This is a genomic window from Caldimonas sp. KR1-144 (assembly GCF_049446155.1).
Taxonomy (GTDB): domain Bacteria; phylum Pseudomonadota; class Gammaproteobacteria; order Burkholderiales; family Burkholderiaceae_C; genus Rivibacter.
In genome coordinates, this window is sequence record NZ_JBMSEE010000007.1 from 1 (window position 1) to 53,988 (window position 53,988).

Genomic DNA, 53,988 nt, shown 5'->3' on the forward strand with positions numbered 1-53,988 from the left:
GGCCCCCGCGTGCGTCTTGCATCAGGGTCCGCAGCGATGAAGCTGCATCGATGACCGCTTGTAGTTGCGCCAGTCCGCACCTTGCTCAAACGCAGCGCGACCGAGACACCGGCGAGTGGATCAGTGCCCCGAAATGCAAACGAGCCGCTCGCGCGGCTCGTTGAGGTCAGTCGTTGCTTGACTGCGGGGGAAGCCCTTGTAGTTCGACATGAGCGGCAACCCAAGGCTTGCCTTGGGTTGTCCGCTCGATGGAGGGGTTAGCCGTCACTGCGCCGCTCTTTCAAGGGTCCGTCTGAGGCGCCCCGCCAGTTCTATGTAGTTGAGCGCAGCATCAGTTGTTGGAGCGAAGTCTTGCGCGTGCGCGGCTTGATTGCGCAGCGCACGAAGATCGTGGTACAGCGCAATTTCTTCAGGGGTAATAACACCCGCCTTGTTGAGTGCCCGGATCACAGCAAGCGGCGAGCTTGCTTCTCGCTCCGGCACATAAAGTGCCTTGTTCTGAATCACTCGGATCGAGGAGTCTTCCACCCCGCGCCATGCTTCGAGTACCGCCGAGCGTGGGTTGATCTGAACCAGTTGTAGAAGCATCTGCTTCTCTGGCGTTGCGCCCTCAGGCGGCGGTAGCAGTTGGGGCTCCGCTTCGGCTGCGGCCTTCAACTCTTTGACTTCACGTTCAAACTCTGCCTCGACTGGGCCAGCTTTCACCTTCTTGACGTAACGAAGTAAACCCTTGATCTCGCCGCGAAGAAGAAAGACGAGGACAACTGTCGCGATCGGCCATGCGAGGAACTCAGCGAGCTTGGCGATGAAGGTCAAAGTGTCCATGACGGCTAACGTTGGCGTTCAGCCGCCGCCGAAGGCGGTCGGCTGGAACAACAGGTTAGCGCTGACGCCACTGGAGAGCACCCGCAACGGTAAACCCAAGGCCGAATAGTGCCCATAGCAATACCTCGGCTGATGTGACAGAGGCGCCAATGATCTGCGCAAGCACGCGCACCAGCACGCAGAAAAAGCGACCCGAGAACTGACACCCGGCCCCCGTAGCCCAATAGGTGCTTAACGCCATGCCGAAGCTGACCACACCGATTCCCAACCCAGCAAGCGCACGATCCCTGCGGCTTAGCAACGCCCTCCAGTGATTGTGTTCAGGTTGCCCGCGCCAAAGTTTCATGTAGGACGCTAACGCCTTGAGTTAAGCCGCGCCGAAGGCGTCGGCTTGAATGAATTGTTAGGTGCCATGCCGGTAGCCGTCCAACGGGATTGGCACGACATTGCGCTCACCCTCATCGTATCGGACGAAGGTCGCTCGGATAGCGTGCCGCTTGGCGAGTAGGGTTACCACACAGCGAGCAGCCGCGTGGGTGGATGGCTGTGGGCAATCTCTCCGGTACTTGGCGAGAACGCTCCGAACACTGGGTGAAGATGAGTTGGATTGAAAGGCCTTTAGATAGACGTAATCCGAAACCCCGTACAGATAAGCAAGAACGAAATCTTGGAGGGGAAGTGAAGCCGAACGACCGGAAAGGGTGAACACCTCACATGTATTGTCCGGGCAGTACTCCACGGTGGTCGTTTCGCCCTTGGTATAGACCTGAACTGTGTCGGGAAAGACTGAAGTCAGTTCATGGCCATAAACTGCCGTAGAGGCAATCGAAATTGCCAGGGCGGCGATGATCTTTCTCATGGCACCTAACTAGACTTAGACGGAACGACAACCCGCTCGCCGTTCCGTCCAATGTGAATTGTCCGCATCCCTCGTCCCCATCGATTCCCCAATGCAGATGAGCCTTTGGCACACGTTTCAGCGCTATCGCTTTGCCACTTAGGCCGCCTAAATTTTTCGGGACGAGGCGCATCGCTCGCTAACCCTGCCCGCGCCATCCTTGTCGCGGCCTTCCGATGTCTATCGGCTTCGTCCACGCGTCGGCAACGCGCCGGGCCGCTCACACATACCGCCGCGTCACCGACTCCGCCACACACACCGGCCTGCTCGCCCCTTCGCGCTCGATCGTCGCCTCCACCGTCAGCTGCGCCCCGCCTTCGATCTCGTCAAAAGCCAACAGCTTGAACTGCGCCCTCAGCCGGCTGCCTGCCGGCACCGGCGCCGTGAAGCGCACGCGGTTGAGGCCGTAGTTCACGCCCATCTTCGCGTCGGCGACCGAGAAGCCGCTTTCAAAGAACGCCGGCAGCAAAGACAGCGTCAGAAATCCGTGCGCGATCGTGCCGCCGAAGGGGCCTTGGGCGGCGCGTGCTTCGTCGAGGTGGATCCATTGGAAATCCAGCGTCGCGTCGGCGAACTTGCGGATGCGGTCCTGGTCGACGGTGATCCATTCGCTCGTGCCGAGCGGCTGGCCGACCATGTGCCTCAGGTCGGCCAGGTGGGCAAAGACTTTCATGCGGGCAAGGGCAGAGGGAAAAGAAGAAGAGAAGAGAGGTGATGCGAAAGGCGCTGTCAGGCGTCCGACCACCGCACGACCGGCTGCCACTGCTCGAGGTCGCGCTCCACGCGCCCGGGCGCCACGTCCCACAGCGTCAGGCCGCGCGCGGCGAGATGCACGTAGTTCTGCGTGTCGCGCAGCGCGCCGAGCACGGGGATCTTCAGCGGCCCGAGGTGCTCGGCGAGGAAGTGGCGCAATTGGTCGGCGGCGATGGTGTGGTCGCGCACGCGGTTGCCGATCACGGCGATGTCCACCTTGTCGTGCTTGCGGCGCTCGATGAGCGTGGCGAGGAAATCGCGGGTCGCGTAGATGTCGAAGATGCTGGCCTGCAGCGGCACGAGCACCTTGTCGGCCAGCTTCATGATCTCTTCGAGGCGCTTGCCGTGCAGGCCGGCCGGCGTGTCGAGCACGACGTGCGTCGTGCCCTTGGGCGGCTTGACCACGTGGTCGTGCGAGACGTCCCAGGTGCCGATCGCCGGTGCCGCCTCGGGCCGCAGCTTCAGCCAGGTCAGCGCGGACTGCTGGCGGTCGGTGTCGCCGAGCATCGTCGCGTGCCCGCGCCGGGCCAGGTAGCCCGCGAGGTTGGTCGACAGCGTGGACTTGCCCACGCCGCCTTTCGGATTGGCCACCACGTACACCGGCATCGCTGGCTCCTCGTTTGGGGACGGCAATCGGATCGCCGGTTATGGTAGCCGCAGCCTTGCGCGAGACCTGTCGCGCCGGTTCCACGCACACTTGCGCCCGTTGTCTCGCCGAAAGCCGCCGCCATGCCGCACATCCTGGTGCTTTGCGCCCACCCCGACCTGCGCCTGTCGCGCGTCAACCACCGCCTGCTCGACGCCGCGCGCGCGCTGCAGCGCGACCCGCCGGTGGGCGTGACGCTGGAGGTGCGCGACCTCTACGCCCTCTACCCCGACTACGTGCTCGACGTGCCCGAGGAGCAGGCCGCCGCCGAGCGGGCCGACCTCATCGTCTGGCAGCACCCGATCTACTGGTACTCGATGCCGCCCTTGATGAAGCTGTGGCTCGACGAGGTGCTGGCCCACGGCTGGGCCTACGGCCGCAGCGGCACCGCGCTGCGCGGCAAGGACCTGTGGCTGGTGGCCTCGACCGGCGGCTCGCAGGAGGCCTACCACCCGAGCGGCTACAACCGTTACTTCTTCGACGCCTTCTTGCACCCCTACGAGCAGACCGCGATGCTGTGCGGCCTGCGCTTCCTGCCGCCGATGGTGCTGCACGGCTCGCACAAGGTTGCCCAGGAGTTGCTGATCGAGCACGTGCAGCGTTTTCGCGACCGGCTGGCGAGTTATCCGCGTTGGCCGGAGTTGGAGGACATGGAGGCTTGCCCTGACTGCGAGGTGCCGGATGTGGACCGGCCGGCGGATGTGCGGGAGGTGGCGGAGGCGAGGGCGGTGGCATGAGTGGGTTCGTGCTTGGCTGCTGCATTGATGCCACCCTGCGGGTGGCTGCGCGCCTGCGGCGCTGTGCTGCCCCTGCGGGGCAGGGCCGGGATTTCGCCCCGGCGGGCGACCTACTTTTCTTTGCTTCGCCAAAGAAAAGTAGGCAAAAGAAAGGCGACCCCCGCTCAGGCGCCCGGCTGCGCCGGGTGCCCTGCGGTGCTCGCGAAGCGGGCGCGCCGCATAACTCGCTGCGTTCGCTGCGCTCACTGCGCTCGGACAAAGCGGCGAGTCAGAGGTTGAAGCGCGCTGGCGCGCGCCGCCCACTTCGCTGTGCTCCTCGGCGCCTTCGAGGGGGCCCCAGCCAGACGGTCGCAACCCCGCTCAGGGGTGTGTTGCAGTTGAGGGGCCCCCTCGATGGCGCCGAGGAGCGCAGGGGGCGGGAGGTTGCCCCGCGCGCAGCGCGGGGATGGCGAGGACTGTTTGAGCTCCGTTGCCCGCGCAGCGGGCATAAGGGCGAGTTCCGCAGCCACCTCCCGCTCCCGAGCACCGCAGGGCACCCACGGCGCAGCCGTGGGCGCCTGAGCGGGGGTCGCCTTTTCTTTGCCTACTTTCTTTTGGCGAAGCAAAAGAAAGTAGGTGCGCCGCCGGGCGCACATCCCGGCCCTGCCCCGCAGGGGCAGCTTCAGCCGCAATCGCCCGCAGGGCGGCCTCCCAACCCGCGAGTCATCGCGCACAAAGGACCCCAGCGATGACCACCGGCATCACCCCCTGGCTCTCCACCAGCCTCGTCTTCTTCGGCGCCGCCGTCGTCGCTGTGCCGCTCGCCCGCGCGCTCGGCATGGGCGCCATCCTCGGCTACCTGGCGGCCGGCCTGCTGATCGGGCCGCATGGCCTCAAGCTGGTCAGCGACCCCGAGACCATCCTGCACTTCGCGGAGTTCGGCGTGGTGCTGATGCTGTTCCTCGTCGGCCTCGAGCTCGAGCCGCGGCGGCTGTGGCAGCTGCGCCGGCCGATCTTCGGCTGGGGCTCGGCGCAGGTGGTCGGCTGCGCGCTGGCGATGGGGCTGGCCGCGCTCGCGCTGGGCGTGCCGTGGCGCATTGCGCTGGTCGCGGCGCTGGGCCTCGCGCTGTCGTCGACCGCGATCGCGCTCCAGGTGATGGAAGAGCGCAACCTCATGCGCACCGGCACCGGCGAGGCCGGCTTCGCGATCCTGCTGTTCCAGGACGTCGCCGCGATCCCGATCCTCGCGCTGATCCCGCTGCTGGGCCTGGTGCAGGACGACGGCGGCAATGCCTGGCTCGAGGCGGCGCGCGCGCTCGGCGTGATCGCGGCCATCGTACTGGGCGGTCGGCTGCTGCTGCGCCACGGCCTGCGCTGGATCGCGCGCAGTCGCACGCCGGAGCTCTTCACCGCCGCGTCGCTGGGCCTGGTGGTCGGCATCGCGGCGCTGATGCAGCTGGTCGGCCTGTCGATGGCCCTCGGCGCCTTTCTCGCCGGCGTGCTGCTGGCCGAGAGCGAATACAAGCGCGAACTCGAGACCGACGTCGAGCCCTTCAAGGGCCTGCTGCTGGGGCTGTTCTTCATCGCGGTCGGCATGTCGGTCGACTTCGACGCGCTGGCCGCCAACCCTGGCCTGGTGCTGGCCATCCTGGCCGGCTTCATGCTGCTGAAGGCGGTGGTGCTGTGGGGCATTGCGCGCGGCATGGACGTGCCCTACCAGGAGCGCCCGGTGCTGACGCTGCTGCTGGCGCAAGGCGGCGAGTTCGCCTTCGTGGTGTTCCAGCAGGCGGCGAGCGCGCGCGTGTTCGCGCCCGAGACGGGCAGCGTGCTGATCGGCGCGGTGGCGCTGTCGATGCTCGCGACGCCGTTCCTGCTGGTGGCGATCGACCGCTTCGTGCTGCCGCGCTACGCGAACTGCACCTTGCCCGAGGTCAAGGAGATCGACGAGCCGCAGGACGCGCCGATCATCCTGGCCGGCTTCGGCCGCTATGGCCAGATCATCGGCCGCCTGCTCTACGCCAACGGCCTGAAGGCGACCGTGCTCGACCACGACGCCGATCAGATCGAGACCATGCGCCGCTTCGGCTGGAACGTGTTCTACGGCGACGCGACGCGGCTGGACCTGCTGCGCACCGCCGGCGCCGGGCAGGCCAAGGTGATCGTGATCGCGATCGACGACATCGAGCAAAGCCTCAAGCTCGCCGACCTCGCGCGCGAGCACTTTCCGCAGGCCACGCTGGTCGCGCGGGCGCGCAACGTGCAGCACTACTACCAGATGCGCGAGCGCGGCGTGACGATGGTCGAACGCGAGGTGCTCGACTCGGCGCTGATGAGCGGGCGCAGCGTGCTCGAGGTGATGGGCTTCGAGCCGCACCGCGCGCGTCAGCTCGCGATGCGCTTTCGCCGCCACAACCTGGAGCAGGTGGAAAAGCTCTGGCCGCACTACCGCGACCAGAACATGCTGGTGTCGATGCTCAAGCAGGGCCGCGTGCAGCTGGAGGAGCAGTTCGCGCAGGAGCGGGCGCAGAGGAAGGAGCGCAGGGAAGAGGGCTGGGGGCAGTAGTTGTCGCCTCTTTTCCTGGGCGCAAGCGCGCGGGGCCAGGCTGTGCGCGGCGGGCCGTCGCGGCTTCACGGAGGCGGTCGGCTTCGCCGACTGCTCTGCGCTGCTCGCTTCGAGGGGCGCGCCTCATAACTCGCTGCGCTCACTGCGTTCGCTTCGCTCAAACAAATCGGCGAGCCAGATCACGAGGCGCGCTGCGCGCGCCGCCCCTCGAAGCTGTGCTGCTCGACGCCTCCGAGGCGCCCGCGCCGGCCCGCCGCGCACAGCCTGGCCAGGACGTCGGGTCTCCTTTGCGGAGAAGCACTGCCTCGCCTGAGGGGCCCGAGGGGATTACGGCCGATCCTCGCGCTTGAACCCCAGCGCCGCGAACACCCGCTCGGAAGGCACGTTCCCTTCGGTGATGAACGCATGCACCCGCCCGCGCTTCAGCGCCGCCAAGCGATGCAACGCGGCACTCGCGATGCCGCGACCGAGCCCCTGGCCCTTGCAGGTCGGAGCCACCAGGATGAAGGCGACCAGCGGCCCCGCGACCTCGGCGCGCGCCTCGTTCCAGTCGCACAGCAGGCAGGCGGCGACCAGTTCGCCGTCGCGCTCGTGGCCGACGCAGGCTTCGGGAATCGGCGGTCCCCAGGTGCCGGAGAAGAACTGCGCGACGTCGAGCCGGGCATCCTCGATCACGCTGCCCTCGTCGTCGATCGTGCCGGCGTAGGCGCGCAGCATCAGGTGCGCGATGTCGTCGGCATCGGTCTCGCCGAGCGTGCGCACCGCGAGCGTGTCGGGCGGCAGGCGCTCGGCCCAGCGGCCGTCGAAGCCGGTCAGCGAGTAGAGGTGGCGGCGAGGCATGCCTGAACGGACAGCGCACGAGGCAGCGTGATCTGATACAGGCCACGCCGGGCCTCGGCCTGCAAAGGCGAGGCCACCCGACGGACATTCGACAGGCGCCATGCCCAGTAGCCAGGCGCCCAGGATGTCGCGCAAGCGTGTTCAACCTCGGACGAGGTCCAAGGCGCAATCGAAACGACGTCGACCACCGCGACCACGAAGCCATCCGGATCGAAATCGCCCTCGATATCAAGGCGTCGCCGGTTCTCGATGATCAGCAGGTCCTTCAGCGGCAATGAATGCGGCTGCCAGCTTCGAACCTCGATCGTCTTGCGACCGGAGGCAATCGCCGAGCCACCGGGCGTGACGACGGACAGCGCCAGGTACTCGGCTGCCCGATCGTCGCTCACAGCTCGAGGTTGTCGATCAGCCGCGTCGCGCCCAGCTTGGCGGCGGCCAGCACGACCAGCGGTTCGCCCGCGGCGAGCTGCTCGGCCGTCGGCACCTGCAGGTCGGCGCGACGGCGGATCGCGACGTAATCCGGCTTCCAGCCGCGCGCCGTGAGCGCGTCGAGCGCGCCTTGCTCGATCTTTGCCAGATCGCGGTCGCCGCCGTCGAGCTGCGAGCGCACCGCGCGCAGCACCCGGCTGAGCGTCACCGCCTCGGCACGCTCGTCGGCGCTCAGGTAGCCGTTGCGCGACGACAGCGCGAGGCCGTCGTCGGCGCGCCGCGTCTGTCCGCCCACCACCTCGATCGGCAGCGCGAACTGCTGCGCCATGCGGCGCAAGACCATCAGCTGCTGGTAATCCTTCTGGCCGAACACGGCCACGCGCGGCTGCACGATCTGAAAGAGCTTCATCACCACCGTGCACACGCCGGTGAAGAAGCCGGGGCGGAAGTGGCCTTCGAGGATATCGGCCAGCTCGGCGGGCGGGTTGACCTTGTAGCCCTGCGGCTCGGGATAGAGCTCGCGCTCGTCGGGCGCGAAGACGATGTCGCAGCCGGCGGGCTCGAGCAGCTCGCAGTCGCGCGCCAGCGTGCGCGGGTAGCGGTCAAAGTCCTCGTGCGGCGCGAACTGCAGCCGGTTGACGAAGATGCTCACGACCACCGGCTCGCCTGCGCGGGCCAGGCTCTTGGCCTGGCGCACCAGCGCGAGGTGGCCCTCGTGCAGGTTGCCCATCGTCGGAACGAAGGCGGCTCGCTGCGGCCCGCCGATCGCGGCGCGCAGCTCGGCGATGGTGTGGACGACCTTCATCGCACACCTCCGGTCGAGCGGCCGGCCGCCGGGCCGCCCCAAGGCCGGCCAGCCCCCTCGGGGGGCAGCGCAGCGGCATCGCCGCAAGCGTAGGGGTTCATGTCAGTACGAATGGAGCGTCTCGTCGGGGAAGGAGCCGTCCTTCACCGCGAGCACGTAGCGATGCACCGCGTCCTCGATCGACGCTGCGCCTTCCATGAAGTTGCGCACGAAGCGCGGCAGCTTGCCGCGCGTGACGTGCAGCATGTCGTGCATCACCAGCACCTGGCCGGCGGTGCCGGGGCCGGCGCCGATGCCGATGGTCATCAGCTGCGGGTTGTCGGCCTGGACCTGGCGCGCCAGTTTGGCGGGCATCAGCTCGAGCACCATCATCGAGGCGCCGGCGTCGGCCAGTTCCTTGGCGTGCTGGCGCAGCGTGGCCGCGCTGGCCTCGTCCTTGCCCTGGATGCGGTAGCCGCCCAGCGCATGAACGCTTTGCGGCGTGAGGCCGAGGTGGGCGCACACCGGCACGCCGCGCTCGACGAGAAACCGCACCGTCTCCGGCGTCCAGCCGCCGCCTTCGATCTTGACCATTTGCGCACCCGCGGCCATCAGCACGCCGGCATTGCGCAGCGCCTGGACCGGGTTCTCCTGGTAGCTGCCGAACGGCATGTCGGCGATCAGGAAGGCGGTCTTGTTGCCGCGCGCGACGCTCTTGGTGTGATAGACGATGTCGTCGAGCGTGACCGGCAGCGTGCTCGGGTGGCCCTGCAGCACCATGCCCAGCGAGTCGCCGACCAGGATGCAATCGACGCCGGCCGCGTCGACCAGCGCGCCGAAGCTCGCGTCGTAGGCGGTGATCATCGCGATCTTCTCGCCGTGGGCGTGCATGTCGCGCAGGCGGTGCAGCGTGACGGGCTTGCGCGCGGTGGGCGCGTCGGACGCGCCGGGGGAGGTGTGACTGCTCATCCGTGGGCTTTCGGCAGCGTGGGCGCGGATTCTATGCAGCACCGCGAAGGTGCGTGCGCGACGTGGACGTGGGGGCTCAAGCCGGTTGGTAGGCCAGACGCACGTAGATGGGCGCGAAGGCTTCCGCCTGGGTCAGCTCGATCAGCCGCTCGCGCGCCAGCTCCAGCATCGCGATGAAGGTGACCACCAGCACCTGCTGGCCGCGGGCAGGATCGAACAGGTGCTCGAACTCGACGAAGCGCCGGCCCTGCAGCGTGCGCAGCACGATGCTCATGTGCTCGCGCACCGAGAGTTCCTCGCGCGTGATCTTGTGGTGCTGCACCAGCTTGGCGCGCTTGAGGATGTCTTGCCAGGCCTCGCGCAGGTCGACGACGTTGACGTCCGGAAAGCGCGGCACGAGCGACTGCTCGATCGTCACCTGCGCGCGCAGGAAGTCGCGGCCCAGCACCGGCAACTGGTCGAGGCGCGCCGCGGCGAGCTTCATCTGTTCGTACTCCAGCAGGCGGCGCACCAGCTCGGCACGCGGATCCTCGGGCTCGGCGCCGTCCTCGCTCTTCTTGGGCGGCAGCAGCATGCGCGACTTGATCTCGATCAGCATCGCGGCCATCAGCAGGTACTCGCTGGCCAGCTCGAGATTGGTCTTGCGGATCTGCTCGACATACGCCAGGTACTGGCGCGTCACATCGGCCAGCGGGATGTCGAGGATGTTGAAGTTCTGCTTGCGGATGAGATACAGCAGCAGGTCCAGCGGGCCTTCGAAGGCCTCGAGGAAGACCTCCAGCGCGTCCGGCGGGATGTAGAGATCCTGCGGCAGCGCGAACAGCGGCTCGCCGTACAGCCGCGCGACCGCGGCAACCTGGTCGACGACCTCCGGCAGCGCCTGCACGGCGGCCTCGGCGGGCGGCGGCAGCACCGTGTCGTCAGGCGCCAGGCCTTGGGTCTCGTCGCTCACGATGGCATGCCGGGCAGGGGGCCTGGAGGAGGCCTCAGCCCTTGTTCTGATAAACGTAGGGCTGCTGCGGCACGCGCGCCTCGCGGTACTCGGTCAGCGCCTGGCGGTCGATCGCGCGGTCCCACAGCAGGCCGCGGCCCTCGCGCTGGCGCCGTTCGAGCGTGGCGTCCTTCTGCTTGAGCGATTCGATGAACTGCGTCGCGTCGGACTTGTAGGGCTTCCAGAAGAACGGCATGGCGATGGGCTTTCGGTCGAGCCCGGCATTTTACCGGGCGGCCCGATCGTCCCCGCCGGCCCTACAGCGGTTCCTGCCGGCGCACGGCCAGCGCGCCGTCGAGGAAGCGGTGCGGCTCGCCGACCCACCACTTGGCGAGCTCGTCCAGCCGCGCCGAGGTCACCTCGGCGGCCGCGAAGCTCGCGCTCACGGTCGACAGGCCGTCGAGGTTCTGCACCTCGAAGCGCAGCTGGCCTTCGTCGTGCAGCGGCAGCACCCGCACGGCGAGCACGATGTCCGGGCTGAAGCGGTAGTGCATCGCGCGGAAGTGGCCGCTCTCGGCGTCGCGCTCGCGCTCGCCCAGGCACTGGATGCCTGCCTGGGCCAGGCGGCCCTCGAGTTTTTCGATCTCGGGCGGGAAGTCTTTGGACAGCTCGACCTCGCGGCCCGAGCGCAGCGTCGCGCGCAGCACCACGTGGTGCACCAGGTCGCGCTCGGCCAGCGGCCCGAGCTGCACGCGCTGCTTGCGGATGTCGCCGACGAAGTCGACCATCGGCAGTCCTTCGACCACGCAGCGCGCGTCGATCATGTAGCGCTGGCGCGAGACGGGCTGCAGCACGTCGAGCTGGCGGCCGAGGTCGTTGAGGTAGCGCCAGGCGCCCGCGCAGGCGGCTTCGGTCATGCCCATGCGCCGCTCGATCTCGGCGTGGTCCTGGCGGTCCTGCGCCTGCCGGGCCTGGGCCTGCTGCTTGAGCTGGTCGAGAAAGCTCATGGTCGGTGGTTCATCGGATCGGTGGAAGCCGCATGCGATTATCGGCACGAGCTGTCCCGGAAGTCGCCCCATGAACGATGGATCCCTGCAGGAGATCGAGTTGCGTCTGCAGGTCGCGCCGGCTGCCTTGCCGGGGCTCAGGCGCGCGCTGGCCGCCACCGCCGCGCGGCACTCGCGCATGCGTTTGCAGGCTGTCTATGTCGACACGCCCGAGCGCGCGCTGGCGGCGGCCGGCATCGCGCTGCGGCTGCGCAAGGAGGGCCGCCGCTGGGTGCAGACGATCAAGCTCGGCCCCTTGCATGCCACCGCGCGCGGCGAGCACAACGTGGCGGTCGACGCGCCGCCCGGCACGCGCCCGGCGATCGATCCGGCGCGCCACGCCGGCACGCCGATGGGCGAGGCGCTGGCCGCGGTGCTGGCGGCCGCGCAGGCGCCGCTGGTCGAGCGCTACCGCACCGACATCACGCGCAGCCTCACGCGCAGGCGCACCCGCTTCGGCCAGGTCGAGCTGGCGCTCGACGTCGGCGAGATCGTCGCCGACGACCCGGCCGGCGGCGAGCCGCGGCGCTGGCCGGTGCGCGAGCTGGAGATCGAACTGCTCTCGGGCTCGCCGCGCGCGGTGTTCGACACCGCCCAGCGCTGGATCGACGCCCACGGCCTGTGGCTGGACAGCCGCAGCAAGGCCGAGCGCGGCGACCGGCTGGCGCGCGGCGAGTTGCAGGCGGCTGCGGTGAAGGCCGGCGCGACCGCTTCGCTGCCGGCCGATGCGTCGCCCAGCCAGGCCTGGCGCGCCTTCGTCGAGGCCTGCCTGGCGCAAGCGCTGCCGAACGCCAGCGAGCTGGCGGCCGGCACGGGCCAGCCGGAACACGTGCACCAGCTGCGCGTCGCGCTGCGGCGGCTGCGCAGCGCCGCGCGACTGTGCGCGGGCTGGCCGGGCGTGCCGCCGAGCGTCGGGCCGGACGCCGCGCCCTTTCTCGCGCAGGCCGCCGAGCTGTTTCGCGCGCTCGGCGTCACGCGAGACGCGGACGTGATGGCCCAGGGCTGGGGGCCGCTGGTTGCGGCAACGCTGGAGGCCGCGGGCCTGCCGCCGCTGGTGCCGCCGCCAGCGGCAGCGGACGAGCCGAGCGCGTTGCTGCGCCGGCCCGAGGCGTCGCGGCTGTGGCTGCAGCTCATCGGCCAGACCTTCGAGGCCGAGCCCGCCGGGCCGGCCGGCGCGACGGCGCGCGCGCGGGTCGCCGAGCGGCTCGATGCCTGGCATCGGCGCACGACGCGCGACGCGAAGCGCTTCGAGTCGCTCGACGATGCGGCGCTGCATGCCTTGCGCAAGCGGCTCAAGCGGCTGCGCTACGCGACCGAGTTCGCCGAGCCGTGGTTCGGCTCGCGCGCGGCGCGCCGCTACGCGCGCTCGCTGGCGCGCCTGCAGGACGCGCTGGGCGCCTTCAACGACCACGCCAGCGCGCGTGCGCTGGTCGCGGCCCTGGCGCCGTCGCAGCCGCAGGCGCTCTATGCGCTGGGCTGGCTCGACGCGCAGCGCGATGCGCTGCACGCCGACATCGGCCGCGCGCTCAAGCGCTGGCGCAAGGTGCAGCCGTACTGGCGCTGAGCGCGCTGGCGAGATCGGGCGCGATGCGCGCGTCGCCGAGCCGCTGCGCGAAGCCGGCGCGGCGCATCAGCGAGGCGGGCTGCTCGTTCGGCGCCGCCAGTCGCAGTTCGATGCCGCGGCGCGCGAGCGCGCGTTCGAGCTGCTCCAGCGCGTCCAGGCCCGAGCTGTCCATCGAGATCAGCTGGTGCATCTCGAGCACCAGCACGCGCGCGTCGGCCGGCAGCTCTTCGGCCAGGCGCTCGAGCCGGCCCACGGCGCCGAAGAACAGCGCGCCGTAGAGCCTTCGCACCACCACGCCGGCCGGCGCGCCGGTCTCCAGTGGCTCGACGCGAAACAGGCTGCCCATGCGCCAGATGAAGAACACGCAGGCCAGCACCAGGCCGACCTCGACGGCGACCGTGAGGTCGAAGATCACCGTCAGCGCGAAGGTGCCGAGCAGGATGGTGCGGTAGCCGAGGCTGAAATGGCGCAGCCGCGCGAACTCGCGCCACTCGCCCATGTTCCAGGCCGCGAACAGCAAGATGCCGGCGAGCACCGCCAGCGGCACGGCGGACGCCAGCGGCGCTGCGACCAGCACGATGGCCAGCAGCGTGGCCGCGTGCACCATGCCGGAGACCGGCGTGCTCGCGCCGGCGCGCACGTTGGTGACGGTGCGCGCGATCGTGCCGGTGGCGGGCATGCCGCCGAACCAGGGCACGACGAAGTTCGCGATGCCCTGCGCCATCAGCTCCTGGTTCGGATCGTGGCGCGGCAGCTCGCTGACGTTGTCGGCCACGCGCGCGCACAGCAGTGACTCCACCGCGCCGAGCAGCGCGATCGTCAGCGTCGGGATGAACAGCTGCTTGACGGTGGCCCAGCTGAACTCGGGGAAGTCGAAGGCCGGCAGCGCGCGCGGGATGCCGCCGAAGCGGCTGCCGATGGTCTCGACCGGCAGCTCCAGCCACGCGACCAGCGCCGTCATCGAGACCAGCGCGATGATCGGCCCCGGCGTGCGCGCGGCGATGCGCCCGGCGCGCCCCGCCGTCAGCGCGCCGACCAGCGGCGCCGGCCCACCCCACAGCCGCGGCCACAGGAACAGGCCGGCGGCCGTGCCGGCGCCGATCGCGAACGCGGCCGGATTGAAGCTGTCGAGATGGCTTGCGAGCGTGCCGATCTGTGAGAAGAAGTCGGCCGGCAGCTTGTCGATCGACAGGCCCAGCAGGTCCTTGACCTGCGACAGCGCGATCAGCACCGCGATGCCGTTGGTGAAGCCGATCACGATGCTGACCGGGATGAACCTCACCATGCCGCCCAGGCGCAGCAGCCCGAACGCGAACAGCAGCACGCCGGCCAGCATGGTCGCGATCAGCAGGTTGGCCAGGCCGTAGCGCTCGACGATGCCGTAGACGATGACGATGAACGCCCCCGCCGGGCCGCCGATCTGTACGTTCGAGCCGCCGAGCGCCGCGATCAGGAAGCCCGCGATGATGGCCGTGAAGAGCCCCTGTTCGGGCTTGAGGCCGGAGGCGATCGCGAAAGCCATCGCCAGCGGCAGCGCGACGATGCCGACCGTGATGCCGGCGCCCAGGTCGGCGAACAGGCGGTGGCGGTCGTAGCCGTGAAGGCTGTCGAGCAGGCGGGGGCGGAAGCGCTGGAGGTTCATCGCGGCCGCCGCCGGCGTCAGCGCCTTGCGGGCCGCCCGCGGCGGCTCGCCGCCGTGCCGCTGGGCACGTAGCCCACGCCGTGCTGCGCGAGGTAGTCGCGGATCAGCTGGCGCACGACCTGGGAAGGCGTGAGGTCCTGCGCCGCGCACAGCTGCTCGAAGGCGGCCTTCTTGGCCGGGTCGATCAGCAGCGTGAGCCGCGCGGTCTTCAGTTCCATGTGTGCATGATATGTTAATCTTATACGCATTCAAGTCCCATGAGACCGGCGTGCCTGCGTAGGTGCTTGTGTGCGACCGATGCCGTACCCGGTGACCGCGATGCCCGTCGAGTTCCTGCACCGCCTGACGACGCCCGTGCGCACGCGCGGCGCGAACCGTCAGCTCGGCGGCGTGCTGGCCTTCGTGGCCGGGGCGATCAATGCCGGGGGCTTCCTGGCGGTGCAGCGCTACACCTCGCACATGACCGGCATCGTCTCGGCGATCGCGGACGACCTCGTGCTCGGCCAACTGCTGCTCGCCATGGCGGGCGTCTCGTCGCTGCTGGCCTTCGTGCTCGGCGCGGCGACCACGGCGGTGCTGGTCAACTGGGCGCGGCGGCGCCGGCTGCACGGCGAGTTCGCGCTGCCGCTGGCGCTGGAAGCCGCGCTGCTGCTGTTGTTCGGCCTGCTGGGCGCCAACCTCGAGCTGCTCGTCGACGTGTTCGTGCCGTCGACGGTGCTGCTGCTGTGCTTCGTGATGGGGCTGCAGAACGCCATCGTCACCAAGATCTCGCAGGCCGAGATCCGCACCACGCACATGACCGGCGTGATCACCGACCTGGGCATCGAGCTGGGGCGGCTGTTCTACTGGAACCGCACCCCCGAGGCGAACGCGCGGCACATGGTGGTGGCCAACCGGGAGAAGCTGCGCGTGCACCTCGCGATCCTGGCGTTGTTCTTCATCGGCGGACTGGTCGGCGCGGTGGCGTTCAAGCGCATCGGCTTCGCGGCCACGGTGCCGTTCGCGGCGCTGCTGACGGCAATGGCCGCGCCGCCGCTGCTGCGCGACCTGCGCCAGGGAGTGCTCGCGTGACCGACGACGAGCCGCTGGTGTTCGAGGACTTCCCCGAGGCCGACCCGGACCGCGTGCGGCCCTTCGTCTACGAGGACGAGCGCGGCGTCGCGCTGCACTTCGAGATCTCGGCGATCCAAAGCCGCATGCGCCGCGACGATCCCTACGCGCTGGACCTCGACTACACGCGCGCGATGATGGGCTTCCTGCTGTTCGTGCCCGAGCCGCGCTCGATGCTGATGGTCGGGCTCGGCGGCGGCTCGCTGCCGAAGTACTGCCACCGCCACCTGGCGGGCGTCGACATCACGGTGGCCGAGATCAATCCGCACGTGATCGCGTTGCGCGACGAGTTCCTCGTGCCGCCCGACGGCGAGCGCTTTCGCGTGCTGTGCGCCGACGGCGCCGACGTGGTGGCGCAGCCGGGCGCGCCGGTCGACGTGCTGCTGGTCGACGGCTTCAACTACGACGGTCAGCCCGAGGCGCTGTGCACGCAGCGCTTCTACGACGACTGCCGCGCGCGCCTGGCCGATGCCGGCGTGATGGTCGTCAACCTGCATGCCGACCACGAGCAGTGCGCGGCGATCGTCGAGCGCATCGAGCGCTCGTTCGAGCACCGCCTGGTGGTCGTCGGCGCCGAGGCCGGCGGCAACCTGATCGCGTTCGCCGGACGCGACTGCCCGCCGCGCGGCGGCGCGGCCGAGCTGCGCCGCCGGCTCGAGGCCCTGCCTGCGCTGCACCGCGAGACGCTGCGCGCCGGCGCCGGGCGGCTGCTGCGCGCGGTCGCTGCGGCCTGAGCCTTCCTGGGGCCCGGACTCGGTCATTTCCCGAGCCGCTTGCCGGTCATCCGGTGGCCGCGGCGCGGCGCGCGCTTCGCAGAATTCGTCGACAGGGCGCGGGCGTTCCGCGACCCACGCAACCCACGAGGAGAGCGCCATGTCGTCGACCGGCTGGTTCGAACTGAGCAAGAACGCCCACGGCCAATTCAGGTTCGTCCTGAAGTCGGGCAACGCCGAGACCATCTTGATGAGCCAGGAGTACGGGTCGCGCCGCGCCGCCGAGGAGGGCATCGAGGCGGTGCGCAAGTCGGCCCATGCCGACGCCCACTACGAGCGCAAGGTGGCCTCGAACGGCAGGCCCTACTTCGACCTGCGCTCGGCCAACCACGAGGTGATCGGCACCAGTCAGCTCTACGCCGACGTCGCGACCTGCGAGGAGGGCATCGCCGCGGTCAAGGCGCACGGCGCGACGCATGCGGTGAAGGACCACACCGAACGTCCGCCCGAAGCGCATCGCGAGCATGCCCACGACGGGCACCCCCACGGACATCCCCACGACGAGCACCACCCGGCGGCCAAGGGCCACGCCGGGAAGCCGCAGGCCGTGCACAAGCCGGCGGCGAAGCACCACGGTTGACGGGAGCGCCGGCGAACCCGGCGCCGGGCGCTCAGCGCACCCGCATGCCGGGCGTCGCGCCCGGCCAGGGTTCGAGCACGTACAGGCCCGGGTTCGCCTTCTCGTCGGCATGGCTGGCGGCCAGCACCATGCCTTCGCTGAGGCCGAACTTCATCTTGCGCGGCGCGAGGTTGGCCACCATCACGGTGAACTTGCCGACCAGCTCTTCCGGCTTGTAGGCGCTCTTGATGCCGGAGAAGACGTTGCGCGTGCGGCCCTCACCGACGTCGAGCGTGAGGCGCAGCAGCTTGTCGCTGCCCTCGACATGCTCGGCGTCGACGATCTTCGCGATGCGCAGGTCGATCTTGGCGAAGTCGTCGATCGTGATGACCGGCGCGATCTCCTCGCCGCCGGGCGAGGCCTGCTCGGGCGCGGCCGGCGCGGGCGGCTCGAACAGCGCGTCGAGCTGCTTGGTGTCGACGCGCTGCATCAGGTGCTGGTAGCTGCCGATGGCCTGCGCGCCCAGGCGCTGTGCGGCGTCGGCGAAGCGCAGCGGCTCGATGCGCAGGAAGGCCTCGACCTGCCGCGCCAGCGCCGGCAGCACCGGCTTCAGGTAGACGGTCAGCAGGCGGAAGGCCTCGATGCAGGTGCTGCAGGCGTGGTGCAGCGCGGCCGCATGCTCCGGGTTCTTGGCCAGCTCCCAGGGCTTGTGCTGGTCGACGTATTCGTTGACGCGGTCGGCCAGCAGCATGATCTCGCGCAGCGCCTTGCCGTACTCGCGCTGCTCGTAGAGCGCAGCCACCGATTCGCGCGCGTCGGACAGCGCCGAGACCAGCGCGTCGCCTTCGGCGCCGAGGTCGCCGCTCAGGCGGCCGTCGAAGCGCTTGGCGATGAAGCCCGCGGCGCGGCTGGCGATGTTGACGTACTTGCCGATCAGGTCCGAATTGACGCGCGTGACGAAGTCGTCCGGGTTGAAGTCGATGTCCTCGACGCGGGCGTTGAGCTTGGCGGCGATGTAGTAGCGCAGCCACTCGGCGTTCATGCCGAGCTCCAGGTAGCGAAGCGGCGAGATGCCGGTGCCGCGGCTCTTGCTCATCTTCTCGCCGCTGACGGTGATGAAGCCGTGCACGAAGACGTTGTTCGGCAGCTTGCGGCCGCTGAACTTCAGCATCGCCGGCCAGAACAGCGTGTGGAAATAGGTGATGTCCTTGCCGATGAAGTGGTACTGCTCGACCGCCGGATCGGCAATGAACTCGTCGAAGCTGCGCGCCTCGCCGTACTTCGCCTTCGCGCCGCCCTTGTCGAACCAGTTCTTCAGCGAGGCCAGGTAGCCGACCGGCGCGTCGAGCCAGACGTAGAAGTACTTGCCCGGCGCGTCGGGGATCTCGATGCCGAAGTAGGGCGCGTCGCGCGAGATGTCCCAGTCGCCCAGGCCGCCGTGGCCGGCCTCGTCGACCGCGAACCACTCGCGCACCTTGTTGGCGACCTCGCTTTGCAGCTTGCCGTCTTGCGTCCAGTCTTTCAGGAAGTCGAGGCAGCGCGACGAGCTGAGCTGGAAGAAATGGTGCTCGCTCGACTTCATCACCGGCGTCGCGCCCGACAGCGCCGAGTACGGGTTCTTCAGCTCGGTCGGGCCGTAGACCGCGCCGCAGACCTCGCAGGAATCGCCGTACTGGTCCTTCGCGCCGCACTTGGGGCATTCGCCCTTGATGTAGCGGTCGGGCAGGAACATGCCTTTGACCGGATCGAAGAACTGCTCGATCTGGCGCGTGAAGATCAGGCCTTCCTTGCGCAGGCGGCGGTAGATGTCCTGAGCGAGTTCGTGGTTCTCGGGGCCGTCGGTCGAGTGCCAGTTGTCGAAGCCGATGTGAAAGCCGTCGAGATACGGCTTGCGGCCGGCGGCGATCTCGGCAACGAAGGCCTGCGGCGTCTTGCCGGCCTTTTCGGCGGCGATCATGATCGGCGCGCCGTGGGCGTCGTCCGCGCAGACGAAGTGCACCGTGTGGCCCTGCATGCGCTGGAAGCGCACCCAGATGTCGGCCTGGATGTACTCCATGATGTGGCCGATGTGGAAGTGCCCGTTGGCGTAGGGCAAGGCGGTGGTGACGAACAGCTGACGGGGCATGGGCGCGGGCGTTGGATCTGCGGTCGTTCTGATCTGTGGCGGCACGAGCGACAAATCTCGGTCGATTGTAGGCATCGCCCGGGATAATCCGGGTGGCGCGGGCACTTCCGCGCTGCCAGCCTCAGCCAGCCCTCGCCCCGCCCCTCATGGCAAATATCCTGGTCATCGAAGACGACGACAACATCGCCGAGCTGCTCGCGTTCATGCTGGAGCGCGAAGGCCATCAGGTCCAGCTCATCGCCGACGGCGAGCAAGCGCGCCGCCACATCGCCAGCCAGGCGTCGCCGGCCCTGGTCGTGCTCGACTCGATGCTGCCGCAGCGCGACGGCCTCGCGCTGCTGGCCGACATGCGCGGCAACGCGGCCTGGGCGCAGACGCCGGTCGTGATGCTGACCGCCAAGTCGCTCGAGCGCGACATCGTGCGCGCGCTCGAGGCCGGCGCGAACGACTACGTCGTCAAGCCTTTCCAGCCGCAGGAGCTGCTCGCGAGGGTGCGCCGTCTGGTGCGCGCGGCGGCATGAGCCGCAGGGCCGCTCCCAAGGCGAATTCCGGAGTGCGCAGCACGCAGGGATGCGCAATGACGCGGGGCCTTCGTTTCGGGCTGGCGGCGGCCGGCCTGTGCTTCGCGGCGGCCGCGCAGGCGCAGCTCCAATGGCAAGGCGAGCTCGGCGCCGGCGCGGAAGACTTCACCAGCGGCGCGCCGACCTGGCGCCAGTACGACGCGGCCTTGCGCGTGCGCACGCCCGAGCGCCTGCTCGGCGAGGTCAGCGTGCGGCGCACCGACCGCTACCAGGCCAAGGACACCGAGTTCGGCTTCGCCGCCGTGCTGCCCGCGGGCGACTGGATCGGCTCGGCTGCGCTGACGCTGAGTCCCACGCACGAGGCCCTGCCCAGCTGGGGCGTGCGGCTCGGTGCGGCGCGCGTGCTGGCCGACGGCTGGGTCGTCGGCCTCGAGGCCAGCCGCCAGCTCTTCGACCGCGCCGACCTGGTCGACACCAGCATCGCCGGCACCGAACGCGTGGTCGGCAGCAGCGCCGCGATGCTCAACGTCGAGCGCTATGTCGGCGCGTGGCGCTTCGCGGCCGGCGTCGGTCGGGTGCGGCTCGACGGGGGCGAGTCCGGCGGCACGGCCCGCCTGCAGATCGACCGCTTCTATGCCGACGAGCGCGGGCGCGTCGGCGCGGTGCTCGCCGGCGGCCAGGAGTTCGAGAACCTGCCGCCGACCGCGAGCCGGCCGTCGGCCATCTTCTCGATCACGAGCTTCACGGTCGCGTTGGTCGGCGTGCACCCGCTCGACGCCGCCTGGTCGCTGAGCTGGGCCCTGTCCAGCACGCGCAACGGCGACATCCAGGCGCGCTACGCCGACGGCGCGATCACCACCGGCGACAGCTACCACCGCAACGGAGTGCGGCTCGGTGTCCAGCGCGACTTCTGACCTCGAACTCCAGGTCGCGGTGGCGATCGGCGCCTCGGCGCTCGTCGTCGCGCTGGGCATCGTCTTGCAGGTGCTGGCGATGCGTCTGCGCGGGCTGCGTCGCGCGCGCGAGATCGCCGCGGCACAGGCCACCTGGCGGCCTTTGCTGGCACAGGCCGCGCTCGGCGAAACGCCGCCGCTGCCGCCGCTGCGCGGCGCGCAGTTCGGCGACGTGCTGCTGCTGTGGAACCAGATGCAAGACGGCGTGCGCGGCAGCGCCCACGACGGCCTCAACGCGCTGGCCGAGCGGCTCGACTTCCATGCCCGTGCGGCGCGCTGGGCCGAGCGCGGCAAGCTCGCGCAGCGCGTGCTCGGCCTGGCGACGCTGGGCCACCTGCGCCGCGCCGGCGACGTCGCGCGGCTGCAGGCCGCCTTGCACGACACGCAGGCGCTGGTGAGCCTGGCCGCGGCGCGTGCGCTGCTGCAGATCGACGCCGTGGCGGCTGCGCCGCTGGTGCTCGACGAGTTCCTGCGCCGCGCCGACTGGCCGGCCGCGCGCGTGGGCACGCTGCTGCGCGACGCCGGCGCCGACGCGGTCGCGCCGGCCTTCATGGAGCGCCTGCTCGGCGCCGCAGGCGAGGCCCAGCTGCGCCTGCTGCGCCTGCTGCGCTTCGCGGAGTCGCCGCGCATGGGCAGTGTCTTGCAGCAGCTGGTCGAGCGCAGCGACGACCCGCAGGTGCTGTCGGTGGCGCTGCGGCAGATCCACGGGCCCGACGCGCTGGCGCGCGTGCGCGAACTGGCACGCCATGCCGATGCGCTGGTGCGCTCGGCGGCCGCCGTTGCGCTCGGGCGCATCGGCACCGCGGCCGACCGCTCCCTGCTCACCGCGCTGATGGCCGACCGCGACTGGTGGGTGCGTTACCGCGCCGCGCAGGCGCTGCTGGCCCTGCCGGGCACCGACCGCGTCGCCCTGGCCGCGCTGCGCGCCGGGCTGCGCGACCGCTTCGCGCGCGACATGCTCGACCACGTCTGCGCCGAGGCCTCGATGTCGATCGGGGGCGAGCCGGCGATGCAGGGGGTGGCGCGGTGATCGCCGACTGGCTGGCCGGCTGGCCGTGGTTCGATGCGTCGGGGATGGACCTGCGCTGGCTGGTCTGGCTGTCGTGGCTGTTCGTCAGCTACTTCACCGGGCTGAACCTGCTGTACGTGGCGCTCAACGTCGTCGCGCTGCGCCTGATCGGCCGCGAGAGCGTGCACAGCAAGCTGGCCGCGCTGCCGGGCTACAGCGCGGGCCTCGAGCCCGGCATCGCGATCGTCGTGCCGGCCTACAACGAGGCGGCGACGATCAGCGCCTCGGTGCGCTCGCTGCTGCAGCTGGACTACCCGGACTACGAGGTCATCGTCGTCAACGACGGCTCGAAGGACGACACGATGGAGGTCCTCAAGCGCGAGTTCGGCCTGCAGCTCTTCCCGGAGGCCTACCGCGTCTCGATCCCGGTCGCGCCGGTGCGCGGGCTGTGGCGCAGCCCGCAGCATCCGCACCTGCGCGTGATCGACAAGACCAACGGCGGGCGCTCCGACGCCGTCAACGCCGGCATCAACGCCGCGCACCACGGCCTGATCTGCGCCGTCGATGCCGACTCGGTGCTGCAGCGCGACAGCCTGCGGCGCATCGCGCGGCCCTTCATGGAAGACAGCCGCGTGATCGCCTGCGGCGGCACGGTGCGCATCTCGAACGGCTGCACCATCGCGCAGGGCTTCCTGCAGAGGGTCGACGTGCCCTCGAGCTGGCTCGCGCGCATCCAGGTGGTCGAGTACCTGCGCGGCTTCCTCTACGGGCGCATGGGCTGGGTGCCGGTCAACGGCCTGTTGATCATCTCGGGCGCGTTCGGCCTGTTCCGGCGCGCCAGCCTGATCGAGGCCGGCGGCTTTTCCACCACCACGATCGGCGAGGACATGGAGATGGTGCTGCGCCTGCACCGCCTGAACCGCCTCGCGCGGCGCGACTACCGCATCACCTTCGCGCCCGACGCCGTGTGCTGGACGGAGGCGCCCGAGACCTTCAAGGTGCTGCGCAGCCAGCGCACGCGCTGGCAGCGCGGCCTGATGGAATGCAGCTGGGCCAATCGCCAGCTGTTCTTCCACCCCCGCGCCGGCGTGGTCGGCTGGCTGGCACTGCCGCTGACGCTGCTGTTCGAGGGCCTGGGCCCGGTAATCGAGCTGGCCGGCTACGTGGTGATGAGCTTCCTGGTGCTGACCGGGCTGATCTCCTGGGCCGCGTTCGGGTCCTTCCTGCTGCTGGCCATCGGCATGGGCATGATGCTGTCGGCCAGCGCCTTGCTGCTCGAGGAGCTGGCGTTTCGCACCTACCCGAAGCCGCGCCACCTGATGCAGCTGCTGGCGGCCATCGTGTTCGAGAACATCGGCTACCGGCAGTTGCAGACCTGGTGGCGCATCGTCGGCCTCGCGCAGTGGGCCACGCGCCGCGAGCAGCGCTGGGGCGAGATGGCGCGCCGCGGCAGCGGCCAACCCGGCGGCGTGCCGCCAAGCTGAGATGAACCGGCCGATGCACGACTCCGGCTGGCCGCGCGATGCGCGGCGGCGCTCGACCTACGTGCCCGGCAGCAGCCTGGTGTGGCGCCTTCCGGCGGCCTTCGCCGCGCTGGTGATCTGCCTGCTGGTGCTGCTGGCCTCGACCTGGAACGCCTACGACGAGCTGCGCGAGGCGCAGCGCTGGCGCACGCGCAGCGAGCAGGTGCTGGCGGCGATCGCCGAGCTGCGCGAGCAGACGCAGCCCGGCGCCGCGCTGGCGCTGTGCGCGTCGACCGGCGGGCCGCCGCTGGCGCTGCCGCGCCCGGTGGCGCAGCGTGCGAACAGCGCGGCCCAGCTGGCGCAGCTGGTGGCCGACAACCCGGCGCAGGCGCAGCGCGCGAAGCGGCTCGCCGGCCTGATCGACGACTGGCAGCAGGCCTACGACACCCCGCTGCGCGAGGCCTGCACCCGCGGCCTCAAGCTCGGCGCCGCGCAGGTGCTCTCGCAGGCGCGCATCGGCCAGCCGATGCGCGACCAGATCGTCGCCACGCTCGATTCGATGCAGGCCACCGAGATGACGCTCGCGACCGAGCGCGAGACGCGGCTGGAGGCAGCAACGGAGTCCAGCCGCCGCATGCTGTTCCTGCTGGCCGCGGCGACCGTGCTGCTGGGCGTGCTCGCGACGCTGGCGGTGCGCAGCTTCACGCGCCAGCTGGTCGACTCGAACCGCCGCCTGCGGCTCGAGGGCGAGGTGCGCGCCGTCAGCCAGCAGCGCCTGCGCGAGTCGCAGCGCCGGCTGCGCATGGTGCTCGACCACCTGCCCGACGCGGTGATCGCCTTCGGCGAGCAAGGCCAGGTGCAGTGGCTCAATCCGGCCGGCGAGGCGATGTTCCGCCGAAGCCGCGCCTCGGTGACCGGCGCGCCGATCACCGAGCTGATGCCCGAACTCGAGGCCGAGCTGCACTGGCCGACGACCCAGCCCGACGAGCCGGTCCAGGAGACGCCGGAGGACTCGCGCTTCCTCCTCGAGCCCTGGACCGCGCATCGCATCACGGTCGAAGGCGTGCGCGCCGCCGAGACGGGCGGGCGCACGGCCTCGCGCTTCGCGGCCGACGTGGCGCTGGTGCGCGCGCGCATCGACGGCGACCGGCTGGGCGTGTGCATCGTGCGCGACTTGAGCGAGGTCGAGCGCGTTGAGCGCATGAAGCGCGACTTCGTCTCGATGGTCAGCCACGAGCTGCGCACGCCGCTGACCAGCATCCGCGGCTCGTTGAGCATGCTGACCGACGGCGCCGCCGGCGAGCTGCCGGCGCCGGCGCAGCGCCTGGTCAAGCTGGCGCACACCAACAGCGAGCGGCTGGTCGCGCTGGTCAACGACATCCTCGACCTGGAGAAGCTGCGCGCCGGCGAAATGCGCATGACGCCGGTCCCGCTCGACCTCGCCGAGGCCGTCAAGCAGGCGATCGACGCCTGCGAGGCCATCGCCACCCAGCAGCAGGTGCGCGTCACGCTCGAGCGCCAGCTGGTGCCGGTGCCCGTGACGGCCGACCCGCTGAGGCTCGCGCAGGTGCTGACGAACCTGTTGTCCAACGCCATCAAGTTCTCGCCGGCGCTCACCGACGTCAACGTCGTCGTGCGCGCGCAGGCCGGCCTCGGCCGCGTGGTGGTGACCGACAGCGGCCCGGGCGTGCCCCCGGATTTCGTGCCGCGGCTGTTCGAGCCCTTTGCGCAGGCCGACGACCTCAACACCCGCAAGAAGGGCGGCACCGGCCTCGGACTGGTGATCAGCAAGGCCTTGATCGAGCAGATGGGCGGCCAGATCGGCCTCGACGCCTCGGGCCCCGGTCAGGGCGCGGTGTTCTGGATTTCCCTGCCCCTGCGCGACGCAGGGCAGTGACGCATCGCACCGGCTCTCGCAGGAGGGCTCGGCTAGACTCGACCGTCGTTGTCCCAGATATGCAGTGACCTGCATTCCCCGCTCCATGCCGACCGAAGCCGCCGTCCTCGACGCGCTCAAGACCGTCACCGATCCGAACACCGGCCGCGACTTCGTTTCGACGAAGCAGCTGAAGAACCTGCGCCTCGACGGCGCCGACCTCTCCTTCGATGTCGAACTCGGCTACCCGGCCAAGAGCCAGATCGCTTCGCTGCGCAAGCTGCTGATCGACGCGGCGCGCACGGTGCCCGGCATCGGCAACGTCAGCGTGCAGATCGCCACGCGCGTGATCCCGCACTCGGTGCAGCGCGGCGTCCAGCTGCTGCCCGGCGTGAAGAACATCGTCGCCGTCGCCTCCGGCAAGGGCGGCGTCGGCAAGAGCACCACCGCGGTCAACCTCGCGCTGGCGCTGGCCGCCGAGGGCGCGCGCGTGGGCATGCTCGACGCCGACATCTACGGCCCCAGCCAGCCGATGATGCTGGGCATCGACCGCCGGCCCGAGAGCGCCGACGGCCAGACGATGGAGCCGCTGGAGAACTACGGCATCCAGGTGATGTCGATCGGCTTCCTGATCGAGCCCGACAACCCGATGATCTGGCGCGGCCCGATGGCCACGCAGGCGCTCGAGCAGATGCTCAAGCAGACCAACTGGAACGACCTCGACTACCTGATCGTCGACATGCCGCCGGGCACCGGCGACATCCAACTCACGCTCAGCCAGCGCGTGCCGCTGACCGGCGCGATCATCGTCACGACGCCGCAGGACATTGCGCTGCTCGACGCGAAGAAGGGCCTGAAGATGTTCGAGAAGGTGGGCGTGCCCATCCTCGGCGTGGTCGAGAACATGGCGGTGCACGTGTGCTCGAACTGCGGCCATGCCGAGCACATCTTCGGCGCGGACGGCGGCAAGAAGATGGCCGCCGAGTACGGCGTCGACCACCTCGGTGCGCTGCCGCTGGACCTGCGCATCCGCGAGCAGGCCGATGCCGGCCGGCCCAGCGTCGTGAGCGACCCGGACGGCGAGATCGCCGCGCTGTACAAGTCCGTCGCGCGCCAGGTCGCGGTGAAGATCGCCGAGAAGGCCAAGGACTACTCGGCCAAGTTCCCGACGATCTCCATCTCGAAGACCACCTGACCGCGCCGAGGAGCTCGAGATGTCGAGCGAGCGCCCATCCATCCAGGTCGCGGTCGTGATCGAGCGCGAAGCGCGGCCCAACCACTGGGAGGACTGGCGCTTTCGCGTCGCCGAGGTGCTGCCGCAACCGCTGCTGCCCGGCGCGGTGAACGAGCCGGTGCTGCTGCACGACGACGGCAAGCTCGCGCGCTTCCTGCACCCCGGCTTCACGGTCGAGCTGTTTCGCGACGAGGGCGAGGGCTACTACCTCAACCTCAGCAGCGGCGCGCCGGTGTGGTTCGTGATGTGGCGCATCGACGATGAGGACGCGTCGCGCGCCCGGCCCGAGCTCGTGACCCTGTCGTACAACGAGGCGGGCCGGCTGCTCGATGCGCAGGAGCGCGTCGACAACCTGCCGCTGCCCGAAGACGTGCGCGAGTGGCTTGCCGCCTACACCGAGCAGAACTACCGGCCCGAGCCCAAGGAGCGCAAGCGCCCGGCCTCGTTCAAGCGTCCCGAGGAGCGGCGCTGATGGCTGCCGGCGAAGGCTTCTTCTCGCGCTGGTCGCGCCAGAAGCTGGCCGAGCGGCCGGCGGACCCGGCGCCCGAAGCGCCGGTCGCGCCGCCGGTGACGCCGGCCCCGGTGGCCGTGCCGGCTCCGGTCGAGATGCCGGCGGCCGAGTCGCCCGCCGAGCCGGCACCGACGCTGGATGACGTGGCCAGGCTCGCCCCCGGCGACGAGGTCTCGCGCTTCGTGCGCGCCGGCGTCGAGCCCGACGTGCAGCGCGCGGCGCTGAAGAAGCTGTTCGCCGATCCGCATTTCAATGTGATGGACGGGCTCGACGTCTACATCGACGACTACGGCCGCCCCGACCCGATCCCCGAGAGCATGCTGCGCCAGATGGCACAGTCGAAGTTCCTGCGCCTGTTCGACGAGGACGAGCACCCGGAGAACGCGCCGCAGGAGCCCGCCGCCTCCGAACCCCGCAGCCAGGCCGAACTCGAACCCGAACACGGCCCCGCCACGCCCGCCGATGAAGACCCTGATCTGCAACTGCAACGAGACGATCCCGCTCGACGCGCTGTCCCTGACGAAGGCGCTTGAGGCGGCCGCCGGCCGCGCCGCCGCGGACGAGCTCGATGCCTCGCATCGCCTGCTGTGCCGCCGCGAGGCCGGCGCCTTCCAGCGCGCCGCCAAGAGCGGCGAGCCGCTGCTGGTCGGCTGCACGCAGGAGCAGCGGCTGTTCCTCGAGCTCAACGAGGCGACCGAGGGCGCGCGGCCGGTCGCCGAGCGGCCGATCCGCTTCGTCAACCTGCGCGAGACCGGCGGCTGGAGCGATGCGGCCCGCGCGCGGCCGCAGGCCGTGATCCCCAAGCTCGCGGCGCTGATCGCGGCGGCCCAGCAGCCCGAGCCGGATCCGGTGCCCTCGGTCAGCTACCGCTCCGGTGGGCGCTGCCTGGTGATCGGCGCGCCCGACGCGGCGCAGCGCGCCGCGCAGTTGCTGGTCGACAAGCTCGACGTCACGCTGCTGCAGGACCGCGCCGCAGGCGGCTTGCCGCAGGCGCGCACGCTGCCCGTGCACGCTGGGCGCGTGACGCGGGTGGCCGGCTGGCTGGGCGCGTTCGAGGTCAGCTGGGAGACCGACAACCCGATCGACCTCGACGTCTGCACGCGCTGCAACGCCTGCGTGGTGGCCTGCCCGGAAGGCGCCATCTCGGCATCGTGGCAGGTCGACATGGCGCGCTGTGCCAGCCACCGCGATTGCGTCGCCGCGTGCGACGTCGCCGGCGCGATCGACTTCGGCCGCAAGCCCGAGACGCATGGCGACCGCTTCGACCTCGTGCTCGATCTTTCCGAGCGCCCGGCGATCGCGCTGCACCAGCCACCGCAGGGCTACTGGCGAGTGGCGCCCGGCGACGACGCGGCGCTGTTCAAGGCGGTGCTCGAGCTGCGCGAGGCGGTGGGCGAGTTCGAGAAGCCCAAGTTCTTCAACTACCGCCACAAGCTGTGCGCGCACAGCCGCAACGAGCGCGAGGGCTGCACCGCCTGCATCGACGTCTGCTCGGCCCAGGCGATCACGAGCCTGCGCACGGTCGACGGGCCCGAGAAGGGCGGCATCCGCGTCGAGCCGCACCTGTGCGTGGGCTGCGGCGCCTGCACGACGGTGTGCCCGAGCGGCGCGCTGAGCTACGGCTATCCCGGCCCGACCCATCAGGGCGACAGGCTGCGCACCCTGGTCGGCGGCTATCGGCGTGCCGGCGGGCGCGACGCGGTCGTGCTGCTGCACAGCCAGGGCGCGGGGCGCGAGCTGGTTGAGGCGCTCGGCCGTGCCGCCGCGGGTCCGCGGCGCGACGGCCCGGGCCGCGCGGCGCCGGCATCGCAGCGCGCGCTGCGCGGCGTGCCGGCCAACGTGCTGCCGGTCGACCTCTGGCACACGGCCTCGGTCGGCCTGGACCTGTGGCTGGCGGCGATCGCGCACGGTGCGAGCGCGGTCTGGGTGTTGATGACCGGCGAGGAAGCGCCCGAGTACCGCGCCGCGGTGGCCGCGCAGCTCGCGGTCGGCGAGGCGCTGCTGCAGGGACTGGGCTATGCGGGCACTCACCTGCGCCTGATCGAGGCCACCGACGCGCAGGCGCTCGACGCGGCGCTGAACGACGGCGCGCGCCCCGCAGAGGGCGTTGCGGTGGCGGCCAGCTTCGCGGTGCAGGCCGACAAGCGCGCGACGCTGGAGCTGGCGGTTGATCACCTGGTCGCGCAGGCGAGCGCGGCGCTGCCGGAGGCGATCGTGCTGCCGAGCGTGAAGGGCTCGGCCGCGCCGTTCGGCTCGCTCGCGATCGACACCGACAAGTGCACGCTGTGCCTGGCCTGCGTCGGCGCCTGCCCGGAAAGCGCGCTGGGCGACAACCCCGAGCGCCCGCAGCTGAAGTTCACCGAGAAGAACTGCGTGCAGTGCGGCCTGTGCGTGCAGACCTGCCCGGAGCAGGCGCTCGCATTGCAGCCGCGCCTGTGGCTGGCCGATGGCGGCGCGGCGCGCAAGCAGCCGCGCGTGCTGGCCGAGATGCGGCCGTGGAGCTGCATCAAGTGCGGCAAGCCCTTCGGCACCGAGCGCGCGATCGAGGCCATGCTCGGCAAGCTGGCCGGCCACCCGATGTTCCAGGGCGCCGCGCTGGAGCGCCTGAAGATGTGCGCCGACTGCCGCGTGGTCGACCTGCACACCAACCCCAACGAAGTCCGCATCACGGATTTGTGAACCACCCCCGAAGCGCCTTCGGCGCCTCCCCCTCGGGGGGGCGACGCCAGCGAACCGGCGAAGCCGGATCCGCGGCGTCCGCTCGGCACAGCCTGACTCATGCGTCGCGGCCGTCATGGAGTCGCGCATACCTGCGATGAAGCCTCAACCTGTTCACCTCGGCACACCGCTCGACGACCACACCGAAGAAATCCAGCGCGCCGAGATCTACGGCCTGCTCGCGGCCCTGTTCATCGCGCCGCCGTCGGCCGAGCTGCTCGGCCAGATGCAGGTCGCGCCGACCGAGGCGCCGAGCGCCGGCGGCTTTCTCGAGACCTCGTGGGGCGAGCTGGTCGCGGCGGCGCGCCGCACCAGCGCGGCGTCGGCTGCCGTGGAGTACGACGCCTTGTTCCAGGGCATCGGCAAGCCGGAGATCTTTCTCTATGCCTCGTACCACAAGGCCGGCGCGATCAACGACCAGCCGCTCGTCGCGCTGCGCGACGACCTGGCCGCGCTCGGCCTCGCGCGCGAGACGGCGGTCAGCGAGACCGAGGACCACATCGCCTTTCTGTGCGAGGTGATGCGCTACCTGATCGCCGGCGACGACCCGGTCGCCGGATCGCTGCCGAGCCAGAAGCGCTTCCACGCCGCGCATATCGCGGGTTGGGTCGACGCGTTCTGCGACCAGATCGCGACACACCCGAAAGCGGACTTTTATCGCGCCGTCGCGTTGTTCGCGCACGACTTCTTTGCCGTCGAGCAGCAGGGCTTCGACCTGCTCGATGCGTGATCGCTCACGCGCGGCGCCAGCAATGGCGTGGGCTGTGTCGGTTGATCGGCACTAACGCGCCGTGCAATCGATGCAAAAGGTTTCCGACGAGGTCGCTGGGTCACGGGCAACACCCATTGACCCATATGCACGATCGCGCATACTTGATTGGTAACCCCTAGTTTTTAGGGCGTCGTTTCACCGACGAAGCGATCGGCACGATCGCTTCCGTCGACATCCAGCGAGATGCAGGAGAGCCAGATGGACGACAAGCAATCCAATGCCGGGCGGCTTGGCCGCCGGGGCGTGCTGCTCGGCGCCGGCGTGGCCGGCGTGGCCGCGGTGGCCGTTGCGAAGCTCGCGCCGCAGGCTCCTGCCGCGGCCGCGGGCAAAGCGGTCGAGACCGTTGCCGACGCGGGTGAGGCGCAAGAAGGCGGCTACCGCCTGACCGCCCACGTCCAGCGCTATTACCAAACCACCAAGATCTGAGCCTTCGGAGGCCCCATGTTGCTCACGCGCAAGTCGTCTGGAGCAGGCGCGGTCGCGCCCGCCTCGTCCCTCGTCGCGAGCCTGGCCCGTGGCGCAGCCCGTGCGATCCCGACCATGGATCGGCGGGCTTTCCTGCGTCGCTCGGGTCTGGGTCTCGGTGCCGGCATCGCGGCCACGCAGCTGACCCTGGTCAAGAAGGCCGAGGCCAACACCGCGTCCAAGCCGGCCGCTGCCGGCGAGGGCGGCGGCAAGATCGAGGTCAAGCGCACCGTCTGCGGCCACTGCTCGGTCGGCTGCGCGGTTGACGCGGTGGTCGAGAACGGCGTCTGGGTGCGGCAGGAACCGGTGTTCGACTCGCCGATCAACCTCGGCGCCCACTGCGCCAAGGGCGCGGCGCTGCGCGAGCACGGTCGCGGCGAGTACCGCCTCAAGTACCCGATGAAGCTCGTCAACGGCAAGTACGAGCGCATCACCTGGGACCAGGCACTCGACGAGATCAGCGCCCGGATGCTCGAGCTGCGCAAGCAAAGTGGCCCGGACTCGATCTTCGTGGTCGGCTCGTCGAAGCACAACAACGAGCAGGCCTACCTGCTGCGCAAGTGGATGAGCCTTTGGGGCAGCAACAACTGCGACCACCAGGCGCGCATCTGCCACAGCACCACCGTCGCGGGCGTCGCGAACACGTGGGGCTATGGCGCGATGACCAACTCCTACAACGACATGCAGAACGCCAAGGCGGCGCTCTACATCGGCTCCAACGCGGCGGAAGCCCACCCGGTGTCGATGCTGCACATGCTGCATGCCAAGGAGACCGGCTGCAAGATGATCGTGGTGGACCCGCGCTTCACGCGCACCGCTGCGAAGGCCGACGAGTACGTGCGCATCCGCTCGGGCACCGACATCGCGTTCCTGTTCGGCGTGCTGTACCACGTGTTCAAGAACGGCTGGGAAGACAAGAAGTACATCAACGATCGCGTCTACGGCATGGACAAGGTCCGTGACGACGTGCTCGCGAAGTGGACGCCGGACAAGGTCCAGGAGGTCTGCGGCGTCGACGAGGCGACCACCTACAAGGTCGCCGAGATCATGGCCAAGAACCGGCCCAGCACCATCGTGTGGTGCATGGGCCAGACGCAGCACACGATCGGCAACGCCATCGTGCGCGCCTCGTGCATCCTGCAGCTGGCGCTGGGCAACATCGGTGTTTCCGGCGGCGGCGCGAACATCTTCCGCGGCCACGACAACGTACAAGGCGCCACCGACGTCGGCCCCAACCCCGACTCGCTGCCCGGCTACTACGGCCTGGCCGAAGGCTCGTTCAAGCACTTCGCGAAGGTGTGGGACGTCGACTTCGAGTGGATCAAGAAGCAGTACGCGCCGGGCATGATGACCAAGCCCGGCATGACGGTCTCGCGCTGGATCGACGGCGTGCTCGAGAAGAACGAGCTGATCGACCAGGACAGCAACCTGCGCGGCCTGTTCTTCTGGGGCCATGCGCCGAACTCGCAGACCCGCGGTCTCGAGATGAAGAAGGCGATGGACAAGCTCGACCTGCTGGTCGTCGTCGATCCCTTCCCGAGCGCGACCGCGGCCATGGCCGCGATGCCCGGCAAGCCCGAGGACCTGAACCCCAACCGCGCGGTCTACCTGCTGCCGGCGACGACGCAGTTCGAGACCTCGGGTTCGTGCACGGCCTCGAACCGCTCGATCCAATGGCGCGAGCAGGTCATCGAGCCGCTGTGGGAGAGCCGCACCGACCACATGATCATGTACCAGCTCGCGCAGAAGCTGGGTTTCGACAAGGAGCTGGTCAAGAACATCAAGCTGGTCGCGGGCAAGGGCGGCATGATGGAGCCGTCGCCCGAGGACATGCTGCGCGAGATCAACAAGAGCGTCTGGACCATCGGCTACACCGGCCAGAGCCCGGAGCGCCTGAAGGCCCACATGCGCAACATGCACGTCTTCGACGTGAAGACGCTGCGCGCCAAGGGTGGCACCGACAAGGAAACCGGCTACGTCCTCGACGGCGACTACTTCGGCCTGCCGTGGCCGTGCTACGGCACGCCGCAGATGAAGCACCCGGGTTCGCCCAACCTCTATGACACCTCCAAGCACGTCATGGAAGGCGGCGGCAACTTCCGCGCGAACTTCGGCGTCGAGAAGGACGGCGTCAACCTGCTGGCCGAGGACGGCTCGTACTCCAAGGGTTCCGACATCACGACCGGCTACCCAGAGTTCGACCACCTCCTGCTCAAGAAGCTCGGCTGGTGGAACGACCTGACCGAAGACGAGAAGAAGGCCGCCGAAGGCAAGAACTGGAAGACCGATCCGTCGGGCGGGATCATCCGCGTCGCGATGAAGGTGCACGGCTGCCACCCGTTCGGCAACGCCAAGGCGCGCGCCGTGGTCTGGAACTTCCCCGACCCGATCCCGCAGCACCGCGAGCCGATCTACTCGAACCGACCTGACCTGGTCGCCAAGTACCCGACGCACGACGACAAGAAGGCCTTCTGGCGCCTGCCGACGCTGTACAAGACCTTGCAGTCGAAGAACGCCGAGATCAGCAAGCAGTTCCCGCTGATCATGACCTCGGGCCGATTGGTCGAGTTCGAAGGCGGCGGCGAGGAAACGCGCTCCAACCCGTATCTGGCCGAGCTGCAGCAGGACATGTTCGTCGAGCTCAATCCGGCCACCGCCAACGACCGTGGCATTCGCAACGGCGAGGCCGTGTGGGTCAAGACGCCGACCGGCGCGCAGATCAAGGTCAAGGCCCTGGTCACCGAGCGCGTCGATCGCCAGACCGTGTTCCTGCCGTTCCACTTCTCGGGCCGCTGGCAGGGCGTGGACCTTGCGCCGTACTACCCGACCGGCGCGATGCCGGTGGTGCGCGGCGAGGCGATCAACACCGCCACGACCTACGGCTACGACAGCGTGACGATGATGCAAGAGACCAAGACCACGCTGTGCCAGATCGAGCGCGCGGCTTGATCGCGGCGCACCAGGAGCTACGGAGAACGACATGGCAAGAATGAAGTTCATCTGCGACGCGGAGCGCTGCATCGAATGCAACGGCTGCGTCACCGCCTGCAAGGCCGAACACGAGATCCCGTGGGGCGTGAACCGGCGCCGCGTGGTGACCCTCAACGACGGCCTGCCCGGCGAGCGCAGCATCTCGGTGGCGTGCATGCACTGCTCCGACGCCCCCTGCATGGCGGTGTGCCCGGTCGACTGCTTCTACCGCACCGACGAAGGCGTGGTGCTGCACGACAAGGACATCTGCATCGGCTGCGGCTACTGCTCGTATGCCTGCCCGTTCGGCGCGCCGCAGTTCCCGACCAACGGCACCTTCGGCCTGCGCGGCAAGATGGACAAGTGCACCTTCTGCGCCGGCGGCCCCGAGAAGAATGGCTCCGAGGCCGAGTTCGAGAAGTACGGCCGCAACCGCCTTGCCGAAGGCAAGCTTCCCGCCTGCGCCGAGATGTGCTCGACCAAGGCCTTGCTCGGCGGCGACGGCGACGTGGTGGCCGACATCTTCCGCACCCGCGTCCTGCAGCGCGGCAAGGGCTCCGAGGTCTGGGGCTGGGGCACGGCCTACGGCAAGCCGAGCGGCGGTGCGCAGCAACCCAAGGCGGAGGCGGCCAAATCATGACGATGCGTATCGCCACGCTGGTTGCCGCGCTGGTCGCGGCCTTCGGGCTCGCGGCCTGCGACAAGCCGCAGACGGCCAAGACCTCGTACAAGCAGGCCGACAGCAAGCCCTGGGACGGCGCCGAGCAGGCCTACACCGCCAAGGGCTGGACGGTCGGCGACCGCGCGAGCTGGGAAGCCCAGATGCGCGCGCGCAACCAGCAGCAGAACGAGTACCAGCGCGTCAGCGGCAGCTGAGCGCGGGCCTCGACCACCGCGAACCTCGACCCTCACGAGAGCGCACATGACACGCAGCATCCGACGGTGGATGGCCGGCTTCGCGCTGGTCCTGGCAGCCGGCGCGGCGCTGGCGCAGGCGGCGCAGCCGGCCGACGCGGCCAGCGTCCCGGCAGCGACGGCGATCGAGCCGCGCGCCGACGACACCAACGCGCAGCGCCAGAAAAGCCAGCCTTACAACAACGCGCCGTTCTGGCGCGCGGTGCGCGAATCGGGCAACCAGGCCGGCTACACCAGCCTGCCGGGCGCCGAGAAGGGCGTGCTGATCCAGCCCTTCGTGCAGTACCCCGGCTCGCGCTTCACGACCGCCGGCGAGGCCTGGCGCGAGGTGCGCAATCGCTGGATCATTCCCTACGGCGGCGCGCTGATCGTGATCATGCTGGTGGCCATCGGCCTGTTCTACAAGGCCAAGGGCAGCCTGGCGCTGCATGCGCCCGAAACCGGCCGCAAGATCGAGCGCTTCACCTATTTCGAGCGCGCGGCGCACTGGACCAACGCGATCGCGTTCTCGCTGCTGGCGATCTCCGGCCTGGTGATGGCGTTCGGCAAGTTCCTGCTGCTGCCCATCCTCGGCGGCACGCTGTTCGGCTGGCTGACCTACGCGCTGAAGAACATCCACAACTTCGCCGGGCCGGTGTTCGCGGTCTCGCTGGCGGTCGTGTTCCTGACCTTCGTGCGCGACAACCTGCCGAGCAAGGACGACATCCAGTGGCTGCTCAGGTTCGGCGGCCTGTTCTCGGGCCGCGAGGTGCCGTCGCGTCGCTTCAATGCCGGCGAGAAGGTCGTGTTCTGGGGCGGCGTGTTCCTGCTGGGCTTCACCGTCGTCGGTTCGGGCCTGGTGCTCGACAGGCTGATCCCCGGCTATGGCGTCACGCGCGGTGAGATGCAGATCGCGCACATGGTCCACGCGGTCGCGACGATCCTGATGATGACCATGTTCCTGGGCCACATCTACCTGGGCACGATCGGCATGCAGGGCGCCTACCGCGCGATGCGCACCGGCTATGTCGACGAAACCTGGGCCAAGGAACACCACGAACTCTGGTACGACGACATCCGCGCCGGCAAGATCCCCGCGCAGCGCAGCAAGCCGGAAGGCGCGCCTGTGCAGCCGGCGACCTCGGCCTGAAGAACCCCACGGAGATCGCCTCGATGATCCGCACCCCGCTGTCTATGGCGCTCGCCGCCACGCTGCTGTGCGCAGCGCCTCTGGTCGCCGTCGCCAAGTTGCCGCCGCTCTCGCCCGAGGCCAAGGCCAAGGCCGACGAGACCAAGGCCAAGACCGCGCACACCGACAAGGTGGCGGCCTACAAGCTGTGCCAGTCGATGGACCGCACCGCGGCCCACTACTTCAAGACCGCCAAGGCCAGCGGCAAGGACGTGCAGCCGGCCGTCGCGACGCCGGCCTGCGCGGACCCGGGCCCCTTCGTCTACACGCCGCCGGAGTCCAAGCCGATCGAGGCGGCCGGCGCGCATTCGCCCTCTGGCACGGCCAACACGCCGCCGAGCACGATGCAGCCGGCGGCGTCGGCGCAACCCACCAACAAGAAGCCCTGACGCCACAGGCTCTGACGCCCGGTGGCCCGGCCGGCGCTGGCTCAGCGCCGCTGGCATCATCGAGGCATGGCTGATTCCCCTTCGCTGCCGCGCCTGACCGCGGCGAGCGCGCCGCTGACGCGCGAGGTGAGCGTGCTCGACGAGCACGGCGAGCGACGCACGATCAGCATCCCCGCCGAGCGCCCGCTGACCGTCTACGTCGATCGCCGCGAGCTCGTCACGCTGATGACGCTGGGCGCCGCGCCCGAGCTGCTGGTGCTGGGCTACCTGCGCAACCAGCGCCTCGTCGCTTCGGCGGCCGACATCGATTCGGTGACGGTCGACTGGGCCGTCAATGCCGCGGCGGTGAAGACGCGCGCCGGCATCGAGGACTTCGAGCGCAAGACCGCCAAGCGCGTGGTCACCACCGGCTGCGGCCAGGGCACGGTGTTCGGCGCGCTCATGGACGAGCTCGACGACATTGCGCTGCCGCCTCCTGCCGTCGGCCGGCTCGGCCAGCACGCGCTGTACGCGCTGCTCGACGCGATGCGGCAGCAGGAGAGCACCTACAAGTCGGCCGGCTCGGTGCACGGCTGCGCGCTGTTCGCGCTCGACGGCGACGCGGCGCAGCTGCTGACCTTCGTCGAGGACGTGGGGCGCCACAACGCGATCGACACGATCGCCGGCTGGATGTGGCTCAACGCCGCAGCGGTTCCCGATCGGCTGGCCTTCTACACAACGGGCCGGCTCACCAGCGAGATGGTGATCAAGTCGGCGCAGATGGGCGTGCCCATCGTCGTTTCGCGCTCGGGCATCACGCAGATGGGCCTGGAGCTTGCCGAGCGCCTGGGCATCGCGCTGTTCGGCCGCGCGACCAACAAGCACTTCATCTGCTACAGCGGCTTCGAGCGCTTCGATGCCGAGCCCGCGCTCGCCGGGCCCAGGCTCACAGCCCCAGCGCGCTGAGCAGCTCGCGCGGCGAATAGGGCCGCTGGCGCTTCGGCCAGTCGGCCAGCAGCGCCAGCATGGTTTCGCAGCGCGGCGCGCGCAGGCCGTGCGCCGCGGCCAATCGCACGACCTCGCCGCACAGCGCGTCGATCTCGGTCACGCGGCCGAGCGCGAGGTCGTCGGCCATGCTCGAACGCGCCTTCGGGTCGATGCGCAGCATGCGCGCGGCCAGCAGCCGGAACAGCGGCGTCGGCAAGCGCAGCATCGTGACCAGGCGTTCGGGCGGCAGCGCGACCACCTGCGCCGGCGCAATGCCGGCTGCCGCGAGTACCCCGAGCGCCTCGTCGATCAGCGCCGCAAAGCAGCGCCGGAAACCGCGTTCGAGCAGTTCCGCACGCAGCGGCAGGCCCGACAGCGCATCGACCGGGTTGTTGAGGTTGATCAGCAGCTTGCCCCACTGGATGGGGCGAAGGTCGGCATGCAGCTTGAGCGGCACGCCGGCCTGCGCGAAGACCGGCTGCCAGGCGCGCAGCGCGGCATCGTCCTGGGCGGCGATGCGCCCACCGGTGCCGCGGTAGAAGTGGCCGGGCGACAGTTCGGCGACGTTGTACGGCACCATGCCCGGCAGCAGCCGCAGCGCGGGCGCGGCGCGCTGCGCGACCCCCGCGTTGGACACGCCGTTTTGCAGCGAGAGCACCGGCGTGCCCGGCGGCAGCGCCGTGGCAAGCTCGGTCGCGGCCTGGGCCGTCGCGCCGCTCTTGACCGCCAACAGCACCAACGACGGTGACAGGCCGGCGGGAACGGCATCGTGCAGTCGCAGCGCCGCAGGGGCGATCGACAGCCGCGCGCCGTCGAGGTCGCTGATCGTGAGGCCATGCTCGCGCAGTGCGCCGAGCACGCGTGCGCGGCCGACGAAGCGAACCTCGGCGCCGGCCGCGGCGAGGCGGCCGCCGACGTAGCAGCCGATCGTGCCCGCGCCCATCACGAGCAGCGGTCCGGGCAGGGAGGGCAGATTCATCGCGCGGGCCAGGGATCGAAGGGTTCGAAGCTCGGCGGCAGGCGCAGCTCGATGCCGGCGGCGGTACTGCGGCGCTGCAGATCGGCCAGCGCCGCAGGCACGTCATCGACCAGCATCGGCATCGCCTGAAGCGGCTCGGTGAGCGGGCGCCAGAAGTCGTCCCAGTGGATCGGGATCAGGCGTCGCGCGCCGGTGGCCTGTACCACCTCGCGCCAGTAGGCATCGCGGTAGGCGAGGTCCTTCTTGCCAAGCGTGCCGATGCCGAGGAACACGGTGTCGACGCGCTGGGCGGCCAGTGCGCCCGGCTCGAAACCCGCGCTGCCTTGCACCAGCAGCCGGCGCCCCTCGTGCTCGACGACGATGGACCACACGGTGCCGGCACGCCAGTCCATCGCGCGCGCCGGCGGCACCAGCGGTGCATCGATCATCTCGGGCGTGACGCCGTCGTTCAGCGGCGTCGGGCTGTGGCGCGAGGCGATGAAGGTGAGCCGAAAGCGCCCGAGCGTGAGCGTCTCGCCCGGCCTCACTTCACGCAGCGCCGCCTCGGGCAGGCCGTGGCCGCGGCCGATCTGCATGGCCGACGGCGAGCCGACCAGCTGTGCGCCGGTGCGCACGGCCACCAGCGCCGAATCGAGCGCGTGGTCGTAGTGCGTATGCACCGGCACCACGGCGGCCAGCCGCGTCACGCCGAGCCGCGCGAGCTCGCGCGTGACGGCCTCGCCGTCGGGTGCGATGCGTCGCGTCAGCGTGGGCCACACGCCGGGCCGGGAGAAGAAGCCGTCGGTGATCCAGGCGGTCTCGCCGTCGTCGAACAGCAGCGTCGCGACGCCGGCGAAGCGCACGCGCAGCGCGCCTGCGGCGGGCGCCGCGGCCGGCAGCTTGAGCGGCTCGAAAGCCGCCAGCGAGGGATGGTTGCGCGCCTGCACCAGCACCCAGCCGGCGCCGGCCAGCACGATCAGCGCAAGCCCGAGCGCCGAGAGGCGCAGCCAGCGGCGCATCGGCGGCTCAGGCCGCCGGACGCGTGAGGTCGCGCAGGTGAGTCGGGCCGGCGCGCCGCTCGATCTCGGCCAGCAGCGGCTTGTTCCAGCCCAGCGCGAACAGCCACTCGCCGACCACGAACATCGGGCCGACCATCAGGCCGACGAGGTCGTCGACAAAGGCCGGCTTGCGGCCTTCGTAGTAGTGGCCGACGAACTGGAAGACCCAGCCGACGACGAAGGCGCCGACCGATACCGTGAGCCAGGTCGCGGTCGGCAGCTCGGCGACGCGGTGGCCGAGCGCGAACAGCAGGCCGTTGACGATCACCGTCGCCAGTGCGAGCCCGAACTGGCCGCGCGTGAAGTACCAGATCGCCGCCAGCAGGAACACGACGCCTGACGGCGTCCAGGTGATGCCGCCGAGCTCGAAGGCCGGGCGCGCGAGCAGCGCGCCGACTGCAAACGAGATCAGCGGGATGCCGATGAAGTGGGTCGCGATGTTGCGCCGGTCGCGGTGGTACTCGGCGTACTGGACCATCAGGTCGGTGGCGTTGCGCATGGCTCGTCTCCTCGTTCGATCTTGTGGCGCGATGCTAGTCCAGGCGCCGCCGCAGGCACTGTCAAAATCTCGACACTCGACCATGGCAGCCGGCACCCCACCTCCTGCGGCACTGCGCGCCGCCCTCGAGAGCGACGCTTGGTTCGCGAGCTGCGATGCCGTGCTGCGCGAGTCGCTGTTCGAGCGCGCGCGGCTGTGGCGACTGGCCGGCGGCGAGCGCCTGTTTGCGCGCGGCGCCGATGCCGAAGGCCTGTGCTGCGTGTGTGCGGGTGCCTTGCGCATCGGCGCGATGCAGGCCGACGGCAGCGAGTCCTTGCTTGCCTACGTCGAGCCCTACCAGTGGTTCGGCGAGATCTCGATGATCGACGGCGCACCGCGCACGCACGACGCGGTGGCTGACGGCGACACGGCGGTGCTGGTCGTTGCGCGCGCGGCACTGCACGACTGGCTGCGCGAGCACCCGGCGCACTGGCGCGACCTCGCGCGCCTGGCCTGCGCCAAGCTGCGCATGAGCTTCGGCGTGCTCGAAGACATCGCCCACCTGCCGCTCGAGGCGCGCCTGGCCAAGCGGCTGTGGCTGCTGGCGCACGGCTTCGGCGCGCGCGAGTCGGCGCGGCGCGTGGTCCGCCTGCCGCAGGAGCAACTGGCGCTGATGCTGGGCGTGAGCCGCCAAAGCGCGAACAAGGCGCTGCGCGGACTGGAGGCTCAAGGATGGGTCGCATTGCGCTACGGCGAGATCGAGATCCTTGACCTGGACGCCTTGCCTAAAATCGCGGCACTTCCGAGGAACCCCGAATGAGCATCAAGAGCGACAAGTGGATCCGCCGCATGGCCGAGCAGCACGGCATGATCGAGCCGTTCGAGCCGGGCCAGGTGCGCTACGCCGCCGACGGCCACAAGATCGTGAGCTACGGCACCTCGAGCTATGGCTACGACATCCGCTGCGCGCCGGAATTCAAGGTCTTCACCAACATCTACTCGACGGTGGTGGACCCGAAGAACTTCGACGAGAAGAGCTTCGTCGACATCGAGAGTGACGTCTGCATCATCCCGCCCAACAGCTTCGCGCTGGCGCGCACGGTCGAGTACTTCCGCATCCCGCGCAACGTGCTGACCATCTGCCTGGGCAAGAGCACCTATGCGCGCTGCGGGATCATCGTCAACGTCACGCCCTTCGAGCCCGAATGGGAGGGCTACGTGACGCTCGAGTTCAGCAACACGACGCCGCTGCCCGCCAAGATCTACGCGGGCGAGGGCTGCGCCCAGGTGCTGTTCTTCGAGAGCGACGAGGTCTGCGAGACCTCGTACAAGGACCGCGGCGGCAAGTACCAGGGCCAGCGCGGCGTCACGCTGCCCAAGACCTGAACGGATCCCCAGCTTCACGCTGGCGGCTGCCGGGACCGCGGCGTACGATGCCCGCTTGGGGGCATCGGAGACCGGGATGAAGTGGGAAGGTGGTCGCGAGAGCGAGAACGTCGAGGACCGGCGTGGCGGCGGCGGGATGCCGTTCGGCATCGGCGGCGGCCGCGGCCTGTCGATCGGCGGCGTCATCGTCGCGCTGATCGTGGCCTGGATCTTCGGCATCAATCCGCTCACGGTGCTCAATTTGATGAGCGGCGGCGGTGGCGCACCCGCCGTGCAGCAGCCCGCCGGGCCGGCGGCTACCGACGCCGAATCGCGCTTCGTGCGCGTAATCCTCGGCAGCACCGAGGACGTCTGGACCGCGCTGTTTCGCACCGCCGGGCGCGAGTACCAGGCGCCGCGCCTGGTGCTCTTTCGCGGCGTCACGCCCACGGCCTGCGGTCACGGCCAGTCGGCGATGGGGCCGTTCTACTGCCCCGGCGACAAGCAGGTCTACATCGACCTCGAGTTCTTCGAGACGCTCAAGCGCCAGCTCGGCGCGCCGGGCGACTTTGCCCAGGCCTACGTGATCGCGCACGAGGTCGGCCACCATGTGCAAAACGAGCTCGGCCTGAGCGCCAAGGTCGACGCGGCGCGCCAGCGCATGAGCGAGGCCGACGGCAACGCGCTGTCGGTGCGCGTCGAGCTGCAGGCCGACTGCTTCGCCGGCGTGTGGGGCCACCACACGCAGCAGCGGCTGCCGCTGGAGCAGGGCGACCTGGAAGAGGCGCTCAACGCGGCCTCGAGGATCGGCGACGACGCGCTGCAGCGGCGCAGCCAGGGCACGGTGGTGCCGGAGAGCTTCACGCACGGCAGCAGCGCGCAGCGCGTGCAATGGTTTCGTCGCGGCTTCGAGTCCGGCCGCGTGGATTCCTGCAACACCTTCGAGGGCGGCAAGCCCTGAGGCGTCGATGGAGCTGGGATCATGCGCAGCCCGGTGCGTCCCGCCGCATTGATCCAGGCGCATCTCGACACGCTGGAGGCGCCGCAGCGCGAGCTGGTCGAGGCGCTGCAGAAGCTGGTGCTCGCCGGCGCGCCGACGCTCTCGCAGACCCTGCAATGGGGCAACATCGTGTTCCAGCGCCACGGACGCAACGCGATCGGCATCGCCGCGCACCGTGAGCACGTGCACCTGCAGTTCTTCAACGGCCAGGCCCTGGCGGTGCAGTTCTCGGTGCTCGAGGGGCGCGGCCGCGGCCTGCGCTTCCTCAAGCTGCGCCCTGGGCAGCCGCTGGACGACGAACTGGTCGGCAACCTCGTGCGCGCCAGCATCGAGGAGCTGGACTGACACTCAGCCGAGCTGGCCGGCGTCGAACAGGTCGGGCGTGAAGGGCTGCGCCGCTGTGTCCGGCCGCGCATCGGCCGGACACAGCGCCGACGCGCGCACGCCCAGCAGCCGCAGCCGGCGCTCGAGCGGCACGCGCTTGAGGCACTGGCCGGCTGCGCGGCGGATCGCGGCGAAGTCGTTGACCGCCGCCGGCAAGGTCTGCGCACGCGTCACGGTGCGGAAGTCGTCGAAGCGCAACTTCAGGCCGATCGTGCGGCCGGCGAGGTTCTTGCGCTGCATGTCGGCGGCGAGCTGCTCGCACAGCCGCGTGAAGATCGCCGAGAGCTCGGCGCGGTCGCGCCTGGCGTGCAGGTCGCGGTCGAAGGTGGTTTCGCGGCTGATGCTCACCACCTCCTGCTCGGTGACCACGGGGCGCTCGTCGCGCCCTTGCGCGACGCGGTGCAGCCACTCGCCGCCGTGGCGGCCGAAATGGCTCACGAGCACCGCCGGATCGGCCGCCGCCAGCTCGCCGATGGTGCGGATGCCCAGCTCGCTCTCGAGCCGCGCCGCGGCCTTGGGCCCGATGCCGTTGATGCGCTTGGCCGGCAGCGGCCAGATGCGCGTCGGGATGTCGGCCTCGCGCAGGATCGTGAGCCCATCGGGCTTGTCGAGCTCGGAGGCGATCTTGCTGAGCAGCTTGTTGGGCGTGACGCCGATCGAGCAGGTCAGGCCGGTCGCCTCGCGCACGCGCTGCTTGATCGCGCGCGCGAGCGACTCGCCATGGTCGGCCTCGACACCCGGAATGCCGGTGAAGTCGATGTAGATCTCGTCGATGCCGCGGTCCTCGATCACCGGCGCGAGTTCGCGCACGGCGGCCTTGAACAGCCGCGAGCAGCGGCGGTATTCGTCGAAATCGGTCGGCAGGAGGATGGTGTCGGGCGCGAGCTTGGCGGCCTTCATCAGGCCGATGCCTGAATGGATGCCGAAGGCGCGCGCGGCGTAGGTGGCGGTGGTCGCCACGCCGCGCCCGACGTAGCCGGCCAGCGTTGCGTAGCGCCGCGTGCCGTCGGGCAGCAGCTCGGGCTGGTGGCGCCGCCCGCCGCCGATCACCACCGGCTTGCCGGCGAGGTCGGGGTAGCGCAGCAACTCCACGGACGCGTAGAACGCGTCCATGTCGAGGTGGGCGATCCAGCGCGGCGAACTCACGCGCCGAGGACCTCAGTCGGAGGAGACCTCGCGCGAGAGCATGTACAGCCGCGTGCTGCGCGCACCGCTGCGGCAAAACGCCATCACCGGCTTGGGCAGGCGCGCCATCAGCTCGGCCATGGCCTGCGCCTGTTCGGGCGTCTGGAAGCCGCTGGCGACCGGCAGGAAGGCGTACTCGAGGCCCGCCGCGCGGGCGGCGGATTCCATCGCCGCGTTGGTCGGCTGGTCGGGGCCGCCTTCGAAGTCGGGGCGGTTGTTGATCACGCTGCGGTAGCCCGCGGCCGCGACCGCAGCCATGTGCTCGGGCGCGAGCTGGGGCGCGGTCGAGATTTCGTCGTTGAGCTGGTTGACGTTGATGCTCATCGGAACAACTCCTTTCGGCGCGGGGCGCAGGATCAGCGCGCCAGCGCCTGCTTGACGGCCTGCGACACCAGCGCCATCTCGGCGCTCGCTGCCAGCCGCTGCTTGGCGACTCCCATGACCTTGCCCATGTCGCCGGGGCCGGAAGCGCCCAGCTCGGCGACGATCTTGGCGACCTCGGCGGCCACTTCCTCGGCGCTCAGGCGCTGCGGGAGGTAGGCCTCGAGCACCTTGATCTCGGCCAGCTCCTTGTCGGCCAGGTCCTGGCGCTGTGCCTGGGCGTACTGGCCGGCGGCGTCCTTGCGCTGCTTGATCAGCTTGTCGACGACACCGACCACGGCGGCGTCGTCGAGCTCGATGCGCTCGTCGACCTCTTTCTGCTTGAGCGCGGCCAGCAGCATGCGGATCGTGCCCAGGCGCTCGGCTTCCTTGGCGCGCATCGCGGCCTTCATGTCTTCAGTGATGCGGTTCTTCAGGCTCATGGCGTGATTCTCCAGAAACGACAAAGCCCGCGTGGGCGTCCCCATGCGGGCTTCGGGTCAGCGGCGGCGCTGCATCGCGCCGAGGCGTCTCGAAACTGCGCTCAGTACAGCTTCTTGGGCAGCTGCATGCTGCGCACGCGCTTGTAGTGGCGCTTCACCGCGGCGGCCTTCTTGCGCTTGCGCTCGGCGGTCGGCTTCTCGAAGAACTCGCGCGCGCGCAGTTCGGTCAGCAGGCCGAGCTTTTCGATCGTGCGCTTGAAACGGCGCAGGGCGACGTCGAACGGCTCGTTCTCTTTGACGCGGATGGTGGTCATGTAACGCTAAATCCTGATGTTGTGCGCTCGGTGGTTACTGGGCCAGCGGTTCCGGAACGCTGAAAACCCGCAACTCGAGGCGCGGTTTGCCGGCAAAGGCGGGGATGATAGCACAGCCTGCCAGCTCGTCCACGCTGGCGTGAGCGCGCGCTCACGCGAACGCGGCGGCCGGGCGCAGGGCCTGGGCACAGGCGTAGGCGCTGGACCAGGCCCACTGGAAGTTGTAGCCGCCCAGCCAGCCCGTCACGTCGACCACCTCGCCGATGAAATGCAGGCCCGGCTGGCGCTGGCTTTCCATCGTTTGCGAACTCAGCTCGCGGGTATCGACCCCACCGGCCATGACCTCGGCCTTGCGCCAGCCCTCGCTGCCGCTGGGCGTCAGCCGCCAGCGCTGCAGCGAGTTCGCCAGTTCGAGCAGCGTGCGGTCGGGCAGGTCGGCCATCGGCCTGTGCGCCGCGGCCCCGAGGGGGGCGCACCAGGCATCGGCCAGGCGCGCGGGCAGGTGCTGGCCGAGTTCGTTCACCAGCTGACGCCGCGAGCCGGATTTGGCGCTGCGCAGCGCCTGTCCGAGGTCGATGCCGGGCGCCAGGTCCAGCGTGATCGGCTCGCCGGGGCGCCAGAAGCTGGAGATCTGCAGGATCGCCGGGCCGCTGAGCCCGCGGTGCGTGAACAGCAAGTCCTCGAGGAACTCGCCTTCGCTGCGCCGCTTGCGGCCCGGCTCGCCGGCCTGGGCGCGCACCTCGAGCGACACGCCGGCCAGCGGCACGTAGGGCGCCCATTCGGCCGCGTCGAAGGTCAACGGCACCAGGGCCGGACGCGGCTCGACGACGCGGTGGCCGAACTGGCGCGCCAGCCGCAGACCCCAATCGCTGGCGCCGATCTTGGGTATCGAAAGCCCGCCCGTCGCGACCACCAGCTGGGGCGTCGCGACGGGGCCGGCATCGGTATCGAGCTCGAAGCCGCGTCGCCCGGCGCGCACCGCCTGCACGCCGCAGGGCTGCCGGCGCACGACGCCGCCCGACTCGCATTCGCGCACGAGCAGGCGGATGATGTCTTCGCTCGACTCGTCGCAGAACAGCTGCCCGCGGTGCTTCTCGTGCCAGCCGATGCGGTCGCGCTCGAGCAAGGCGATGAAATCGGCCGGTCGATGCCGCGCCAGCGCCGAGCGGCAGAAGTGCGGGTTCTCTGACAGGAAGTTGGCCGGCCCGGCATCGCGGTTGGTGAAGTTGCAGCGCCCGCCGCCGGAGATGCGGATCTTCTCGGCCAGGCGCTCGGCGTGGTCGAGCAGCAGCACGCGCAGGCCGCGCTGGCCGGCGATCCCCGCGCCGTACAAGCCCGCGGCGCCGGCGCCGACCACGACCACATCGAATTGCTGCATGGGCGCGGATCATACGAAGCGCCCCTTTGGGCGTGGACGTACCCGGAACTTGGGGATGCCGCTTTGCGCGCGGTGGCTATCATCGAATGCAGACCGGGGAGCCGTACTACCCCGAGAGCAAAGACTCCGAATGCCTTCTACCGTCGAGCGCCCGATGGACATGCTTGCCGCCTTCGCATCGCCTGCGCAGGCGTTGTCCGCCGGCCTGGCGGCGCTGGGCGCCGTGGCCTACGGCAAGGATGCCAACGGCCGTTACGTCTGGGTCAACGCGGCCGCCGAAGCGGTGTTCGAACAGCCCGCCGCGCAGATCCTCGGCCGCACCGATGCCGAGCTGTTCGCGCCCGCGCTGGCGGCGACGCTCAAGCTTCAGGACCAGGGCCTGAGCGTCGTGTCCAAGGGCCAGTCGCTGGCCGAGCTGACGATCGACCGCGGCGGCCAGAAGCGCGATTTCCAGACCCTGCGCATGCGCGTCGACCCGGCCGCCTCGGGCGGCGCGGTGATGATGGGCGCGTGGTTCGAGACCACCGCGGCACGCCGCAGCGAGACGCAGCTGCGCGCTGCACTCGAGCAGCTCGAGGAACAGCAGCGTGCCTACGAGACGCTGCGCAACGAGGTCGAGGGCCGCGGGCCGCAGCGCGAGGGCGCGCGCCTATATCCGGTCGAGCAGTTCGATGACCACCTGCGCCGCGAGATCGACCTGTCGATGCGCGAGCACCGCGAGTTCGCCCTGGTGCTGGTGGCGCTCGATCCGGTCCCGCCGGGCACGCCGTCGCACGAGCCCAACCACGGTCGCGAACGCGTGATCGAGGCGCTGGGCCGCTTGCTGCGCAGCAACACCCGCGCAATGGACGCGCCCTGCCGGCTCGGGCCGGAGCGCTTTGCGGTACTGCTGTCGGGCGTGGGCCTTGCCACGGCGCATGCGCGCATGGAGGGCTTTCGGCGCCAGTGCGCCACGCAACTCGTCGCGCTGGGCGGCGAGGCGCTGCGCTTCACGGTGTCGATGGGCGTTGCCAGCTTTCCGCACACGGCGCAGACCCAAAGCGGCCTGGTCAAGTCGGCCGAGGATGCGCTGTCGGAGGCGCATCGCCGCGGCGGCAATCACGTCGCGCTGGCGAGCATCCCGTTCGATTCCCATTGACGTAGGCCCCCACGCTCACTGCGTTCGCTGCCCCCCGAGGGGGCCCTTGCGGCGGACCGGCTGAGCCGGATCCGCGCAAGACCTCGGACCCCCCAAGCCGGATCCGCGCGTCGATCGCTGCGCTGCGTCAGCGCTTCGATTGGCTTCAGCGGGTGGCCACGCCCTTGTAGAGCATGTATGCGGCGAGCGCGTACAGCAGCAGCGCGAACGCCCGCTTGAGCTGGCCCACGTTCATGGCGTGCGCGGTGCGCGCACCGACCGGCGCGAACAGCACGCTGGTCAGTGCCACGATGGCCAGGCCGGGCAGCCACAGGTAGCCAAAGCTCGCCGGCACCGGATTGGCGAGTTGCCAGCCGCCGATCACATAGCCGGCCACGTTGGCCAGCGCGATCGGAAAGCCGAGCGCCGCGCTGGTCGCGACCGCGTTGTGGATCGCCACGTTGCACCAGGTCATGAACGGCACCGAGATGAAGCCGCCGCCGGCGCCAACCAGGCCCGAGACGAAGCCGATCACGCCGCCGGCCGCGACGCGCCCTGCCGGGCCCGGCACTTGGCGCGTGGGCTTGGGCTTGCGGTTGAGCAGCATCTGCGTGGCGGAGAACGCGACGAAGACGCCGAACACCAGCGCCAGCGTGCTCCCCTTGAGAACGGCGAACGCCCCTGCGCCCGCCAGCAACCCGCCGATCACGATGCCGGGCGCCAGGCCACGCACCAGTTCCCAGCGCACCGCGCCGCGCTTGTGATGCGCGCGCACGCTGGAGATCGAGGTGAAGAGGATCGTGGCCATCGACGTCGCGATCGCCATCTTGACCGCCAGCGCTGCGTCGACGCCGCGCTGCGACAGGATCCAGGTCATGAACGGGACCAGCAGCATGCCGCCGCCAATGCCCAGGAGCCCTGCGAGGAAGCCGGTGCCGCAGCCCAGCAGGAGCAGCTCGAGGATCAGCGTCGGTTCGGGCATCAGGCGTGGTCAAGCAGTTGAAGAACCGTCTTCCATTCGGCGGGCGTGACGGGCGTGATCGAAAGTCGGTTGCCGGGGCGCAGCGTGACCATCGACGCGAGCTGCGGCGCGGCGCGCATCTCGGCCAGCGACAGCAGCCGCGTCTTGCGCACGAGCTTCACGTCGACATGCAGCCAGCGCGGTTCCTCCGGCCTGGCCTTCGGGTCGTGATAGGGGCTCTTGGGATCGAACTGCGTCGCGTCCGGGTAGGCCGTCGACGCCACCTCGGCGATGCCCGCGATGCCGGGCTCGGGGCACGACGAGTGATAGAACAGCACGCCGTCGCCGACGCGCATCGCGTCGCGCATGAAGTTGCGTGCCTGGTAGTTGCGAACGCCGGTCCACGGCACGGTCTGCCGCGGCGCGCGCGCAAGGTCGTCGATCGAGCACTCGTCGGGCTCGCTCTTCATCAGCCAGTAGGCCATGGCGTTGATGCGAGAGTGGGGGGCGAGGATCGCGGCAAAGGTGTCCGCCGCGAGCCAGGAGCCGCATTCCTGAACGCGGGGGTTCAGGTGGGCCAGGTCAGCGAAGCTTCGGGTTCGTCTGACGCGAGACGCTCACGCCCGCTAAGCGATGTTCCAAGCCCGGGCTCATACGAGCATTGGTTCAAGGAAATATAAAACTCCCGCGAACGCGACGGACGGGGTCAGTGTACGCCCGCATCCGCGAGAACGCCGCTAGCAAATCTCAATCGCTGGCTGCGAAAACGGTCTGATGGCCGAGCACTTGACAAGCGCTCAGAGCAGGCGGCCGTCTTCGCCGAGCACGCTGTCGATGCGGCGCACGAGCGCGTCGATGTCGGCACCGCCCGCCGGCGCATGCGCCGCGGGCGTGGCCGCTGGGCGTTCGGCCAGCGCGTACGCGAGATTGAGCGCCGACAGCACCGCGATGCGCTCGCGCGCCTTGACCTTGCCGGCGTCGCGGATCGCGCACATCTCGCGATCCACCTCCTGCACGGCCTTCATCAGCGCCGCTTCGCCGCCCTCGGGGCAGCCGAGCAGGTAGCTCTGGCCCATGATCGTGACTTCGATCTGCTTCATCTTCAAACCGCCTCGTCGTCGGATGCCGTCGTGGCCTTGGGCGGCGCGGGCAGGCGGTCGAGCAGGGCATCGATGCGCTGGCGCGCAGCGGCCAGGCGCGAGCGCAGCGAGTCGCGCTCGGCAGTCACGGCGGCGAGCTGCTGCTGCGTGAGTTCGTGCGTGCGCTGCAGCTCCTCGTGCCGCAGCAACAGCCGCTCGACGCGTTCGGCCAGGTCGTCGATCGTCGCCATGCCTTGTCCTTGTTGGGTCGCCAAAGATTGTAGGCGGCGCCTCGCGCATGCCCTGACGCGCCAGGCCCGCATTCATGCGGCCGGTCACGCGACGCGCGGCCCACTGTCGCGCCGCCGTTACACTGCCGTGCGTTGGTGCTCGCGCCCGGCCGCTCGGCCGGCGCAGTGAAACGGGAAGCAGGGCGGTGACATCCATCGGATGAAGCCCAACCTGCGCTGCCCCCGCAACGGTAAGCGGACAAGAGCACGCCTTCGCGGCGTCTTCTTCGCTCGTGCGCTCGACCACTGCCTTCGACGAAGGGGCGGGAAGGTCGCACGGGTCGCATCCGCCAGCCCGGAGACCGGCCAACAGGTGGTGCCTGCCCCAAGCGGGCACCGGTTCGCCAGCGCGTGCGGGGAAGCACGCCACGGCACGTCACACCTGGCTTTCCATGAACGCATCGTTCACGCCCCTGCGGGCCCGCCCGAGCGCGCTGGCCTTCGCGCTCGCCTGCGTCTTCTCTTCCTCCACCTTCGCCGCGGATGCGGGCTCCGAACTGCGGCCGGTCGTCGTCACCGGCACCGTCGTGCCGCGCACGCTGGGCAGCGAGTTCGCCGCCACCAGCGTGATCACGCGCGAGGACCTCGAGCGCAGCGGCGTGCGCGACGTCGTCGCGGCGCTGTCCCAGCTCGGCACTGCCCAAGTCGACCAGCAAGGCGGCCCCGGCACGCTGGCCGCGGTGCGCCTGCGCGGCGCCGACTCGCGCGACACACTGGTGCTCGTCGACGGCGTGCCGCTGACCGACGTGACCAGCGGCCTCGCGTCGCTGTCGCAGATCCCGACCGACGCGATCGAGCGCATCGAGGTCGTTCGCGGCAACCTCTCGGCGCTGTACGGCGCGAACGCGACCGGCGGCGTGGTCCAGATCTTCACGCGCCGCGCGGCCGGCGGTTTCGATGCGCAGGCCTCGATCGGCGCAGGCAACCGCGGCACGCGCGCCGGCAGCGCCAGCGTCGCGCTCGGTACGCAGGCGCTGCGTGGGCGTCTGACGCTCGGCGCCGAGCGCACCGACGGTTTCAGCGCCGCCGACACCCGCGTCGCGCCGACCGCCAACCCCGACGACGACGGCAACCGCCGCGAAGACGCCACGCTCGCACTCGACTCGACGATCGCCGAAGGCCACGACCTCGCCGCGCAGATGTTCTATGTGCACGGCAAGGTCGACTACGACGACCCCTCGTCGTTCGCGACGCCGACCGACACGCACCTGAGCAAGACCATCCAGCGCGGCCTCACGTTCAGCGGCCGCCATCGCCTCGCGCCCGAATGGACGCTGGGCTGGCGCGCCGGCGGCAACGACGAGGAGCGCCGCAACGAGACGGTGACGTCGTTCGGCCCGTCCGACTTCGGCAACACGCTGCACACGCGCCAGCTCGCGCTCGACCTCACCGGCGCGCCGCTGGCGGGCGTCACGCTGCAGCTCGGCGCCGAGCGCCTGCGCCAGTCGACCGACAACGACACCTACGTCGACGACAAGCGCACCACCGACACCGTGCGCGCCGGCGCGGCCTACGACACCGGCTGGGGCGGCCTGCAGTTCAACCTGCGGCGCGACCACACCAGCGACTTCGGCGACGCGACCACCGCGCTGCTCGGCGCGCGCTGGAAGATCGACGCCGCGTGGAGCCTGTTCGCGACCGCCTCGTCGAGCTTCACGCCGCCGACGCTGGACTTCCTCTACTTCGACTGCTCGCCGTTCGGTTTTGCCTGCAGCAACCCGGATCTCGAGCCCGAGCGCGCGCGCAACGCCGACCTCGCGCTGCAATGGGAGCAGGGCGCAGCGCTGGTTCGCGCGACGCTGTTCTCGGCGCGCTACAAGAACAAGATCGTCAACGACGCCAACTTCGTGCCGCAGAACGTCGACCGCGCGCGCAACCGCGGGCTCGAACTCGCCGCGCGCACGCGCCTGGGCGACTGGCGCGTCGACGGCGAAGCCACCTTCCAGAACCCGGTCAACGACGACACCGACGAGCGCCTGATCCGCCGCGCCAAGCGCCAGTTCGCGCTGCGCGCCGGCTACGACGCGGGCGTGCTGTCGGCCGACGGCGCGCTGCGCTACATCGGCGAACGGCTCGACAACGGCGGCGTGACGCTGTCCTCCTACACGGTGTTCGATGCCAACGCGCGCTGGCGCTTCACGCCCGGCTGGATGCTGCAGGCCACGGTCGAGAACCTGTTCGATCGCGATTACCAGCCCACCGCCGGCTACCGCGGCCGCCCGCGCACGCTGCTGGTGAGCCTGGGCTGGCAGATGCGCTGAGGAAGGCGCGGCGACACTTCGAGAGATGGAAGCCGATCCGAGACGACTGCGTTTGCTGGCGATCGTGCTCGTCTCGGGCGCGGCGCTGGTCGTCGCGCTGGCGCTCGCGCTGGGCAGCGGCGGCTTCGATGCGTGGCTCATTGCCGAGCTGCGCGCGCCGCGCGTCGCCGCGGCAGCCGGCGTCGGCGCGCTGCTTGCGCTGGCGGGCCTGTCGATGCAGGTGCTGCTGCGCAACCCGCTGGCCGATCCCTACGTGCTCGGTACCTCCGGCGGCGCGGCCTGCGGCGCGCTGCTGGCGCTGATGATCGGCGCGAGCCTCACGCTCGGCGCCGCGGCCGGCGCGCTGCTCGCCGGCGTGGCCTTGCTCGTGATCGCGCGGCGTGCGCTCGCGGCCAGCGACGATGCGACCGCGCGTCTCATCCTTGCCGGGGCGATGCTCGCGGCGCTGTTCGGCGCCGCGGTCTCGCTGCTGCTCACGGTCACGCCCGACCAGCGCCTGCGCGGCGCGATCTTCTGGCTGGTCGGCGACCTGTCGGGCGCGGAGCTCGGCGGCTGGTGCCTCGCCGGTGCGGCGCTGTTCATCGTCGCGCTGACGGCGCGCCATCGCAGCATCGATCGCCTGCTGCTCGGCAGCGAGGCGGCCGCGCTGCTCGGCGAGCCGGTGCGGCGGCTGCGGCTGGAGCTGCTCGTCGCGGCCTCGCTCGCGGCCGGGCTCGCGGTGGCCTGCGCCGGCGCGATCGGCTTCGTCGGCCTCGTCGTGCCGCAGGTGCTGCGCCTGGCCGGCGTGCAGCGCACGCGCTGGCTCGCATGGATGAGCGCGGTCGGCGGCGGCGCGCTGCTGGTCGCGGCCGATCTGGTCGCGCGGCTCGCGGTGCAGCCGATGGAGCTGCCGGTGGGCGCGGTGATGGCGCTGATCGGCGCGCCGCTGTTCATCGTCTTCCTGTCGCGGGGGGCGCGATGACGAACGCGGTGCTGGCCGAGACGCGCGGCCTCACGCTGTGGGCCGGCGAGCGATGCCTGGTGCGCGGGCTCGACTGGCGCGTGCAGCGCGGCGAGCGCTGGTGCGTGATCGGCCGCAACGCGGTCGGCAAGAGCACGCTGCTGCGCGCGCTCGCCGGCCTGCCGGTGGCGCGGCGCGAAGGCGAGGTTGCCTGGCTCGGTCGACCTCAGCGCGACTGGTCGCCGGCCGATGCGGCCGCGGTACGCGCCTTCATGCCGCAGCAGGCGAGCGACCGCTTCGCGCTCAGCGTCGAACGCCTGCTCGAGCTCTCGGTCGCGGTGCCCGGCCAGCGCTCGGCGGCCCGCACGCTGTCGCAGCTCGATGCCGACGCGCTCGCGCAGCGCAGCGTGCTCGAACTCTCCGGCGGCGAGCGCCAGCGCGTCGCGCTCGCGCAGTGCGCGCTGCAGGGCGCGCCGCTGCTGCTGCTCGACGAGCCGGTCGCGTTCCAGGACCCGGCGCACCAGCAGCAGGTGGCGCAGTGGCTGGTCGGCGAGTTCGCGGCCGACGCGCTCGTCGTCACCGCGCACGACGTCAACTGGATCGCGCGCATCGCGACCCACGTGCTGGCGCTGTTCGGCGACGGCCACTGGCGGCTCGGCCCGGCGGCCGAGCTGATCGAGCAGCGCACGCTCGAAGGCGTGTACGGCTGCGCGTGGCAGCAGGCCGGCGGCGCCTGGCTGGCGCGCTAGGCTTCGGCGGCCCGCAGCGCAGCGGCGCTGCGCCGTGCCGCCGTGCGCCGCCACCATAGCCACGCGCCGCTGCCGAGCAGCAGCGTCGGCAGCAGCCCGAACACGCTCCACAGCACGCGCGCCGCGAGGCCCAGCGCCTCGCCGCTGTGCAGCGGGAACACCCAGTCGAGGAGCACGTTGCCCGCGCTCGATCTCAGCGGGTCATGGACGGCGAGGACCTTGCCGCTCGCGTCCAGCCGCACGCGTGTGCTGCCGGTGTCGATGCGCGGCTCGCCCGGTTGGAGCAAGCGCACTTCGGCGGCGCCGCCGGATTCGGTCGGCAGCGCCAGGCGCGACCAGCGGGCCTGCGGGAACAGCTGCTGCGCACGCTGCAGCAGCTCGTCGGGTGCGAGCGTCGACGCCGGCGCGGCGGTCACCGCGGGCTTGGCCATCTTGGGCAAGGCCTTGACCGGCAGCACCAGGCCGACCAGCTCGCGCGCCTGGCGATCGAACACCAGCGCCGCGCCGGTGGCTGCGAGCAGCAGGCACAGCGGGGCGAGCCACAGTCCGCTCGCGCGATGGACGT

General features: G+C 70.3%; 57 protein-coding genes, 1 pseudogene and 1 riboswitch (1 of these 59 only partly in view). Of the genes and pseudogenes, 31 read left to right on the forward strand and 27 right to left on the reverse strand.

Features of this window, described 5'->3' with window-relative positions:
• Positions 1-264: 264 nt before the first annotated feature.
• The 4 genes from ACO2TI_RS16175 to ACO2TI_RS16190 form a co-directional block, all read right to left on the reverse strand.
• Complete coding sequence (locus tag ACO2TI_RS16175; RefSeq protein WP_423285897.1) at positions 265-825, reverse strand: hypothetical protein; 561 nt, start codon at positions 823-825, stop codon at positions 265-267.
• Between the two features lie 403 nt (positions 826-1,228).
• Complete coding sequence (locus tag ACO2TI_RS16180) at positions 1,229-1,684, reverse strand: hypothetical protein (protein ID WP_423285898.1); 456 nt, start codon at positions 1,682-1,684, stop codon at positions 1,229-1,231.
• Between the two features lie 259 nt (positions 1,685-1,943).
• The gene (locus ACO2TI_RS16185; protein ID WP_423286371.1) at positions 1,944-2,396 is read right to left on the reverse strand and encodes a MaoC family dehydratase; all 453 of its coding nucleotides are present in this window, start codon (positions 2,394-2,396) and stop codon (positions 1,944-1,946) included.
• A 56-nt stretch (positions 2,397-2,452) separates the two neighbouring features.
• Positions 2,453-3,082 (reverse strand): ParA family protein, encoded by a 630-nt coding sequence (locus tag ACO2TI_RS16190; RefSeq protein WP_423285899.1) that lies wholly within the window; start codon positions 3,080-3,082, stop codon positions 2,453-2,455.
• Positions 3,083-3,205: 123 nt separating this feature from the next.
• Between ACO2TI_RS16190 and ACO2TI_RS16195 the strand changes: the two genes are divergently transcribed.
• Positions 3,206-3,859, forward strand: coding sequence for an NAD(P)H-dependent oxidoreductase (locus tag ACO2TI_RS16195; RefSeq protein WP_423285900.1), 654 nt, complete (start codon positions 3,206-3,208; stop codon positions 3,857-3,859).
• Between the two features lie 727 nt (positions 3,860-4,586).
• A complete protein-coding gene (gene kefC, locus ACO2TI_RS16200; protein WP_423285902.1) occupies positions 4,587-6,401 on the forward strand; it encodes a glutathione-regulated potassium-efflux system protein KefC in 1,815 nt (604 codons plus the stop codon).
• Positions 6,402-6,728: 327 nt separating this feature from the next.
• Here the strand turns inward: kefC and ACO2TI_RS16205 are convergent, their stop codons facing one another.
• From ACO2TI_RS16205 to ACO2TI_RS16235, 7 genes are all read right to left on the reverse strand, one after another.
• Positions 6,729-7,241, reverse strand: coding sequence for a GNAT family N-acetyltransferase (locus ACO2TI_RS16205; RefSeq protein ID WP_423285903.1), 513 nt, complete (start codon positions 7,239-7,241; stop codon positions 6,729-6,731).
• Positions 7,214-7,630, reverse strand: coding sequence for an ASCH domain-containing protein (locus ACO2TI_RS16210; RefSeq protein WP_423285904.1), 417 nt, complete (start codon positions 7,628-7,630; stop codon positions 7,214-7,216). Before ACO2TI_RS16210 ends, ACO2TI_RS16205 begins: the two co-directional genes overlap by 28 nt.
• Positions 7,627-8,475, reverse strand: coding sequence for a pantoate--beta-alanine ligase (panC, locus tag ACO2TI_RS16215; RefSeq protein ID WP_423285905.1), 849 nt, complete (start codon positions 8,473-8,475; stop codon positions 7,627-7,629). Before panC ends, ACO2TI_RS16210 begins: the two co-directional genes overlap by 4 nt.
• A gap of 102 nt (positions 8,476-8,577) precedes the next feature.
• Positions 8,578-9,423 (reverse strand): 3-methyl-2-oxobutanoate hydroxymethyltransferase, encoded by an 846-nt coding sequence (gene panB, locus ACO2TI_RS16220; RefSeq protein WP_423285907.1) that lies wholly within the window; start codon positions 9,421-9,423, stop codon positions 8,578-8,580.
• Positions 9,424-9,499: 76 nt separating this feature from the next.
• Positions 9,500-10,354, reverse strand: a complete 855-nt coding sequence (locus ACO2TI_RS16225; protein WP_423286374.1) for a segregation and condensation protein A — start codon at positions 10,352-10,354, stop codon at positions 9,500-9,502.
• Positions 10,355-10,409: 55 nt separating this feature from the next.
• On the reverse strand, positions 10,410-10,610 hold the full coding sequence (locus tag ACO2TI_RS16230; RefSeq protein ID WP_423285908.1) for a DUF3460 family protein: 201 nt from the start codon (positions 10,608-10,610) through the stop codon (positions 10,410-10,412).
• A gap of 61 nt (positions 10,611-10,671) precedes the next feature.
• Complete coding sequence (locus tag ACO2TI_RS16235; RefSeq protein WP_423285910.1) at positions 10,672-11,361, reverse strand: hypothetical protein; 690 nt, start codon at positions 11,359-11,361, stop codon at positions 10,672-10,674.
• 70 nt (positions 11,362-11,431) lie between these two features.
• Here ACO2TI_RS16235 and ACO2TI_RS16240 point away from each other — a divergent pair, with 70 nt between their 5' ends.
• Positions 11,432-12,964: a CHAD domain-containing protein gene (locus ACO2TI_RS16240; RefSeq protein ID WP_423285912.1), complete on the forward strand. Its 1,533-nt coding sequence runs from the start codon at positions 11,432-11,434 to the stop codon at positions 12,962-12,964.
• On the opposite strand, the gene ACO2TI_RS16245 is transcribed toward ACO2TI_RS16240, so the two are convergent.
• The gene (locus ACO2TI_RS16245; RefSeq protein ID WP_423285913.1) at positions 12,927-14,606 is read right to left on the reverse strand and encodes a SulP family inorganic anion transporter; all 1,680 of its coding nucleotides are present in this window, start codon (positions 14,604-14,606) and stop codon (positions 12,927-12,929) included. The two genes, ACO2TI_RS16240 and ACO2TI_RS16245, sit on opposite strands and share 38 nt — an antisense overlap.
• Before the next feature lie 17 nt (positions 14,607-14,623).
• Complete coding sequence (locus ACO2TI_RS16250) at positions 14,624-14,824, reverse strand: ribbon-helix-helix protein, CopG family (protein ID WP_423285915.1); 201 nt, start codon at positions 14,822-14,824, stop codon at positions 14,624-14,626.
• A 100-nt stretch (positions 14,825-14,924) separates the two neighbouring features.
• Between ACO2TI_RS16250 and ACO2TI_RS16255 the strand changes: the two genes are divergently transcribed.
• The 3 genes and pseudogenes from ACO2TI_RS16255 to ACO2TI_RS16265 form a co-directional block, all read left to right on the forward strand.
• Positions 14,925-15,677, forward strand: a complete 753-nt coding sequence (locus ACO2TI_RS16255) for a YoaK family protein (RefSeq protein WP_423286376.1) — start codon at positions 14,925-14,927, stop codon at positions 15,675-15,677.
• Complete coding sequence (locus ACO2TI_RS16260; protein WP_423285916.1) at positions 15,674-16,450, forward strand: fused MFS/spermidine synthase; 777 nt, start codon at positions 15,674-15,676, stop codon at positions 16,448-16,450. Before ACO2TI_RS16255 ends, ACO2TI_RS16260 begins: the two co-directional genes overlap by 4 nt.
• 139 nt (positions 16,451-16,589) lie before the next feature.
• Positions 16,590-16,925: pseudogene (locus tag ACO2TI_RS16265) on the forward strand (YegP family protein); the annotation flags it as partial.
• Between the two features lie 175 nt (positions 16,926-17,100).
• On the opposite strand, the gene metG reads toward ACO2TI_RS16265, so the two are convergent.
• On the reverse strand, positions 17,101-19,173 hold the full coding sequence (gene metG / locus ACO2TI_RS16270; protein WP_423285918.1) for a methionine--tRNA ligase: 2,073 nt from the start codon (positions 19,171-19,173) through the stop codon (positions 17,101-17,103).
• Between the two features lie 146 nt (positions 19,174-19,319).
• Between metG and ACO2TI_RS16275 the strand changes: the two genes are divergently transcribed.
• From ACO2TI_RS16275 to ACO2TI_RS16355, 17 genes are all read left to right on the forward strand, one after another.
• Entirely contained in the window at positions 19,320-19,694 is a 375-nt protein-coding gene (locus tag ACO2TI_RS16275; RefSeq protein ID WP_423285920.1) for a response regulator transcription factor, read from the forward strand.
• Positions 19,695-19,750: 56 nt separating this feature from the next.
• Positions 19,751-20,608: a YaiO family outer membrane beta-barrel protein gene (locus tag ACO2TI_RS16280; protein ID WP_423285921.1), complete on the forward strand. Its 858-nt coding sequence runs from the start codon at positions 19,751-19,753 to the stop codon at positions 20,606-20,608.
• Positions 20,589-21,677: a HEAT repeat domain-containing protein gene (locus tag ACO2TI_RS16285; protein ID WP_423285923.1), complete on the forward strand. Its 1,089-nt coding sequence runs from the start codon at positions 20,589-20,591 to the stop codon at positions 21,675-21,677. Before ACO2TI_RS16280 ends, ACO2TI_RS16285 begins: the two co-directional genes overlap by 20 nt.
• Positions 21,674-23,140 (forward strand): glycosyltransferase, encoded by a 1,467-nt coding sequence (locus ACO2TI_RS16290; protein WP_423285925.1) that lies wholly within the window; start codon positions 21,674-21,676, stop codon positions 23,138-23,140. Before ACO2TI_RS16285 ends, ACO2TI_RS16290 begins: the two co-directional genes overlap by 4 nt.
• Position 23,141: 1 nt before the next feature.
• Entirely contained in the window at positions 23,142-25,016 is a 1,875-nt protein-coding gene (locus tag ACO2TI_RS16295) for an ATP-binding protein (RefSeq protein ID WP_423285927.1), read from the forward strand.
• A gap of 85 nt (positions 25,017-25,101) precedes the next feature.
• Entirely contained in the window at positions 25,102-26,190 is a 1,089-nt protein-coding gene (gene apbC / locus ACO2TI_RS16300) for an iron-sulfur cluster carrier protein ApbC (RefSeq protein WP_423285928.1), read from the forward strand.
• A 19-nt stretch (positions 26,191-26,209) separates the two neighbouring features.
• Positions 26,210-26,701 carry a DUF3305 domain-containing protein gene (locus ACO2TI_RS16305; protein WP_423285930.1) on the forward strand — a complete coding sequence of 164 codons (492 nt, stop codon included), beginning with the start codon at positions 26,210-26,212 and terminating at the stop codon, positions 26,699-26,701.
• Positions 26,701-27,273: a DUF3306 domain-containing protein gene (locus tag ACO2TI_RS16310; protein ID WP_423285931.1), complete on the forward strand. Its 573-nt coding sequence runs from the start codon at positions 26,701-26,703 to the stop codon at positions 27,271-27,273. The genes ACO2TI_RS16305 and ACO2TI_RS16310 overlap by 1 nt, the downstream gene beginning before the upstream one ends.
• Positions 27,203-29,419: a 4Fe-4S dicluster domain-containing protein gene (locus ACO2TI_RS16315; RefSeq protein ID WP_423285932.1), complete on the forward strand. Its 2,217-nt coding sequence runs from the start codon at positions 27,203-27,205 to the stop codon at positions 29,417-29,419. Before ACO2TI_RS16310 ends, ACO2TI_RS16315 begins: the two co-directional genes overlap by 71 nt.
• A gap of 136 nt (positions 29,420-29,555) precedes the next feature.
• A complete protein-coding gene (locus ACO2TI_RS16320; protein WP_423285934.1) occupies positions 29,556-30,188 on the forward strand; it encodes a TorD/DmsD family molecular chaperone in 633 nt (210 codons plus the stop codon).
• A gap of 240 nt (positions 30,189-30,428) precedes the next feature.
• Positions 30,429-30,656 carry a formate dehydrogenase gene (locus ACO2TI_RS16325; protein ID WP_423285936.1) on the forward strand — a complete coding sequence of 76 codons (228 nt, stop codon included), beginning with the start codon at positions 30,429-30,431 and terminating at the stop codon, positions 30,654-30,656.
• Between the two features lie 15 nt (positions 30,657-30,671).
• Positions 30,672-33,644 (forward strand): formate dehydrogenase subunit alpha, encoded by a 2,973-nt coding sequence (locus tag ACO2TI_RS16330; RefSeq protein WP_423285937.1) that lies wholly within the window; start codon positions 30,672-30,674, stop codon positions 33,642-33,644.
• A gap of 31 nt (positions 33,645-33,675) precedes the next feature.
• Positions 33,676-34,305, forward strand: coding sequence for a formate dehydrogenase FDH3 subunit beta (gene fdh3B, locus ACO2TI_RS16335; protein WP_423285938.1), 630 nt, complete (start codon positions 33,676-33,678; stop codon positions 34,303-34,305).
• A complete protein-coding gene (locus ACO2TI_RS16340) occupies positions 34,302-34,541 on the forward strand; it encodes a hypothetical protein (RefSeq protein WP_423285939.1) in 240 nt (79 codons plus the stop codon). Before fdh3B ends, ACO2TI_RS16340 begins: the two co-directional genes overlap by 4 nt.
• 46 nt (positions 34,542-34,587) lie before the next feature.
• A complete protein-coding gene (locus ACO2TI_RS16345) occupies positions 34,588-35,709 on the forward strand; it encodes a formate dehydrogenase subunit gamma (RefSeq protein ID WP_423285940.1) in 1,122 nt (373 codons plus the stop codon).
• Between the two features lie 23 nt (positions 35,710-35,732).
• The gene (locus ACO2TI_RS16350) at positions 35,733-36,137 is read left to right on the forward strand and encodes a hypothetical protein (protein WP_423285941.1); all 405 of its coding nucleotides are present in this window, start codon (positions 35,733-35,735) and stop codon (positions 36,135-36,137) included.
• A 66-nt stretch (positions 36,138-36,203) separates the two neighbouring features.
• Positions 36,204-37,082, forward strand: a complete 879-nt coding sequence (locus ACO2TI_RS16355; protein WP_423285943.1) for a formate dehydrogenase accessory sulfurtransferase FdhD — start codon at positions 36,204-36,206, stop codon at positions 37,080-37,082.
• On the opposite strand, the gene ACO2TI_RS16360 is transcribed toward ACO2TI_RS16355, so the two are convergent.
• Genes ACO2TI_RS16360 through ACO2TI_RS16370 form a run of 3 tightly spaced genes read right to left on the reverse strand, consistent with a single transcriptional unit; the run spans position 37,063 to position 39,618 of the window.
• Positions 37,063-38,082, reverse strand: a complete 1,020-nt coding sequence (locus ACO2TI_RS16360) for a 2-dehydropantoate 2-reductase (RefSeq protein ID WP_423285945.1) — start codon at positions 38,080-38,082, stop codon at positions 37,063-37,065. The two genes, ACO2TI_RS16355 and ACO2TI_RS16360, sit on opposite strands and share 20 nt — an antisense overlap.
• Positions 38,079-39,080: an MBL fold metallo-hydrolase gene (locus ACO2TI_RS16365; RefSeq protein WP_423285947.1), complete on the reverse strand. Its 1,002-nt coding sequence runs from the start codon at positions 39,078-39,080 to the stop codon at positions 38,079-38,081. Before ACO2TI_RS16365 ends, ACO2TI_RS16360 begins: the two co-directional genes overlap by 4 nt.
• A 7-nt stretch (positions 39,081-39,087) precedes the next feature.
• Positions 39,088-39,618 (reverse strand): DUF962 domain-containing protein, encoded by a 531-nt coding sequence (locus tag ACO2TI_RS16370; RefSeq protein WP_423285948.1) that lies wholly within the window; start codon positions 39,616-39,618, stop codon positions 39,088-39,090.
• An 82-nt stretch (positions 39,619-39,700) separates the two neighbouring features.
• Between ACO2TI_RS16370 and ACO2TI_RS16375 the strand changes: the two genes are divergently transcribed.
• The 4 genes from ACO2TI_RS16375 (at position 39,701) to ACO2TI_RS16390 (ending at position 42,307) form a co-directional block, all read left to right on the forward strand.
• Entirely contained in the window at positions 39,701-40,417 is a 717-nt protein-coding gene (locus tag ACO2TI_RS16375) for a Crp/Fnr family transcriptional regulator (protein ID WP_423285949.1), read from the forward strand.
• Positions 40,414-40,983 carry a dCTP deaminase gene (dcd, locus tag ACO2TI_RS16380; RefSeq protein ID WP_423285950.1) on the forward strand — a complete coding sequence of 190 codons (570 nt, stop codon included), beginning with the start codon at positions 40,414-40,416 and terminating at the stop codon, positions 40,981-40,983. Before ACO2TI_RS16375 ends, dcd begins: the two co-directional genes overlap by 4 nt.
• Before the next feature lie 76 nt (positions 40,984-41,059).
• Positions 41,060-41,923, forward strand: a complete 864-nt coding sequence (gene ypfJ, locus ACO2TI_RS16385) for a KPN_02809 family neutral zinc metallopeptidase (protein ID WP_423285951.1) — start codon at positions 41,060-41,062, stop codon at positions 41,921-41,923.
• Between the two features lie 21 nt (positions 41,924-41,944).
• Entirely contained in the window at positions 41,945-42,307 is a 363-nt protein-coding gene (locus tag ACO2TI_RS16390) for a DUF1801 domain-containing protein (protein ID WP_423285953.1), read from the forward strand.
• A 3-nt stretch (positions 42,308-42,310) separates the two neighbouring features.
• Here ACO2TI_RS16390 and dinB read toward each other — a convergent pair whose 3' ends face one another.
• From dinB to ACO2TI_RS16415, 5 genes are all read right to left on the reverse strand, one after another.
• The gene (gene dinB, locus ACO2TI_RS16395; protein WP_423286378.1) at positions 42,311-43,459 is read right to left on the reverse strand and encodes a DNA polymerase IV; all 1,149 of its coding nucleotides are present in this window, start codon (positions 43,457-43,459) and stop codon (positions 42,311-42,313) included.
• A 45-nt stretch (positions 43,460-43,504) separates the two neighbouring features.
• On the reverse strand, positions 43,505-43,855 hold the full coding sequence (locus ACO2TI_RS16400) for a TIGR01244 family sulfur transferase (protein ID WP_423285955.1): 351 nt from the start codon (positions 43,853-43,855) through the stop codon (positions 43,505-43,507).
• Between the two features lie 32 nt (positions 43,856-43,887).
• Complete coding sequence (locus ACO2TI_RS16405; protein WP_423285957.1) at positions 43,888-44,334, reverse strand: GatB/YqeY domain-containing protein; 447 nt, start codon at positions 44,332-44,334, stop codon at positions 43,888-43,890.
• A gap of 101 nt (positions 44,335-44,435) precedes the next feature.
• Complete coding sequence (rpsU, locus tag ACO2TI_RS16410; protein ID WP_423285959.1) at positions 44,436-44,648, reverse strand: 30S ribosomal protein S21; 213 nt, start codon at positions 44,646-44,648, stop codon at positions 44,436-44,438.
• Between the two features lie 151 nt (positions 44,649-44,799).
• Entirely contained in the window at positions 44,800-46,026 is a 1,227-nt protein-coding gene (locus tag ACO2TI_RS16415; RefSeq protein WP_423285960.1) for an NAD(P)/FAD-dependent oxidoreductase, read from the reverse strand.
• Between the two features lie 130 nt (positions 46,027-46,156).
• On the opposite strand from ACO2TI_RS16415, the gene ACO2TI_RS16420 reads away from it, so the two are divergent.
• Positions 46,157-47,164, forward strand: a complete 1,008-nt coding sequence (locus ACO2TI_RS16420) for a GGDEF domain-containing protein (RefSeq protein ID WP_423285961.1) — start codon at positions 46,157-46,159, stop codon at positions 47,162-47,164.
• 145 nt (positions 47,165-47,309) lie between these two features.
• Here ACO2TI_RS16420 and ACO2TI_RS16425 read toward each other — a convergent pair whose 3' ends face one another.
• The 4 genes from ACO2TI_RS16425 to ACO2TI_RS16440 form a co-directional block, all read right to left on the reverse strand.
• The gene (locus tag ACO2TI_RS16425) at positions 47,310-48,125 is read right to left on the reverse strand and encodes a sulfite exporter TauE/SafE family protein (RefSeq protein WP_423285963.1); all 816 of its coding nucleotides are present in this window, start codon (positions 48,123-48,125) and stop codon (positions 47,310-47,312) included.
• On the reverse strand, positions 48,125-48,589 hold the full coding sequence (locus tag ACO2TI_RS16430; RefSeq protein ID WP_423285965.1) for an EVE domain-containing protein: 465 nt from the start codon (positions 48,587-48,589) through the stop codon (positions 48,125-48,127). Before ACO2TI_RS16430 ends, ACO2TI_RS16425 begins: the two co-directional genes overlap by 1 nt.
• Positions 48,590-48,901: 312 nt before the next feature.
• Positions 48,902-49,204, reverse strand: coding sequence for a cell division protein ZapA (locus ACO2TI_RS16435; protein WP_423285966.1), 303 nt, complete (start codon positions 49,202-49,204; stop codon positions 48,902-48,904).
• A 2-nt stretch (positions 49,205-49,206) separates the two neighbouring features.
• Positions 49,207-49,434 (reverse strand): DUF904 domain-containing protein, encoded by a 228-nt coding sequence (locus ACO2TI_RS16440; RefSeq protein WP_423285967.1) that lies wholly within the window; start codon positions 49,432-49,434, stop codon positions 49,207-49,209.
• Positions 49,435-49,550: 116 nt separating this feature from the next.
• Positions 49,551-49,798, forward strand: a riboswitch (cobalamin riboswitch).
• A gap of 67 nt (positions 49,799-49,865) precedes the next feature.
• Here ACO2TI_RS16440 and ACO2TI_RS16445 point away from each other — a divergent pair.
• From ACO2TI_RS16445 to ACO2TI_RS16455, 3 genes are read left to right on the forward strand one after another with little or no spacing between them, the layout of a single operon-like run.
• Complete coding sequence (locus tag ACO2TI_RS16445; protein ID WP_423285969.1) at positions 49,866-51,734, forward strand: TonB-dependent receptor plug domain-containing protein; 1,869 nt, start codon at positions 49,866-49,868, stop codon at positions 51,732-51,734.
• Positions 51,735-51,759: 25 nt separating this feature from the next.
• Positions 51,760-52,695, forward strand: a complete 936-nt coding sequence (locus ACO2TI_RS16450) for a FecCD family ABC transporter permease (protein ID WP_423285970.1) — start codon at positions 51,760-51,762, stop codon at positions 52,693-52,695.
• On the forward strand, positions 52,692-53,423 hold the full coding sequence (locus ACO2TI_RS16455; protein WP_423285972.1) for an ABC transporter ATP-binding protein: 732 nt from the start codon (positions 52,692-52,694) through the stop codon (positions 53,421-53,423). Before ACO2TI_RS16450 ends, ACO2TI_RS16455 begins: the two co-directional genes overlap by 4 nt.
• Here the strand turns inward: ACO2TI_RS16455 and ACO2TI_RS16460 are convergent.
• Positions 53,420-53,988, reverse strand: the final stretch of a protein-coding gene (locus tag ACO2TI_RS16460) for a PepSY-associated TM helix domain-containing protein (RefSeq protein ID WP_423285973.1). The gene runs 583 nt beyond the window's last position; the window shows 569 of its 1,152 coding nt (coding positions 584-1,152); its start codon lies beyond the right edge, outside the window; it ends in the stop codon at positions 53,420-53,422. The two genes, ACO2TI_RS16455 and ACO2TI_RS16460, sit on opposite strands and share 4 nt — an antisense overlap.

Coding starts and splice junctions, on each gene's coding strand:
- ACO2TI_RS16175 (WP_423285897.1), bottom strand. CDS start 825: ATGGACACTTTGACCTTCATCGCCAAGCTCGCTGAGTTCCTCGCATGG.
- ACO2TI_RS16180 (WP_423285898.1), bottom strand. CDS start 1,684: ATGAGAAAGATCATCGCCGCCCTGGCAATTTCGATTGCCTCTACGGCA.
- ACO2TI_RS16185 (WP_423286371.1), bottom strand. CDS start 2,396: ATGAAAGTCTTTGCCCACCTGGCCGACCTGAGGCACATGGTCGGCCAG.
- ACO2TI_RS16190 (WP_423285899.1), bottom strand. CDS start 3,082: ATGCCGGTGTACGTGGTGGCCAATCCGAAAGGCGGCGTGGGCAAGTCC.
- ACO2TI_RS16195 (WP_423285900.1), top strand. CDS start 3,206: ATGCCGCACATCCTGGTGCTTTGCGCCCACCCCGACCTGCGCCTGTCG.
- kefC (WP_423285902.1), top strand. CDS start 4,587: ATGACCACCGGCATCACCCCCTGGCTCTCCACCAGCCTCGTCTTCTTC.
- ACO2TI_RS16205 (WP_423285903.1), bottom strand. CDS start 7,241: ATGCCTCGCCGCCACCTCTACTCGCTGACCGGCTTCGACGGCCGCTGG.
- panC (WP_423285905.1), bottom strand. CDS start 8,475: ATGAAGGTCGTCCACACCATCGCCGAGCTGCGCGCCGCGATCGGCGGG.
- panB (WP_423285907.1), bottom strand. CDS start 9,423: ATGAGCAGTCACACCTCCCCCGGCGCGTCCGACGCGCCCACCGCGCGC.
- ACO2TI_RS16230 (WP_423285908.1), bottom strand. CDS start 10,610: ATGCCGTTCTTCTGGAAGCCCTACAAGTCCGACGCGACGCAGTTCATC.
- ACO2TI_RS16235 (WP_423285910.1), bottom strand. CDS start 11,361: ATGAGCTTTCTCGACCAGCTCAAGCAGCAGGCCCAGGCCCGGCAGGCG.
- ACO2TI_RS16240 (WP_423285912.1), top strand. CDS start 11,432: ATGAACGATGGATCCCTGCAGGAGATCGAGTTGCGTCTGCAGGTCGCG.
- ACO2TI_RS16245 (WP_423285913.1), bottom strand. CDS start 14,606: ATGAACCTCCAGCGCTTCCGCCCCCGCCTGCTCGACAGCCTTCACGGC.
- ACO2TI_RS16250 (WP_423285915.1), bottom strand. CDS start 14,824: ATGGAACTGAAGACCGCGCGGCTCACGCTGCTGATCGACCCGGCCAAG.
- ACO2TI_RS16255 (WP_423286376.1), top strand. CDS start 14,925: ATGCCCGTCGAGTTCCTGCACCGCCTGACGACGCCCGTGCGCACGCGC.
- metG (WP_423285918.1), bottom strand. CDS start 19,173: ATGCCCCGTCAGCTGTTCGTCACCACCGCCTTGCCCTACGCCAACGGG.
- ACO2TI_RS16275 (WP_423285920.1), top strand. CDS start 19,320: ATGGCAAATATCCTGGTCATCGAAGACGACGACAACATCGCCGAGCTG.
- ACO2TI_RS16280 (WP_423285921.1), top strand. CDS start 19,751: ATGACGCGGGGCCTTCGTTTCGGGCTGGCGGCGGCCGGCCTGTGCTTC.
- ACO2TI_RS16295 (WP_423285927.1), top strand. CDS start 23,142: ATGAACCGGCCGATGCACGACTCCGGCTGGCCGCGCGATGCGCGGCGG.
- apbC (WP_423285928.1), top strand. CDS start 25,102: ATGCCGACCGAAGCCGCCGTCCTCGACGCGCTCAAGACCGTCACCGAT.
- ACO2TI_RS16305 (WP_423285930.1), top strand. CDS start 26,210: ATGTCGAGCGAGCGCCCATCCATCCAGGTCGCGGTCGTGATCGAGCGC.
- ACO2TI_RS16310 (WP_423285931.1), top strand. CDS start 26,701: ATGGCTGCCGGCGAAGGCTTCTTCTCGCGCTGGTCGCGCCAGAAGCTG.
- ACO2TI_RS16315 (WP_423285932.1), top strand. CDS start 27,203: ATGAAGACCCTGATCTGCAACTGCAACGAGACGATCCCGCTCGACGCG.
- ACO2TI_RS16320 (WP_423285934.1), top strand. CDS start 29,556: ATGAAGCCTCAACCTGTTCACCTCGGCACACCGCTCGACGACCACACC.
- ACO2TI_RS16325 (WP_423285936.1), top strand. CDS start 30,429: ATGGACGACAAGCAATCCAATGCCGGGCGGCTTGGCCGCCGGGGCGTG.
- ACO2TI_RS16330 (WP_423285937.1), top strand. CDS start 30,672: ATGTTGCTCACGCGCAAGTCGTCTGGAGCAGGCGCGGTCGCGCCCGCC.
- fdh3B (WP_423285938.1), top strand. CDS start 33,676: ATGGCAAGAATGAAGTTCATCTGCGACGCGGAGCGCTGCATCGAATGC.
- ACO2TI_RS16340 (WP_423285939.1), top strand. CDS start 34,302: ATGACGATGCGTATCGCCACGCTGGTTGCCGCGCTGGTCGCGGCCTTC.
- ACO2TI_RS16345 (WP_423285940.1), top strand. CDS start 34,588: ATGACACGCAGCATCCGACGGTGGATGGCCGGCTTCGCGCTGGTCCTG.
- ACO2TI_RS16350 (WP_423285941.1), top strand. CDS start 35,733: ATGATCCGCACCCCGCTGTCTATGGCGCTCGCCGCCACGCTGCTGTGC.
- ACO2TI_RS16355 (WP_423285943.1), top strand. CDS start 36,204: ATGGCTGATTCCCCTTCGCTGCCGCGCCTGACCGCGGCGAGCGCGCCG.
- ACO2TI_RS16360 (WP_423285945.1), bottom strand. CDS start 38,082: ATGAATCTGCCCTCCCTGCCCGGACCGCTGCTCGTGATGGGCGCGGGC.
- ACO2TI_RS16365 (WP_423285947.1), bottom strand. CDS start 39,080: ATGCGCCGCTGGCTGCGCCTCTCGGCGCTCGGGCTTGCGCTGATCGTG.
- ACO2TI_RS16370 (WP_423285948.1), bottom strand. CDS start 39,618: ATGCGCAACGCCACCGACCTGATGGTCCAGTACGCCGAGTACCACCGC.
- ACO2TI_RS16375 (WP_423285949.1), top strand. CDS start 39,701: ATGGCAGCCGGCACCCCACCTCCTGCGGCACTGCGCGCCGCCCTCGAG.
- dcd (WP_423285950.1), top strand. CDS start 40,414: ATGAGCATCAAGAGCGACAAGTGGATCCGCCGCATGGCCGAGCAGCAC.
- ypfJ (WP_423285951.1), top strand. CDS start 41,060: ATGAAGTGGGAAGGTGGTCGCGAGAGCGAGAACGTCGAGGACCGGCGT.
- ACO2TI_RS16390 (WP_423285953.1), top strand. CDS start 41,945: ATGCGCAGCCCGGTGCGTCCCGCCGCATTGATCCAGGCGCATCTCGAC.
- dinB (WP_423286378.1), bottom strand. CDS start 43,459: ATGGACGCGTTCTACGCGTCCGTGGAGTTGCTGCGCTACCCCGACCTC.
- ACO2TI_RS16400 (WP_423285955.1), bottom strand. CDS start 43,855: ATGAGCATCAACGTCAACCAGCTCAACGACGAAATCTCGACCGCGCCC.
- ACO2TI_RS16405 (WP_423285957.1), bottom strand. CDS start 44,334: ATGAGCCTGAAGAACCGCATCACTGAAGACATGAAGGCCGCGATGCGC.
- rpsU (WP_423285959.1), bottom strand. CDS start 44,648: ATGACCACCATCCGCGTCAAAGAGAACGAGCCGTTCGACGTCGCCCTG.
- ACO2TI_RS16415 (WP_423285960.1), bottom strand. CDS start 46,026: ATGCAGCAATTCGATGTGGTCGTGGTCGGCGCCGGCGCCGCGGGCTTG.
- ACO2TI_RS16420 (WP_423285961.1), top strand. CDS start 46,157: ATGCCTTCTACCGTCGAGCGCCCGATGGACATGCTTGCCGCCTTCGCA.
- ACO2TI_RS16425 (WP_423285963.1), bottom strand. CDS start 48,125: ATGCCCGAACCGACGCTGATCCTCGAGCTGCTCCTGCTGGGCTGCGGC.
- ACO2TI_RS16430 (WP_423285965.1), bottom strand. CDS start 48,589: ATGGCCTACTGGCTGATGAAGAGCGAGCCCGACGAGTGCTCGATCGAC.
- ACO2TI_RS16435 (WP_423285966.1), bottom strand. CDS start 49,204: ATGAAGCAGATCGAAGTCACGATCATGGGCCAGAGCTACCTGCTCGGC.
- ACO2TI_RS16440 (WP_423285967.1), bottom strand. CDS start 49,434: ATGGCGACGATCGACGACCTGGCCGAACGCGTCGAGCGGCTGTTGCTG.
- ACO2TI_RS16445 (WP_423285969.1), top strand. CDS start 49,866: ATGAACGCATCGTTCACGCCCCTGCGGGCCCGCCCGAGCGCGCTGGCC.
- ACO2TI_RS16450 (WP_423285970.1), top strand. CDS start 51,760: ATGGAAGCCGATCCGAGACGACTGCGTTTGCTGGCGATCGTGCTCGTC.
- ACO2TI_RS16455 (WP_423285972.1), top strand. CDS start 52,692: ATGACGAACGCGGTGCTGGCCGAGACGCGCGGCCTCACGCTGTGGGCC.